This is a genomic window from Paenibacillus sp. PCH8 (assembly GCF_002968835.1).
Lineage (GTDB): Bacteria > Bacillota > Bacilli > Paenibacillales > Paenibacillaceae > Paenibacillus.
Map to the genome: position 1 here is coordinate 57,672 of NZ_PKQK01000005.1, position 57,671 is coordinate 115,342.

Here is a 57,671-nt window from a genome sequence, read left to right on the forward strand (position 1 = left end):
CAGACCGGAGACGACATTGCTACCGCAATCCACCGTTTCCGGGCGTTCTGTTGTACGACGCATGGTCACGGTTGGCACACCCATAATGCAACATTCTTCCTGTACTGTACCGCTGTCTGTAAGTGCACAGCGCGCATGACGTTCCAACATCACAAAATCGAAGAATCCAAACGGTTCATGAAACTCCACTAATGGATTCATCTCCAGTTGCAGATGTTCCGCAATCCGAATCGCTGTTCGCGGATGAATGCTGCAAATCACACGCAACCCGTATTCCTCCGCAACCTGATTCAGTCCTTTCATAATCTCCAGCAAATGAGGGGCATGATCCACATTCTCGGCCCGATGGGCGGTAACCAGGAAGTATTGCCCGGACTTCAGCTTGAGCTTCTTCAATATTTTGCTGGAACTTATCTGCGCTTCATAGTGTTGCATCACTTCATAGATGGGATTGCCTGTGAGCACGATTCGCCTGCTGGGTACCCCTTCGCTGACCAGATGTTTCTTGCTTTGTTCCGTGTAAGGCATATTAATGGTGGAGATGGCATCAATAACCCTGCGATTCTTCTCCTCAGGCACAGACAGGTCGAAGCAGCGATTACCTGCTTCCATATGAATAACAGGAATACCCATGCGCTCAGCCAGCACCGCACATAATGCGCTATTGGTATCCCCAAGCAGCAGCACTTTGTCGGGCTTCTCCTGTAATATCAGATCTTCCATCTGCGTAAACATCGAAGACAACTGCCGTCCCAGGGAGGCCGCTTCATCCTGGAGAACGTAATCCGGTGTCCGCAGGCCCATTTCCTTGAAAAAGAGACCGCTGAGACTTTCCGTGAAGTTCTGTCCCGTGTGTACCAATATATGCTCTGACGCGTACTGGTCCAGCTTGGCAATGATCAGGCTGAGCCGGATGATCTCAGGTCTCGTACCAAGCACCGTCATGATCTTCATCGTCATCCCTGCCTTCATCTTGTATTGGAAGCTTTGCGACGAATTCGGCTACGTCCCGCCTTGGCAGATTTGCGTCTGCGAATAGCCGATTTTCCAATAAGCGGACGCTGTTCCTTCGTTGTACGGCCCTTTCTCTTACGTCTGCCAACTCTTGGAGTTCGTTTCAACCCCTCACGAACCTGACGAGACTTAGGAGCACGTGACTTGCGACGTTTCCCCGTTCTGTCTCCCTGTTGAATCCGCTTTGCAGCTGAGCGAGTATCCGAGGCACCATGAACAACATTGTGACCCAGGGCAAGCGGAGGTAATGAGGAACGTGGCAAAGCCTGGATGACCGTCAGTGGGAATAACAGCGCCCGAACCGAAGCCGGTTCCAGAACCAGTACGTTGCGTAAACCGCCCTCCCCCATGCGTACACAGGTCCATTCGGAGGCTGGATATAAGCAAACCATCCGGGAAAACGCAATAACCACTGTGTCACCATCGTATGCAGTTTGGTTCGGTAGGTTTCAATCCCGTACAGCCTTTCCGCTTCTGTCCGATTGCGCCACCCTGTATCGGAGGCGAGCTCTGAATCATTAAGCAAGGTTGTCGCCAGTGTGACGAGCGCTTCGGTGTCCCCGGCGGGGCCAGAAATGCTTCACTGCCTACGGACTCCATCAATTCCTTCAGCCCACCTTGGGCAAAGGCAATGACCGGTTTGGCAAAGTAAAGCCCCTCCAGTGCAGTCATCCCAAATCCTTCTTTGACCATGCTCGGAATAACCACAATATCCATGGCGGTATACGCCAGTGATACGTTCTCTTCGAATGTGGTGAAGGTAAATCTGCGAGAATACCCTGATTTCTTGACCCGTGATACACACTCGTCGTAGTACTTTTTATCTGACGGTGCCCCGATGACCCAGAAGCGACAGCGCGGATGTGTTTCACAGATCTTCAGAGCCATATCCACAAAAGGTTTCAACCCTTTGGCATCATATATAAATGAAGAGATATAACCGATACAGGTCTGCGATGACTTGAAACCGAGTTCCTTGCGCTTGCGTTCACGCAGATGGACCCAGCGGTCCGGGGCTGGCAGGGCAGGTTCCCAGGTAGGGGAAATGATGGTCAGTTTGTCACCCATGCCAGCTTGTTGAAAGGGAGCCCCCGCTGTCTCGGATATACCGATAATCCAGTCTGCATAACGGCCGATCATCTGAATGGCCTCGGTTGTATGTTCATTGGAATGAATGATCTCGGTGATCTTCCAGATGACCGGGATCTGAAGCGACTTCGCCGCTACAGCCGGCATCACATTGACACAGGTATTCGTCAGCACCAGATCAGGCGCGGTCTCCCGAATCAGGGAAACCGCCTCCTGAAAGGCTGGTGTCTGGCGAAGATTCTCTGCATCATCTGCAATGCCCCGGTAAGGTGTGTACACACCGTGAAGCATCGGCAGAGCGCATATTTTGACCTGAATGCCGAATCTTCGCGCAAGTCCCGCAAGCTTTCCTTCCTGCGGAGCCACGAGCACACAATCAAAGATCGAACCGATCTCCCTCATAAAATGAAGTAGCAGCTTCTCTGCGCCTGTAATGCTGCGGGTGTTGCACACATGTGAAAACAACATCAGCTTTGGTTTCGTTGCCATGGCCGCACGGACCCTGTATACGGACAATCCGATACAGGGTACTGTGCACACCTCCTCCCGGCCAAAATTAAGGGAATATAATGGTTAACAATTCATTAACTCTTCTGCCATACGTGTGGTCTTTCCGTGTGCGTTCAAGTCCTCGAAGTGCAATCTCCCGACGTTCCTTCTCATGAGTAAGATAATATTCCACCTTGTCGAGCAACTCCTGCGGGGAGGAATACGTCTCAATCTCCACACCCGGTTTGTAGAAACGCGCAATGTCATCCCGTGCATCGGTCAGTTGCAGCGTCGTGGAAGCGGCAATTTCAAACGTTCTCGGGTTCGGTGAGGCTGGCGCGATTTTGAGGTGATTGTTATTGACGGAATCATCTTCATGGGATCGATGCAGGTTGATGACAATTTTGGTGCCATTGTACACATCATTGGTCTCCTGCGGACTCATCCAGCGGCCGAGTTCAATCTTCTCGCCATAGGCGGTGTAGTCAGGCAGACGGTCCCACCAGATGCCGTTAAATACCGTATTGTGTGACATCAGCTGTGCCATGATCGGGTTGAAGAAGTATACCCGGTTCCAGTAGGCGGAGCCGATAAAGCTGACATCCCGTTTCAGCGGGGAAGGGGTTGTAATCGGGAAGTAATGATTGGTGAAGGCAGCAAATGGGAGGTAGTGAACCGACGCGCAGCCAATCTGTCGATACAGATCAATACAGTTCAGTTCCAGTGTGAAGACATGGTCGAAATGCTTCACGATATCCAGTGTCATGTCTGTATAGTAGGGATCATCCGTGAGCCAGATCGCTGTCTGAATGCCTGCTTGACGAATCGCATCGATGTGCTCGATGGGAATATCCATTCCATCCAGCACAAGCACCAGATCAGGGCGTGTCTGCAGCGCGATCTCTGAAACCGGTTGACGCGGATCAGACAGGGTTACCTGAGCTACCATGCCCTGAAGTGTGGCCATAATAGCCTCATCCAGCGGGGAGTACGGGAATCCTTTACCCGAAGATACATACAGCACGTGCAGCTGCCGGAAAGGCAACGGCTCCTGTGCACAATTCACAATATAATTGGCGCGACCGCGCAGATATCCTTCTTCCTTACCCGCATCATATCCGGCATGCTGCCCATTTTTGCGTGCTTGATCTACCAGGCTGAGCACAGGTGCATGAACCTTTTTGGTTTTACGGTGTTTGAGAGACATACCGCCACTCCTTTGTTTTTTGGGATAGGGTTCTTCATGGTGCTGTACTTCAGATGGGAATTACAGATGTTCCAGCAACTGAGCGATACGACGAGTGAACGTGTGCTGGCTCATCGTGGTGAGAAGTCCTCGCCACGCCATCGCTTGTCGTTCCTCTTCATGCTTCAGATAATAGTGGATCTTGTGCTGAAGATCTGCTGCGGTTGTGAACGTCTCGATGTCATAACCTGGCTGATAATAACGGGGCAGATCTTCACGTGCATCCGTGATCTGCATCGTGCCGCAGGCACTGATCTCATACGTGCGTGGATTAATGGATCGACCTTCCAGATGGTGTGTATTGCGATTGTCTTCTCCATTCTCGCAAGTCCGGTGAATATTAATGACGATCTTGGCACCATTGTAATAATCAACAGTCGCTCCGGGGTCAATCCATCCTTCGTGGATGAAACGGCCAAGTTCATCGAACCGTGCCAGCCGGTTCCACTGGCTACCCGCGATGAACACCTTTTTGTCCGCGAGAAAAGGGGCCAGTTCATCGAACAGCGCAATTCGGTTCCAGAATCCTGTACCGATAAAACAAATGTCGTGCTGATGCTGCGGTGCCGTGCGCCGGGGTTGAAACATGCCTGGATTCACCGCGAGCGGCATATAGATGACCCGGCTTGCTCCATGTCCCAGATAGAATGGCACTGCGGCTTCTTCATGCGTGAACACGACATCATAGTGCTGACAGATAGTCGCTGTATCTTCAGTGAAATAGGGATCATCCACAAACCACACGGCTGTTCGAATACCGAGTGCACGTATTCCATTCACCTGCTCCAGATGATCTGCGGGAAATACATGCAGACCATTCATGACGAGTACGACATCGGGCCGATGCTGACTGGCTTCCTGCAACATCGCTGCTGGCGATCCAACAACGCATTCGCGTACAGACTGCTGCAATGCCAAGGTGACACCTTCATCAATGGCATCGAATCCTTGCGGGATATACAGGACTTTCATGTCCCGCAGGGTCGGTTCAAACATCTGCACCCGTTCCATCATGGCCTGACAGCCGCCAAATCTGCGGCCTTCTGCGTATCCGCCGCGGTAAGCCGTCTCCGCTTCGGTCAGCGGACGGTGTCTTCGTTTTGCCACATTCTTCACCCTGTCTTCCTTCGGGAGTTCTCACTTCCAGACTCTCCCCGAGATTGGTCTTCCCTCTAAAGGATATGCCTCGGGGTCAGATGCATCATGGACGGGTGTCCTGCAAGGCGCAAAATTGGCGCTTGCCCTCCACATCCGCCTGTACGGGCATGTCCGCTTCTGCGGCGATGCAAATAGCCCGGAGGGATCTGTCCCCCGGGCTATCGTCAACTGTTAGAGGTGTATCATTCCATGCAGGAATAATCGTCTTTACTCGGTTACTGTGCCTTGTACGCCAGCTGATGTCCGTCCTCGAATCCCTTGGCGAAACCCGCGTTGAATCCCTCGTTGTACGACTCGTTGTACCCCTGGCTGTACGCACCGTCCGGGTTCGGATCGGTAGGGGTAGCCGGGACGAATGGTTGTACGGGCTTCGAACTCCGGTGCCGCCGTACCGTACGTTTCTTTTTTTTGAGCCACGCACTGCGTCCTTTCAGTGTGCGTTTGTGAAGTACACGTTTGCCTTTGAGCGCACGCAGCTTGCGGATTCTACGTAGACGGGCGCCACGAACTAACAACGCTCTTTTGGTTCTCAGTCGTATACTCTTCTTCTTTAACATGTCAACATTCCTCCTGTATGTCCCCAGCGATACGAATCGCACACCCGGGGTCTTTGAGCCAGGGCAAGCCAGGCTCCCCATGCTGGATTCGGGCCAGCCTGATTCCCGTAACCATACGAGACATCTCTTCCTGATAGCGACTCAGCACACGAATGTTCTCGGCAAGACTGCGGGCGGATACTTCCGAATGAGCGGATACGCTGGCTACACTGTCCAGAATGCGTGCCAGCGCCTGCTGACTGTGTGCAATGGATTCAATGAGGGCCAGTTTCGCTTCCTGCTCACGCCGCATCAGACTCATTTTCCCATGTCTCCCAGATCCATGCCGCCAAACATGCCACCGTCCATCCCGCCGCTATCTTCGCTGTCGTTCTGTACCATCACCGCTTTGAGATTGTTGCACAGTCCGGTTTCCATCCGGGTCAATCCTTCCAGCAATTCCACCAGCTGATCATGCATTTTGAGTGGCTCGCCTACCTGATCCCCATGCGTCAGAAAGGTATCCCCATTCAGATGATTCAGTGTCCAGTTTCGTACCTTCTCGGCCTCAATCGCTTTTGCCTCCAGAATCAGGGCAATATTCCACTGCATCTTGGCTGCTGCATCGAGCATCAGAATGAGGCTCTGTTCTCTGCTCATGTTCCTTCACCCGCCTTCGGGGCTTATTCTTCCTCTTGAACTGCGATCTCCCGCATGACCTGGGTTAGCGTTTCGGCTACAGCTTCTTCCAGATCTGCAAGGCCTCCCAAGTAAGAGATAATGCTTTTGTTGATTTGTCCCGAGCTATCCAGCAGACCGTCAACGCCATCCAGCTCCGGTTCGATATCTGGCAAATGATTAATGATTTCAGACATGCGTACAGCGACTTGGCGTTTGGCATCCAGCACACGCGCGATCTGCTGGTGAGAATGTGCAATATGTGTGATGATTTCATCAATTTTGCTCTGCATGGTCCTCCTCCTTACCGTCACGGCCTGCTTCACCCATAGAAAAACCCGGCCTATCAGCATTTGCCTGTTACAGCATATGCCGGGCCGGGATCGTCAGTTACTACAGCTTGCGCCTATATCGTCAGATGACGTAACTCCAGTCGGAAGAATATCGACTGAGGAATTGGCGAGTTCGTTCCTGCTGAGGACGCACAAACACCTCTTCCGGCGTTCCTTCCTCCACAACGGACCCTCCGTCCATGAAAACAACACGATTCGCCACCTCACGGGCAAATCCCATCTCATGGGTGACTACAATCATGGTAATCCCCTCTTGAGCAATGGAGCGAATGACAGACAGTACCTCGCCCACAAGCTCAGGGTCCAGCGCCGAAGTTGGTTCATCGAACAGAATCACTTCGGGATTCAGTGCCAATGCTCTGGCAATCCCCACCCGTTGCTGTTGTCCACCTGACAACATACTGGGATACTCATTGATTTTGGCAGACAGTCCAACCTGTTCAAGTACATGCAGAGCACGAGTACGAGCGTCCGCCTTGGACATTTTCTGGGCAATAATTAATCCCTCTGTGACGTTCTCCAGCACGGTCTTGTGTTTGAACAGATTATAATGTTGGAACACCATCGCCGTTTTTCGTCTCAACTGCACAATGTCATGTTTGCGTGCATGCTTGCAATTGACGGTCAATCCACTGATCTGAACCTCGCCCTCATCGGCGCGTTCAAGAAAATTCACACAGCGGAGCAACGTCGTTTTGCCTGAACCGCTCGGTCCAAGAATGGCTACGACATCACCCTGTTCCACGGTCAGATCGATCCCTTTCAGTACTTCCTGTTGGCCGAATGACTTGTGTATATTTGTTAATGTAATCATGACACACCTCCTTTGCTGTATACGGCTACTCTGCGTTCCAGCAAAGCTGTAATACGCTCGGCAATGATGGTCAGCCCCCAGTAGATGAACGCTGCGGCGATAAAAGCCTCCAGAAATTTCAGACTGACGGATGCCACCACATCCGCTTTCCCGAGTATGTCCATCTGGGATACGGTGAAGGCCAGCGTTGATCCGTGCAGGAACCCGACAAACATGCTGCACAGATTAGGCAATACCGCCCCAATCGCTTGAGGGATGATGATGCGCCTTAAAGCCTGGAATGTGCTCATACCCACTGCGTGAGCGGCTTCCATCTGACCGATGTCCACGGCAAGAATGCCTGAACGGATAATCTCGGACATATAGGCGCCCGCAGTGAGAGAGAAGGCAATCAGTACAAATACGAGAATGGGAATCGATGAGGATTGGAAAGCCCAACCGTAACGTTCCGCCAGCTTGTCGATGATCATCGGAATACCGTAATAGATGAGGAAGAGATGCATTAGCATCGGTGTTCCACGCAGGAATGAAACGTAGAAGTCAGCAATGCGATGAATCCACCGCACACGATAAATACGAATCAGAGCCGTAGCCAGACCGATTCCGAAGCCTGCAATCAACGGAACAATCGTAATGACGAGTGTCAGTGGCAATGCCTTCAGAATTTGAAAAAAAGAGGTATAGATAAACTGGAGATCAATAGACATATGCTCACCCCGCTATTCGTTTCAGGCGTTCGGCTCGAATTGCCGGTTTGTGTACAACTTTCTTGCGTTCATGACGCTGGAGTCTGCGCTCAACAACAACGAATCCTTTTTCAAGCACAATGACGATGACATAATAGACCACGGACAGACTGATATACACTTCAAGCGCATGTGATGTAGCCGAGATTAGCGTCTGCCCCCTGCCCACCATATCCATGACACCGATGGAGAACGCCAGAGACGTATCCTTCAGTGAACCGATTAACGTATTGGCCATGTTCGGAAAAGCAACAATCAGTGCCTGCGGAACGACAATCCGCCGAAACGACTGAAATGTGGTCATACCCGCAGCATAGGCCGCTTCGGTCTGGCCTTTGTCCACACTGCGTACGGCTCCGCGAAAGATCTCGGCAAAGGACGCCGCATCACTAAGCGCATAGGTCACAATGACAAACAGCAACGGGTCGGTTCTTGACAGGTCGATGCCAATCGGTTTCAGCAGTTCGGGAAGTCCGTAGTACACCAGAAACAATTTGATCAGGATCGGTGTGCCCCGCATGAACGAGACGTACAGGGTAGCAATCTGGCTTAGTACCGGAATGCGGTACAGCCGGGGAACAGCCAGAAGCACGCCGCCCACCAGTCCGAACACAATGGAACCACCCAGTACAATCAGTGTTATATGCAAATACTGTAGCAGTTCCGGGATGAAATCCAGAACCAATGACAGATCAAATGATTTTCCCATTACCGCTTGCACACCTTTCTCAGACTACTCTTCAACCGTATAATCAGCTCCAAGCCACTCTGTGCTCAGTTTGCTTAATGTCCCATCTTCTTTGATTGATTGGAGCGCTCCGTCTATTTTGGTTTTGAGTTCTTCTTCATCCTTGTTCAGAATGAAGTACACTTTGGAGTTCGAGAGGGCGTCTCCAACCGTTTTCAACTGGGCATCCACTACCTTGTTCTGATAATCGATGGCAAACGGTGTACTGATGGTGGCATCCACACGGCCGGTTTTGATCTGTGTATTCGTATCTTCCCCTGCCCCGGAGTAGACAATATCGATCTCGCCTCCATTTGCTGCATTCCATTTCTCAGCGAGAACTGCCGCATTACTCGTAGCGCCGACAATCAGTTTTTTACCTTTGAGATCCTCAATGGAATGCACTTCCTCATTCTTCTGGCTCACAACAATTTTATTGGGGAAAATATTATAGGCTTCATCATTAAACAGGAACTTGGCCTGTCTCTCTTCATTCACTTCCATCTGGTGAGCGATGAGGTCAATTTTTTTCGTTTCCAGACTCAGCAGCAGATTTTTGAAATCCATCGTGCTGAATTCGAATTCATACTCAGGCAATCGTTTGTCGATCTCACGGATTAGTTCAACATCATACCCTGTTAACTTGCCATTCTCATCAATGAAGCAGACATTGGGGAACTGTGTACCTGTTCCTACAATGATCTTTTTCACTTTCGTGTCGCCTGCTGCCGAAGCAGATTCGGACTCCTTACCTGCAGTTCCTGTGCTGCATCCAGCCAGTACCGCCAGCATGGTGATGAACAGTAGTGCTGTTCGGAATTTTTGAATCCCCCGTTGTTTAACCATTCCCAATCTCCTCCACAGGCTGTTATCACAGCAAATATGATGTGTGCTCCCCATCCTATAATCTCTTACCAAACCATTCTTACTTGTATAGTCGGAATTAGGTTGAACACAGAATATCATTCCAAGCCATACTTGGGCAATAACTAAACCAATAGGACATCCTGATAAGGTTATAGAACTTCTCTATATGTCACTTTCATCCACTGATCCATGTGCTCAACGCACACAACAAAAGCCATCCCCCATACCCAAACGGAGGATGACTTCATCAGGTGTGAATCTCTTGTGAATTTAGATAACAATTTCATTTTTGCGTTACACCACTTGATCAGATATTACTCATCTATCTTCGACTCGCCCATTTAATTTTACGTGCGACTTCCACTCGCTGTAATTGCAAGAGCCCGATCCGTTCCTCAAATTTCTGGCGTTCATCCTTGGAATGAGCGGCATGAATCTGGTGGCAGAGACTTGTCAGTTTGCTGTTGATGTAATCAAACCGTGTCCATAATTCTTCTTCAGGAGTACGCTGCTGCTCCGTCGCCGTCTGAAATATTTTGAGTTGGTGGATAAGGGATTGTTGCCATTCCTGATCTTGAATTTGAATAGCAAAATGCAAAAGATCCAGATAGTCATCGATTTGCAACGAAACGCCGCAATCAGGTTTAGTGTTCATCGTCGTCTCTCCTTATTTCAGTGCTTGGCTAGAACCAGTCATTTCTATTTTACAGGAACAAGCACACTGAAAGCGAGTGTTAAACGATTAAATTTCGGAAAAAGGTTTGTTTTTTTATGTTAATGAAGCTTTATATTTATTTGCATGAAGATTTAATAGGTATATAGTATTTGTGCATATTAAATCCATGATTAAAACCCGCTTCAAGGCGTTATTTCCTCACAGCGGGTTTCGTCTTTTATATAACATGGATACTTATAAATTCAATCATTTTTTCCGTCTCTTGGCTGTCTTGTCATCAGTAACATAATGAATGAGATGATGATAATGGACACCGTCCAGGCCCAGGCCATAGTCTGGTTACCCGAATCGACAGCGACATAGATTGCTGTGGGTACCGTCTGTGTTTTGCCCGGAATATTGCCTGCAATCATAAGTGTGGCTCCAAATTCCCCGAGTGCCCGGGCAAAGCCCAAGATGAAAGCTGTCATTAACGCCCTGCCTGCAAGCGGCAGGGAAATATACCGGAACACCTGCCACTCATTCGCCCCGATGGATCGGCCTGCATCTTCCAGATCACGATCTACACCGCCGAACCCGGATTTCATCGTCTGATATACGAGCGGGAAAGCAACCACCACTGAAGCAATCACGGCAGCCCACCACGAGAAAATAACCGGTGCAGAGAAGATGGCTTCAATCCAGCGCCCTAGCAAACTTTTGCGTCCCAATATCACCAGTAACAGAAATCCGACCACCGTCGGCGGAAGTACGAGCGGAAGCATAAACACCGTTTCCAGAATAATTTTACCCCGAAATTGGGTACGTGACATTTTCCAGGCTACGGCAATCCCGAACACTGCGGCAACCACGCTAGATAATAGTGCGACTTGTAGAGACAAGCGAATCGGTGACCAGAATACGGACCAATCTATTGCGTTCACGTTCATTCCGGAATCGAGAACCCGTATTTGGTGAAGATGTCCAACACTTCAGGGGTCTGCAAATAGGTGTAGAATTGTTCGGCTTCCGTGCGGTGTTTCGTACCTTCAATAATACCAATGGGATACTTGGCAGGCGTATAACTATTTTGGTCCACCTCAAACGCAATTTTCACCTGATCGGAAGTCAAAGCATCCGTTTTGTATACAAAGCCTGCATCCGCATTGCCTGTCTCTACATATTGAAGAACCTGTCTAACGTCTTTACCTTGTACAAGCTTGTCTTCCAGTTGGTCCCACAGCTTCGCATTCGTCAGAGCTTCCTTGGCATAGGTTCCCGCAGGCACACTTTCCGGGATTCCAATTGCTACGGTCTTGATCGAATCACTGGTAAGATCCTTCTCACTGGTCACTGCATTTGTTCCGTCAGCAGGCACAATGGCCACCAGTGAATTTTGCAGCAAATTCTTCTGATCAGCTGAAGCAATCAGGTTCTCGTCCACGAGCGCATTCATATTTTTGGTCGCCGCCGATACGAAGATATCAGCAGGTGCACCCTGCTCAATCTGCTGTTGCAAAGCACCTGATGCGCCAAAGTTGAAATTCAATTCAATATAAGGATGAGCAAGCTCATAATTGGTCTCAATCTCTTTCATTGCATCTGTCAGACTGGCCGCCGCCGAAATCGTCAGATCTACCGTTTCTTGTGGATCGGCATTGTCCGTGGATGTATTCTCACCTGATGCCGCTGGCGTAGAAGTCGTTGATTCAACAGCCGTGGGGGAATCTGCCGTGCCCGTGCCCGCATTTGCCCCACAACCAGCCAATACAATGGCCAGTCCCAGTGACATACTTCCTAATACATATCCAATACGCTTTCTCATTCGTCATCCCCCAATGTTATGTTTAGTTATAACTAGATATAATTGATTATACACAAGACGAATAAAATGGGAAGGTAAGTTTCGATCACATTCTGTTTTTGATATCTATCTTACGTCTTCATTCCGTGTTCCCAGGTTTATGGCATCCTTCGATTAATGGTATAGTACAAGAAAGATCCATCACGATGCATGACTCGACCCCATGAAAGACACTGATGTAGTACAACTATATATGCTCTATTCCTTTGAAGGAGGATCTTCACATATGACAGAGGAGCAATCCTATACGACTGAAGAAATATCCAAGCTGCTCAAAATATCCAAACTAACGGTCTATGACCTGATCAAAAAGGGTGACCTCGTCGCATATCGTGTCGGCAAACAGATGCGGATTGATGCAACCGATCTGGAAGCCTATAAACGTCGATCCAAGCAACTTCAGTCCCCAGGTCAACACACTTCGGCTTCGGATCAGCCTTTGGCTTCCGGGACACATGCCGGGCAACGGGATACCCGGAATGTCGCACCTCTTATGGTAAACTCAGCCGGATCTGTGCCCCCGATTGCTCCAGCTGTATCTGGATATGCGATGACAGCCCATACAGCAAGGCATCTGGTCATTACAGGTCAGGATGTCAGTCTCGATATTCTGATGCGTCATATGGAAAAGCAGACACGTGACATCCGTCCGCTGCGCTCGTTTATGGGCAGTCTGGATGGACTCATCTCCATGTATCGCGGGGAGTCTGATCTGGTCAGTACCCACCTGCTCGATGGAGATACCGGTGAATATAATCTGCCGTATATCCGCAAAATTCTGACGGGATGGTCATATGTAGTGGTTAATCTGTTGTCACGTCCTGCCGGACTATATGTACAACGTGGCAACCCGCACCACTTGCAGGATTGGACCGATCTGAGCCAGACTGCGCTTAGGCTGGCTAATCGGGAGAAAGGCTCTGGCGCACGGGTATTGCTGGACGAACAGCTTCGATTACATGGAATCTCATCCACAGGTCTGCTCGGGTATGATGTGGAAGAAACAAGTCACATGGGGGTAGCTGCCAAAGTCAGTTCCGGGGAAGCCGATGTGGGCGTTGGGATCGAGAAGGCTGCACGTCTTGTTGGACAGGTTGATTTCATCCCGCTCGTGCAGGAACGTTATGATCTGGTCATGTTAAAAAAGCCAGGCAATGAAGCCTGGACAGATTCGGTCCTGCGTATTCTCCAGTCCCCGGCGTTCATACAGGAACTGCAATCATTTGAGGGGTATGATGTGTCACGGACAGGCGAAATTTTGTACGAAACGTAGTTGAAGGACAGTTATACGAACATAGTTATACAAAATACACATACGAACCTAGCAAAGCTTATTAGGGGAAATATCACTTCATTCAATTTCTAACGAATCTCAGTCACGCTATTCCTGCTAAAATTAGCTTCTGCGTTTAAAAATCGACCCCATATGGCCGAATAACGTCTCTGAGATTCGTTACATATCGGACCTGCCCAATTTGGATCAAATAGCGTGTGTCGGATTCGTTAGAAACATAAACTCATAGCGGCAGATCTATTTCAAAAATGAACACACCATACGCAGGCATATTGATTTCATTCTGAACGGTTGTACCCGATAGTAACTCTTTGGCTTCCTTTTTAAGCCTGATGCTCACTTGTTGATCCGAGTAGTTGAGTAAGAATAAACAACCTTTGTCCTTACCAGAACGGATACCAAGTTCAACTTCGGACGGCACCTCGATCAGATCATCCACAGGCGAAGATAGCCCTATTTCATCCAGGAGTGCATCTACAACTGGTTCATTGTAAGCCGCCCCATAATACCATACCTCCCCCTGACCTACCGCACGTTTAGTCAAAGCAGGACTACCTGCATAGTACTCGGATGCATACTCGGCCATGACCTGCACTTCGGGATGCTCCACATGAAGAACTTCGTTGAATAACGCCGTAGGTGTTCCCTCCTGAAGTCTCTCATTCTCCCCATTCCATTGTAGGTTGGCTGCGGGAACGGTTCCTTTGACTAATGTAAAATCTTCAACGGTTACACCACACAGCTCAGCGACAGCCCCTGGGAATGGTCTCATATAACAATGCCCCTTGAGGTCTTTATAACCAGTACGGGCACCAAAAAACAGGGTACCCCCTTGACTGACATAGGATTGCAGAAGTTCTGCTGTTTCGTCTGTCATGATGGCCGGGTGAGCGTAGATGATCACTTTATATTTGGATAACTCCTCCAATGTTGTCGTTGGTTGCAGTGTAACCATATCCGTAGGAATATGACGATACTGTAGTTGCTTATACCAGGAGCGTACACTCTGTTGATGAAGCGGACCGTGCCACTGGTCTAACTCTCCATCCCAGATGTTATCGTAATCTTGCAGGATGGCAACATCGGCTTGATATGTCGTGCCCGCAATAATGCGCCCGATCTTGGCAAACTCTTCACCTACTTGTGCAACCTCGCGGACCCTTCTGTTGGGCCCATTATGGTAATCATTGATGCCATGCCAGTACATCTCGGTTCCGAACGTTGCCGTCCGCCAGCGGAAGTAGACAAGCAAATCAGTACCATGAAGAACAGATTGATATGACCATAATCGGATCTGACCGGGTCTTGGCGTACCCATGCCGATACTATCGACCCAGCCTCCTGGCCCAGACTGTTGTTCCATCACGCAGAAGTTCGGTGACATATGGCGTACGTTGGACAGTTTCATGCTCCACGCCCGGTCTTGTAACGAGTTGTCGTCTGTCCCTGGGAAGATCGTGGCAAACTGCGGATACGAATCATAGGAGAAGAAATCCAATAGGTCCTCTGTCATTTCATGATTATCCAAGTGTCCAAATGTACCGTTTGTCGTGATCCAATGTTTCGGGTCCAGTTCCCGTATGATGTCCACCTGAAGTTTGGCAAATGAAATCGTATTGGCTGATATGAATCTCTTTTCATCCAATGCCAGGTGAGGATTGGGCGATGGACTGACCATATTTCGGGTAAGGTGAACTTGCTCCCAGTCGGTATAGGTCTGACTCCAAAAAACGGTGCCCCAAGCCTGGTTCAGGTTCTCCAACGATTCATAACGATTCTTGAGCCATTTACGAAAGGCGACATGATCTGCGTCAGCGTAGAACACATCCATATGGCAATTGAATTCGTTATCGATCTGCCAGCCAATGAGAGCCGGATGGTCTTTATAGGCAATCACCATATTGTGTACGATTTTTTCACATTGCTGTCTGTAGATTGGGCTGCTGTAGTTGGTATGGCGTCGCATGCCATGTTGATACAATACCCCGTCCTTATTCGCATTCAATACTTCGGGATATTTGGATGTCAACCACGCTGGTGGAGTTGCAGTAGGCGTCCCCAAAATAACGCTCAAGCCATATTGATGTGCCAGATCCAGTGCCTTCTGGAAAAAACTAAAATCGAACTGGTCTTCTTCCGGTTCAAATATGGACCATGCGAATTCAGCCATCCGAATAACCGTAATATTCATCTCTTGCATTCTACGGAAATCGTCCTCCCACAACTGTTCCGACCAATGCTCCGGGTAATAACAGACCCCTAGTTTCAATTCATCCATTTGTATTGATTTTGCCAACTTTAGTTGCCCCCTCTAACCTGCCATAATGCCTCCATTCTATTGGATTCTTCACTTATAATAAATGACAAGATTATGCGACTTATAATAAAATATTGTCATTGTCATAGATTCAAACAACAGTTAACTGAATCTATTTAGGTTCATTACATAAAAATATTGCGTTCAAATGGAGGATTCACGTGAAGGAACACATCTTTCTCCCAAAGCCCGTTTTCCCCAGACATGTATGCTTTCCCGATTTTATGGGAGGGTACAGTGACTTTCCGAAGCATCGTGTGCATCGAGAATATGGCACTACCGAAATCAACTTGGATCAATGCTACAATCTGCACCTTGTACTTAACGGTAAAGGATTCCTGGACACCGGAACCGCACGTTATGAGTTAACGCGTGGACAGGGATTCCTCTATGGTCCTGGTCTCAGACAAACCTACTACTCCGACTCCGATGATCCCTGGAGTATTCGTTGGATTCACTTCTACGGAATTCGTCTTGAAGAACTGTTAAATGGAAAAGGAGTTGACGAGCCATGGCTGTTTCAATGTTCCAACTTTCCAATGGTTACGATGCTGATGAATAAATTGCTGGAGCTGGGAAGGGGCTATCAAGTTGATGACGAGTACAGCATGGCAGCAACACTGTATGAGCTTTTGACCAGATTACAATCCGCAGCGAGCCAGATTAATGTTTCCTTGAATCACACATCAGAGAGAATTCGTGAAGCAGGGAATTATATTCGTTCCCATAGTAACGAGCACATCTCACTGGACCACGCTGCCGGAATTGCCGGATACAGCACACCCTACTTCAGCCGCAAGTTCAGTCATACGTTTGGAGTCTCCTTCCCGGAATTCCTCATGGAATCCAGGCTATTACATGCGAAGCAGCTGTTGGCTACGACCAACCTTTCCATTAAACAAATCACGTTGGAAACAGGGTTCTCACAGTCAAGCTACTTCATCCGATGTTTTAAGACTCAGGAAAACGTAACGCCAATGCAATTTCGAATGATGCACAATCATTCGTTATAGACAGATCATAAGACCTCATTATGGTTAAACAAAAAAAACACTGGAAAAGCGCCTCTTTGTTTCAGTTATGTTTGGAAACAAAAAAACTCCCACTCTCGCCAATTTGGCGAAGGGGAGTTTTTAGAAGAAATGTTCTCTCTTGTATGATGTTGAATAAATTCCTTCATTATTCTTCTACCAACTGGATTTTGTTACGCCAGGAATCTGACCTTGATGAGCCAGTTCATGGAACTTGATTCGGGACACCTTGAAGTTGCAGAATATCCACGCGGGCGTTTTCAGCTCCTTTATGAATTCTTAATTCTCTTGTCCAAAGGGAAAATCCGTAATAACCGCGAACGCTTCGCTTCTTAGGAGTGAGCAGCGGGTACTGCACTCTCCGTTTCAGTGTCATCATCCGTTGATCATGTCTTCTTTTGTAATTCTGTCACACAGCTTCCACAGGCCATGGCAGCGGATTGTCAAAATGACCCCAATCTGCCAGCATCTCTTCATCGCTGAGCAGGCACTGATCCAGCTCATCTTCGATGATCGAACGTTCCATGTCGATCCCGATCATGACCAGCTCCGTCTGGCGATCTCCCCACTGGGCATCCCACTTCTCCAGAACATCCGGTTCGGTCCGCAAAATCTCTTCCTTGTCCGCTTCCGGCAACGCGGCAACCCAATGCCCGGCAGGGCCGAATTGAATGGATGGGCCAGCCTGACTCAAGCTTGCAGCGACATCTCCTTCAGCCGCAAGCCATACCAATCCTTTGGCACGCACGACTTCTTCTGGCCAGTAACTCATGAATTCAGCCAGACGGGAAGGATGGAATGGCTTCCTGCGGCGATACACGAAGGAACCAATGCCGTATTCCTCGGTCTCTGGCGTATGCGACTCTTTCTCCAGTTCCTGAATCCATCCGGCAGACATGCTCACTTGTTCAAAATCAAAGCGGCCGGTGTTCAGAATCTCGGACGGGTTCACCTGTCCGTTCACGGTGCGAATGATTTGGGCATTCGGCTGGAGCTTGCGGATGATGCCCTCCAGTTTGTTCAGTTCCACTTCATCCACCAGATCACACTTGTTCAACAGCAGTACATCACAAGTCTCGATCTGATCAATCAGCAGGTCTACCACATCCCGGGTATCCTCATCTCCGGTCGCCTGGTTCCGGTCCAGCAAGCTCTGTCCCGAAGCGTAATCATGCCAGAATCGATTGGCATCCACCACGGTTACCAGACAATCCAATTTCGCCAGACGGGTCAGATCGATACCCGACTCCTCATCGGCGTATGTAAACGTCTGCGCCACTGGAACAGGTTCGCTGATGCCTGTCGATTCAATCAGGATATAGTCATACTTGCCCTCGTTCACCAGCTTCTCAATCTCCTGCATTAGATCATCCCGCAAAGTGCAGCAGATACAGCCGTTGGATAGCTCCACCAGTTTCTCTTCGGTACGGGACAACGTCGCCTCGCCCTTCACCATGGCTGCATCAATATTGACCTCGCTCATGTCATTCACGATGACAGCTACTTTTAGCCCTTGCCGATTGTGCAGCACATGATTCAGAACCGTCGTTTTACCTGAACCCAGATAACCGCTCAGTACGGTTACCGGTATTTTCTTTTGTGTCATGAATATCTACTCCTTATAGGTACAGTTCAGTTGATTCGAACTTTAATAGTAATTATTACGATTAACAATAATGACTATAATCCTCTTGGCTGCCATTGTCAAACTATTCTTACTACGATATACGATAAAACACTGAAAAAAAAAGCCTATGGTCTCTTCTCCTGCAGCAGCTTCGTACCATGACGATAGCCCCGGGAAAAGTCAGTCCATAAGCCTTTCATTTTTAACATCCATAGAGACACCTACTTGCCCAGCGCACAGGTCCCCAATTTCAGCATCCTACCGACTTACTCTGCAAGAGTATTCCACTCCACTGACCTGAGTTCAACTCGCGACTGTAGATCTGGAACTGTTCCCCGCTTCCATCTGTTGTCTGAAAATAATCACCAGAACCATCGCTGCGACAGAGAGTAGCGTGCAGATCATAAACATGGTCGAATACGAGCTGCTCTGCACAATAAGCCCCATCGCGAGTCCTCCCAGAGAGAATCCCAGATCATACGAGGACATAAAGATACCCATGAGTACATATCTGGAATCCGCTGGCAGCACGAAAGACAGATAGGTGGTTAGTGTCGGATACAGTAACGCCAACGCAAAACCACTGAACACCGCAGAGAGGTACACCAGCGGCCCAAGCGTATCCAACAGACTGAGCAACTGGGTCCCCAGTGCTGCACTCAGCAGTAGACCTGCCATGAGCCAGGTATTCCAGCTCCCGTCAGACGGGATTTTTTTGCGCAAAATGAACCTGCACAGAATCACAACCAGACCCTGAATTGTCAGAAACACCCCTGCACTCGCCACGCCTGTTGATACCATATAGAGTGGAAGAAAGGTCGCTGTTGCTCCAAACACACAGGATGCAAACAGCATCACCACACTGCTGATGAGCAGCGGCGTACTGCGCCAAATGCCACTGAACGAACGTAGCATATCGCCTAGCGTATACGATTTATTCTGAACTGTACTTGAAGGCAAGTCCACATTGTATCCGATCAGAAGCGGCAAGGCTGCAAGTCCCAGCATCATTATCGTAAAAGCCAGATTGCTGGCATTCTCCCAGATTTGTATGGCAAGTATGGGAATGACCAGCGAAGGCACCATCGTAAACAAAGTGTACATGGACAACCCTTGTGCCCGATCCTTGTCCTCCAGCTTCTCCACAATGCCCGCCTGCATCGTCATGGAGAAAAACGCCGTCGCCACCCCTTGCAATGCCCTGAGCCACAGATACGTCTCCACACCGAAAACAACAAATAGCAGCAGTGTTCCGGCATGCAGGATCAGCAACCACTTCATCACCTGGAGCGGTCCATGTTTGCCCAGCATCTGTGCAGCAAAGGGTCTCAAGAGCATACAGGTGAACATATAGGCTCCCATCATCAGACCAATTTCCGCCTGATTTAATCCAGCCGCCTCACTTCGCAGGGGCAAAATAATCGTCAATGCAGAATTCGCTGCAAAAAATAAAAAGGCCAGCATATAAAACCGGAAAAAGGAAAAGGATGTTGGATTTAATTTTCCATTGGATGCTGCCGTTACAGAAGACTTCAACATATCGTACCTACTTTCTCTGGCTGTCAGTTCACCGATGGTCCTGTAACCGATTTTCGCCGTTCATAGGCAAAAACGATCATTACCGCTCCTAGGATAGCACACATCATGTACATAAATGAATAGGAGAAGAAGTCAGCCAGCGGTCCCATGATCACACCACCCAGAGAAATACCCAAATCAGCTGTCGCAATAAATAAACCAATCCATACATTCCGGTTCAACTTGGCGGTATATTCGACCATTAGAGAGCGTCAACAAATATTTCCAACTATAAAGGGTAGTCACCGTACAGTTTCGAGCCTCTTTTGGCAAAAGAAAACAAAAACAGAGCTGACGCTTATGCGCAGCCCAGATCAAAAATTCAGGGAGATTACGATCCATTGTATGATCTAATCTTGCTCTTGTTAACCGCTATATTGCGGCTGTTATCGCAGGATCGAACTGTATATTCTGAATATAATTGAGGTTACCACTACATTTCTTTAAGTCACGACTACCTTTTCAGATTGCAAACGTTGCAGTGCCTGCTCAGCCAGCCCGGCCAGAAGATATGCCCCAAGCGGCAGTGCCCGTTCATCCACATCAAAGCCCGGATGATGCCATTCATGTGGACCTGATGTACCAAGGAACAGGAATAGGCCCGGAACTTCTTTTTGATAAAAAGAAAAGTCCTCTCCCGCTGGAGAAGGCAACGGTCTGACACGGTTCAGCCCAAGCTCACTCGCGACGTGTTCTGCGGCAATTGCCAGCGATTCATCGTTGACCACAGCCGGCGGTCCCTGAATCCAGCGAACCGTTGCGCGTGTGCCATAGGCTGCCGCCACACCTGTAACTACCTGATTGAAACGTTCGCGAATACGAGCACGAACCTTCTCGTCAAAGGTACGCACCGTGCCATCCAGTATGGCCTCATCGGGGATGACGTTCCAGGCGGTGCCGCTGTGGATCTTGGTCACGCTGATGACGGCGCTCTCCTGGGCACCCACATTACGACTCACAATCGCCTGTAGCGCAGTAACGATATGTGCGGCGACGACAATCGGATCAATGCCCGCCTCCGGCACAGCAGCGTGGGTGCCTACACCTTCTACTTTGACAACAAAACCATCTGCCGCTGCCATTAACGCACCTTCCCGAATGCCCACCGTACCCACTTGCAGGTCAGGCTTGTTATGCAACCCGAATACAGCCTGAACATCAGATAATGCCCCACTCTGGATTACTTGCCGTGCGCCTGTTGCTTTTTCCTCCGAGGGCTGGAAAATGAAACGTACCTTGCCCGGAAGGCTGGACTCGCGCTGTTTCAGTAATCGCGCAGCACCAATCAGAATCGCCGTATGTGCGTCATGACCACAAGCATGCATTCGGCCATGCACCTGGGATGCAAAATCCAACTTCGTTTCCTCCTGAATGGGCAGCGCATCAATGTCCGCTCTAAGGGCAACAACAGGGCCATCTCCTGGACCCACCTCGGCTATAAGCCCTGTTCGCAGTGTATATTCGTCTGCAATCCGAACGCCTTCTTCTTCCAGCCAACCACGAATGGCTGCTGTCGTCTCCCTTTCGTCGCCGGATAGTTCCGGGTTGCGATGCAAATGCCGCCGAATGGTGATCAGACGCGCAGTGAACTCTTCTGCTCGTTCCCCGTCAAGCTTATGCTTGGGGTCCTGCACTTGCTGCTCAACTTGTGGTTCGGCTTCCTGCTTAGTCAGCTCCTGCTCTCCAGCCTGCTGATCTGCTTGCTGTCCAAGCTGTTCCAGATCACTTTTCATGACACGGCCTCCCATGTGTAACCATTCACACGATAACGGAGAGGACAGAAAAAACCTGAGGATAACAGCGATTGGAAGGTTATTCTGTCATCGTAGTGTCCGTGTGAATAATCTTTAGTTCAACTTATATAGTCCAAGAATAATCATATGTCTGTACTCAACAGTCGCACATCGCTACCCCATTGCAGCTTCTTCTTCCTTCGTTTCAAATGTAAATTCACGGAGTCCTTGCTCTGCCAATATCTCACGCAACAATTCAAAAGAACGAATCCGCTTGGAAAAGTCCCGTGTAGCCGTAGTCACAATCAACTCTTCCACTGCAAAATCCTGCTGGAACTTCAACAGCTCCCGACCTACCGTTGTTTTCGTGCCCCGGGTCGCGCTCGGTTCGAGAATTTCGAGTCGGTACTTTTCGTTGGACTGACGTCCAAATTCCTCCGCCTGCTCAACAGAACCTACCGTCAGCACTTTGCCACTTTCCATGTGAATCCTCACTAGCTTATGTTCACTTGCAAGTCCTTCCGCTTCTTCTTCACTCTCCGCCACAATTAACGATATTGCAAGAGCGGCATAGGGCTCACGTCCCTGGGAACGATCGAATTGTTCACGATATATACGAATGGCTTCATGTGCCACCTCTGTATTGCTGTTAATGAACAGTGAAAAGACATACGGGAGTCCAAGTTCCGCAGCCATACCTGCACTATCGACACTGGCCCCCAGCACATACAGCTCCGCTGGAATATCGGATACAGGCGAAGCCGTAAGCCCCGCAAGTGCATGAGATGAATCTTCATGCGGCTCATTGTGGATGTACCTGTTCACCTGAGTAATTTTCTCTTTGAGGGATGCTGCTTCCTGAATACCTTCCTGCAACGCCTGTGTTGAACGGGGTAATCCGCCTGGTGCCCGGCCAATGCCCAGGTCGATTCTTCCAGGTCCGAGTGCGGCGAGTACATTGAAGTTCTCGGCCACTTTGTACGGGCTGTAATGCTGTAACATCACTCCGCCAGATCCGAGTCGAATCCGCTTCGTATGGGCTAGCAAGTGGGAGATGAGTACTTCCGGGGAAGAGCCTGCGACATGCTGTCCATCATGGTGCTCTGATACCCAGAACCGATGGAATCCAAGCTGCTCTGCCCGTTGTGCCAGCTCAATCGTATGCCGAAAAGCATCCACCGGCGTTTCCCCTTCATAGATCGGGGTCTGATCCAAAATGCCAACACGAATACTCATATTTGTCTCCTCCTTGATTGTACTGAACCACGATTAACTTGAACTAGAGATGTTACACTTTATCACTCCGATTGCAGTACCATCTTCAGATTGGTTCTGCACTCTCCGTTTTGGTGTAAAAGTCAGATTCAACGTTAGACGTTTTATAGTTGCCTCAACAGTTCCCCGAAGGGCTCTGCCAATGGCGAATGTTCTTCTTTTAACGTAACGACGCTGATCTGCAAGGATACACCTGCCACCTCATGTACCTGAATCGGGAACAGTTCCTGATTCTGCACTTCCTTCTTCACCGTCAGTCCCGGGAGAAAAGCTATACCTGCTCCTTGCATAACCAGTTTCTTCGCCGTCTCCGAATTATCGACATGATATGTAATATTCGGCGGGTGTTCCAGCGAGTCGAAAGCCCGGTGAATGCGAAGCCAGTCCAGTGAACCACATTCAAAAAAGACCAGCTGCTCATGCCGGATCGCCTCCATGCTGACATGCCCGCTCTCAATGAATGGATGACCTTTGTACACATATAGCTGGATCGGATCTTCATAAAAAGCGACCGTACGGATCGCAGGATGCATGACCTTGCGTACAAAAGCCAAATCGATCTCCTGACTAAGCAACTTGGCAATCAGTTGATCCGTTGTCGCTGTCGTCAGTTTGATGTTAATTTCGGGATAAGCTTGCTTGATCTTGGGTAGAAAATCGGGAATGACGTAATTGGATACAGACACCGTACTCCCCAGACGCAGTGCTTCCGGTGTTGTACGGCGCTGCTGGATTTTCTGCTTGCCCTTCTGAATCACTTGCAGCACTTGCTGCGCATACGGCAAGAATTTCCGACCTTCTTCTGTCAGCACAATTTGTTTGCCAAGTCGATCAAACAACTTGCAGCCCAGCTCCCTTTCCAGTGACTGAATGCGAGCTGTGACCGAAGGTTGGGACAAGAAGAGTACTTCGGCAGCCTTATTGAAGCTTCCGTAGTGATTGATATATACAAATGCTTCAATGTTCTCAATATTCATGAGCGCCTCCGTATCCACGTCCGCAGACGTTTGATCTCATATTGATTTATCCAATAAACTTACTTGGTTTTAGGATATCGTAATCCCATCCTTTTCCAGTGTCAATATCAATTCATCCAGTGAACGATCCAGACGTGTTGTAATATCCGCCGTCAGTGTGAACTTCCCATCATCCAATCGTTCAATCCCCTGATCAACTGCGTACACCCCACCCAGAATATGTCTTCCACCAAGGGCTGCCAGAACAGGCTTCAAGGCATAATCAATGGCGAGCAGATGAGCAATGGAGCCACCGATGACGAGTGGGAGTGTCAACTTACCGCGTAACCCTTCTTGCGGAATCAGATCCAGGAACAGCTTGAGTACTCCCGAGTACGATGCCTTATATACCGGCGTAGCCACAATAACTGCATCCGCGGCTTCAACGACAGCCAATGCATCACGAATGAATGAGCTGTCAAACCGGGCTTGCACCAGATCCTCAGCGGGCAGATCCGCGACATGAATGACTTCAACCGTAATGCCTGCCTCGCTTAACTTGTTGCTGCTGTAATCCGTAAGCCCTGTCAAACGCGAACGCTTGGAAGGTGCTCCTGCAATGATAACGACATGTGACATGATGATCTCCTCCTATAATTAGTAGTCAGACCGCGCCTTTGACTCTGGGGTCCAGCCGATCGCGAATATCGTCTCCAATCAGATTCACCGCCAGTACGAACAAAGTGATCGCCAACCCCGGGAACGTACAGATCCACCAGGCAACCGTCAGATAACCTCTCCCTTGCGAAAGTAATGCGCCCCAATCGGGAATTTCCTTCAACACACCAAGTCCGAGAAAACTGAGACCGGAGCCTGTCAGGATCGATGTACCAACGCCCAGCGTCGCCATAACCAGGAGCGGTGACAACGAATGTGGCAGTACATGTTTCCAGAAAATACGTGTATTCGAACCGCCCAGTGAACGTGTCGCTGTAATGAAAGGCAGACCCTTGACCGATATGACCTGCCCCCGCATCACTCGTGCGTAACCCGGAATGGAGGAAACGGCAACAGCCAGTGCAATATTCATCAGTCCTGGCCCGAGAGCAGCCGCAACAGACAACGCCAGGAGCACGCCGGGTACAGCCATCAGAATATCGACAGCCCGCATGGTTATGGTATCGACAACTCCTCCAGCATAACCGGAGATAATACCAAGAGCACTACCGACAATACCGCCCACAAGAACCGAAGCAAATCCAATCAGCAGCGAATCCCTGCTTCCATGCACAACCACACTGAAGATATCTCTGCCAAAATAGTCCGTCCCGAACAGGTGCGCAGCAGAAGGAGCCTGCAGGATGGCATCCATCATCATCTGAGTTGGATCATAAGGAGCAATCCAGCCCGGCACAATCGCACACGCCACGGTAAACACGACCACCAGTAATGCTGCATAAACGAATAACCGGGATACCGCGAATGAGACACGATGCCGCCAAGCTCTGCGATTCCATAGACGTATACGTCCCACACTGCCTGCCCATGCTTTCTTGTCACCTGCCACATTCTTCATGCTCATGAGAAACAACTCCTCCTTCCATACTACGCTTCAGAACACTTCTACTGTTCTATCCGTAATCATGTCCGAACTGCACGCCGGACACGAGGATCAATGTACGAATACGAGATATCCACCAGTAAGTTCAGTACAACGTAGATGATCGATGTGAAGAACACAACTCCCTGTACAACTGGCAGATCCTTGGCCATGAGAGCATCTGCAATAATTCGGCCGATCCCCTGTCTGGAGAAGACGGTCTCCACCACAACCGTTCCTGCAAGCAGGTCACCAATCAGCATACCGATTACGGTTACCGCAGGGATCAGTGCATTACGCAGCGCATGGCCATACATGATGGCGCGCTCCGAAAGTCCTTTGGCCCGTAACGCCACGATAAACGGTTCACTAATCACTTCCAGCATGCTGTTCCGTACCATACGTACAATAAACCCCGCACCGACAAGACCCAGTGTTGCTGCCGGAAGAACCAGTGAACTGAACCCGTCGGAACCCATAGCCGGGAACCAGCCAAGTTGTACCGAGAATAACAGGATGAGCAGAATACCGGTCCAGAAAGTTGGCATGGAGATGCCAAACAGTCCAACGAGCCGGGCGACGAAATCAATCACGCCATTGCGATGAATCGCAGACAATACACCGAGTGTAATTCCGATCGTGATGGCAATAATTGAGCTGAGTGCGGTCAAAGCCAGTGTGGCTGGAAAATGTTCCAGTATTTTCGGCAGAACCGGATCCGAATTGATCATCGATTTGCCGAAATCCCCACGCAGCATATCACCGAAATAGTTCGCAAACTGGATGTAAAACGGCTGATCCAGTCCAAGCTGAACCCGCAGATTCTCGATCATCTCCGGGGTAGCCGAGGATGGGTCCAGCATGAGCAGAACCGGATCACCCGGCAGAAGATACATGATGCAGTACACCAGCACCGAAGCTCCGAATATAACCAGGAGTGATGTTGCAAGTCTTGACAGTATCGTGTGAACCATACCGGGATATCTCCTTCCTGAATCAGGTTGAACTGTTCATGTTAGGGCTGAATTCGTACATCGTTGAACAATGGATAACCCAGTGAATCGAACTTGATGCCTTCCACTTTCTTGGATGCTGCGACCGTATACGGGAAAACATAGATCGGCAGGATCACCGCTTGCTCAATCAGATATTGTTGAATCTGATTGTAGATCTCGGCACGTTTATCCGCGTCACTCTCGACTGCTCCCTGCTCCAGCAGTTCATCGATCTTCGGATCAGACAAACCGGACAATGTAGGACGCTCACCTTCTGCACTTGTATGATAAAAGGCGTACAGTGCATTCGGATCGGAATTGACCTGACTGTTGCCATAAAGATCATAATCCCAGTTCTGATAGATGACTGTTGCAACATCTTTCGTAATTTCAACTTCAACAGCAATACCCACCTGTTTCAGCTGTTGCTGGATGATTGCGGCAATGTCATTGCGCTTCTCCCGATTGGGTGAACCATCGACATAACGGAGGGTCAGCTTCTGGCCGTCTTTGGCACGGATGCCGTCAGCGCCTTTCACCCAGCCTTGTTCATCCAGCAACTGATTGGCTTTGTTAATGTCCGGGTTGATGCTTCCTTCCAGCGCGGCGTCATAGCCGAGAATGCCTGGGGACAACGCAGACCATGCACGCTCGTAGTTGCCCAGATACAGTGTTTTGACAATGGATTCCACATCGACAGCGGATTGTACCGCCTGCCTTACTTTCACATCATCCCAAGGGGCTTTGCGCAGATTAAAAAAGAGAGTATACGGCAAACCGACTGTGTTGGCTTGCAAAAGCTGTTGATTCGGATCGTTCTTGAGCACAGCGATATTCTGTGGTGGAACCGTCTCCGCAGCAAGTACCTGACCACTCTGTACACTTCCGATGCGCGTCGCTTCTTCCGGTACAATCTTGAATGTGATCGTATCCACATGTGGTGCGGCTTTATTTTCAACCGTCTCAGGTCCCCAGTTGTAATCCTTGTTTTTGGCAACGACGATATCCGCATTTTCATCCCATTTCACAAAGGTATACGGACCTGTGCCCACCGGATTTTTACCCAGCTGGTCGCCATATTTCTTCGCAGCGGTAGGGGATACGATTCCCAGCAGCGCTTGACTCAAGTTGCCTAGAAAAGCTTGCGATGGTGATTCCAGATTTACCTTGATGGTATATTCATCAATGACCTCGGAGGAGCTGTAGGGTCTAATCAGGGCAATGGAATTGGCAGCTTTGGTAGCCGGATCAATGACCCGGTCCAGATTGTATTTCACGGCTTCAGCATTAAAAGGTGTGCCATCATGGAACTTCACGCCTTCACGCAGCTTGAATGTGTAACTCTTGCCGTCCTCTGACACACTCCATTCCGTAGCGAGCCAAGGTTTGATGGAACCGTCAGGCAGTTGCACCACCAGATTGTCGTAAATCGTCCGGATGGCGCGTACCGTTACGGCAAGCCCACTGCGATGAGGGTCAAGCGTATCCGGTGAAGTAGCAAGTGCAAAGGTCAGGTTGCCCCTCCCGCTTGCCCGGCCTGATCTCCGCCAGAAGCCAGAGCCGCACCTTTCGTGCTACCTCCCGCCGCCGCTCCGCAACCGGATAATACCATCACCAATCCTGCTGCCAATGCCATATATTTCAGCCATGAGATAGACCTGTTCATATCGTTTCCCCCTCTGTATATACCAGGTGTGACCTGAGTTGATGCCAATAACATTACCAATACTTTATATATCCTATAAGATAAGTCGGTTTTAAAACAATACGAGTGCCTTATAAATTTAGAATTACTGACTCTGAATAATGGAATGCTCTTAGATATTAAATACGCTTAGGGATTGCCGAGTCCACTTCTGATTGCAGTGATACCTAATCAGATACTCACTTGCTCTCTGGCAGCCGTGTATCGGTTGACTGGAATCTGAACTCCGAGATTACCTCGCAATGTATCATGTTCATAATCGGTACGATAGAGACCGCGCTCTTGCAGAATCGGTACAACCAGCTCTACGAAATCGGACAATCCACTTGGTAGCTCAGAGGCAATAATGAATCCATCCGCCGCTTCCGTCTCAAACCATTCCTGAATCTTATCAGCCACCTGTTCCGGTGTACCCAGGAATTTGCTACGCGGTGTTGCTGCACGGAGTGCTACTTCCCGCAAGGTCAATCCCTGCTCTTTGGCATCCTTCTTGATTTTGTCCGTTCCACTGCGGAAACTGTTGCTTCCAATGCCATTCAGCTCCGGGAACGGTTCATCCAGTGGATATTGGGAGAAATCATGGTGCTCAAAGAAACGTCCCAGATAATCCAGCGCTTTATCAATGGTCACCAGGCTCGCGATCTCCTGATATTTCTGTTCCGCTTCCTCTTCTGTCCGTCCAACAATAGGATTGATTCCTGGCAGAATTACAATATCCTGTGAAGAACGTCCATAGGAAGCCGCCCGTGTTTTGACATCCTTGTAGAACGCCTGTGCATCCTCAATACTGTCGTGTCCGGTAAATACCGCATCTGCTTCCTGTGCAGCCAACGTTTTGCCATCTTCCGACGAACCTGCCTGGAAGATCACCGGCTGTCCTTGCCGTGAACGGGCAATATTGAGCGGACCTTGTACGGAGAAAAACTCTCCTTCATGGTTAAGGGTGTGCAGCTTGGATGGGTCGAAGAATACACCGCTCTCTTTGTCTCTTACAAACGCATCATCTTCCCAGGAGTCCCACAATCCTTTGGTTACCTGTAAATATTCCTTGGCAATGCGATAACGTTCCGGATGCGAAGGATGATTGCTCTTGCTGTAGTTCTTCGCTGTACCTTCCAATGGAGACGTGACCACATTCCAGCCTGCACGACCATCACTGATCTGATCGAGGGAGCCAAATTGTCTGGCTACGGTAAATGGGTCACTGTATGAAGTGGAGAGGGTACCGACCAGTCCGATGCGGGACGTAATTGCAGCCAGGGCGGACAAGAGACTGATCGGTTCGAAGCGATTCAGGAAATGGGGAATGGATTTCTCGGTAATATACAGACCGTCTGCGATAAAAACAAGATCGAATTTGCCTTCCTCGGCTTTCAGCGTCTGGCGCTTGTAGAACTCAAAGTTAACGCTGGCATCCGGTTGAACTTCCGGGTGTCTCCATGTGGTATTGCTGCCTCCAACGCCGTGTACAATCGCTCCAAATTTCAAACTGCGTTTCGCTGTCATGTGCATTCCGCCTTCCTTTTTTATATGCGAATGAACTAAAAGTTAACTATTCCTATGAGTTTGGTTTGTTTTAATTCCACAAATCTTATCATTGCCCCGCAAAAGGGTCAACAGTGCGGCTAATAGATTTTTTCTATATGAACATTGAACATGTAAATGAACGGTTAAATGAAGATACATCTAAGATCATTTACATCTCATAAAAGTCTCCAGCACATAAAGATTCAACTGCTGCACAATGCCATCTTGCGTCATGCAGCAGCCGGAAATGCTTGATCCAAAGGTGTAGTTCTAGCTCCGTCAGACCGCTTCCGCTTCGTCCGGTTGTGCCAGAAGTTCAGCCAGTTTCTCCAGATCAGGTTCCAGCAAAGCTTCAAACTTGCCATCCCCTCCGACTTCAATAACGGGTACATGCCGAATGCCATATTTGGCTTCAAGCACATCTCGCAACACTTCGTTTCCCTGCACCTCAATGTTCTCGAAAGGCTGGTTTCGCTCGGTCAGAAATGCTTTCACTTCCCCGCAGAAATGACAGCCTGTTTTGCTCCACAGCACGACTTTTTTGGATGATGAAGACATCGACATACCTCCTGATTGGATTTAAATTTAAGAGTATCAATAAGAATTATGGCTCTAAATGTACTCCTGCGTCCTTCAAGCGTCAATGGATCTGCTAATAGAATAAACCTATAACCCGATAGAAAGTTTAAATTTATAATTTCAAAAATGAAGTCTCCGTGTATTAAAAACGTTATGCTCTCTTATTATGTAATGTTCGGATGCGGAATGAATCAGAGCGATTGCACAGGATACCGCTACCTCTTTCATTCCGCATCATAATGCTGATCCGGATAAGCATATCGCCTGACATTACAGATCTTGGTTCAAGAGCTGTGGTGGAGCGATAATCGGCCATCCTTCTTCAATCGAACGCAGTTGATCCGCGGACACATGGACAATATGCCCTGAATGTACACCCCAGCGTTCTGCCGCATAGACCGAGACAAATCTTCTTCGCTTGCCCCCGCTAATCTGATATCGAATCTCGGGTGTATCCACTGCGACGACAACACTTCCTTCTGCCCAAGCATGTGGTGAACCCTGAACGGATGCTGTATGCACCTGATGTGCTTCCACCGGCCATCCTTGCACTTCCCCCGCGGATAACAGTGCTTCTCCGGCAGGAATGCTGAGCAGATCAGGTTTGGCAACCTGAACAGGAGAGATTCCGCGCGGTACAGGGATGTTCAGCTTGCGCCGCCGCCCGCCGGATAAGGCATGGATATCACCTTTGGCATCGGTCAGGAACGAGCCTTCCGGGTAAAAGTCACTACTGCGTCTGAACTGTAATGTTGGATCATGGCTACCCTGCGTGGATATTCGCTGGCGTGGATCGACTGGGCCGGCTTCCACATTCAACTGTTGACCCGAACGGATATCAGCGGACTCTTGCAGTGCCAACCGAGAGACTGTGGCAATCAGCTCATGGGGATCTCCCCACTTTTGACTATAAAACTGCTCATTATCCTTGTTCACTACAGCAAAGTCCTGCTCACCCAGTGCTTTCATGCTGACACTTCCGAAGTGATGAATAAAGGCATCCCCTGCTACCGCAAGCTTGTATCCTGCCAGCTTCACCCGGATAATCCAGTCATCATCTTCAAAATTGCCCACCGCGTACCCTTCGTCCAGGTACCCAACCCGTTCCAGCAGTTCCCGTGAGAACAGCCAGCAGAATCCGACCAGACGATCGGTCATCCGATGTTTCTCTGCATCTGGACGATTCTGTGTAGCGGCAAAAGACCACATTTCCTCTACCTCGCGATACGGAACCTGAATCTGCTGATCCCCGCCAATATAGTTGGTCACCGGACCCACCACGCCAATCTTCGGATCATTGGCAAGACAGGTCATCATGTTATCCAGCCAACCCGGGGTAACCAGCGTATCATTGTTCAGCACGATGATATGTCGTCCTCTCGCCATCATCAAACCATGATTGACACCCCCGGCAAACCCCAGATTCTGATCCAGGGCTGCAACCCTTACCATACCGCCTTTGCGGAGTAACGCTTCAGCAGTACCGTCCTTGGATGCGTTGTCCACAACAATGATTTCGAAGGGAGCGGGCGTATGCTTTTCGATACTGGATACACATTGAAGCACATACTCCCGCTGATTGTACGTGGGAATAACAATGCTGACTCCCTCGAATATAAGACCAAATGAGCTCTGTCCCTGGCGGATACCTTCGTCGTAGCCTCGATGATAGCCCTGTTTGTAGAGCTTCGCGCCTTTCGCTGTGCGGTTGCTCTTTCCTCTGCGTCTGGATTTTCTCGTTGAGCGGCTGCCTGCCGCATGCAGGACTGCTATGGCAGATTGTGAGACATCCGGCTGTCTGGACCGGCGGACAGGTTTATTTTCACTACGCATGCTGTGCTTCCCCCTGTTGTCGTTTGGGCCGGCTTCACTTGGTCTGCTGTTCATGCCTTTGATGAGATTTCGAGTGTTGCTATGAAGACGGTTTCCAGATCTACGATTATCGTTTCGAGGATTAGCCTTGTTGCTCTGCCTTTTCTGTTCTTCCCCGCGTTGTTGAGCGGATATGCTCATGTTGCTTCCTCCATTTCTACTCGTCCGTGAGGCTAAGGCGATACATGAACAGCCTCCGGACGGTCCACTAGAGTTGAAGCTCTCCTGTTACCAATTTATCAGCCAAATGTCCAAAATCCATGGCGACCTTACCAAGCTCACCTGCGATTCGCCGACACAGAATGACCGCCGGAATCCCCGCCGCCACCAGAGCGATATCAAAGGCATGTTCTGCCGTTAGCTGCATCACCCTTGGAATATCCATCACTCCCCCCACGGAGCCTATAATCCCGGTGATATGCATACCCCGATTGTGCAGCAACGCTCCGAGCTCCGCAGCCTGGCTACCAATGAGGAGGACCCGGCGTCCTTGCAGCACAGGCAGGATCAGACCGGACTGATGCAGACTGTAATTGATCGTGGAACTGGTTAACTTCAGCCGGGACCAGTCTATGCCAAAGTGGCGAAATACCGGGAATAGCAACCCTTGGAACGTGGGTGCTCGTGAGATTGGAACGCCGATCCAGTCGGCAGTCTGAATGGATTCCGCGAGCATTGCGCGGATGTCGGGGGTTGAGCATGGCACACCTGCATAAGGCAGAAACGGTGCCAGCTCCCGCACCTCTTCGCCTGGCAGCACCGTATCGGCTGCCAGGGTAAGCAGTTCGCCATCTCCGAGGCGAACGACAGACAAGGGGCGCTGCGCATCCAGCGCCGCCGTGATGTGGCCAGCCATCTCATGAGGGCTGGCCAGCCGGGTCAGGCTGGGCGCGTATTGGCGGAATCCCGCCGCGATCAGATCTGCCGCCGCCACGGCAGGCAGAATGTGATCCGGCGGGATGTGCTGCGCCACCAGCGCCTCCCCGCCGGCGAATACGCCGTCGCGGTAGCCTGCGGCATAGCCGCCAGGCACGGCCTCCGCCTGCACTGCGTGCTCCGCAGGCGGCAGGCCCTGTGCGCTGCCTGCATGCGCAGCGGCAGCGCCTTTCCGCCCCGCGGGGGCGGCGACACCCTGCGGGTGTGCCGCGTGGCGCGGGGCGGGGCCAGCACCGCTGGCAGGCAGCGCCTGTGGCGTGCTGGCTTGCGGTGCTGGCATGGGCGCACGGCGCATCGCCGTGCGCTGCTTGGCGCGGGCAGCGGCCCGCCCGCGCGGTGCAGGTGCGCGCCCGCGCCTGGCAGGGCCCTGGCGCAGCCGGGCGCGAGCCTTGCCGGCGGTGCCCGCCCGGCTGGCACGGCTGGCTCTGCTCGCTCTACCCGCACTATCTGCATTGCCCGCTCTACCCGCACCCGAGTTGCCCGCATGACTCGCTCTGCCCACACTACCGGCTATACCCACACCAACACTTTCAGCTCTTCTTCTACTGTCCAAACCTGCTTTGCCCGCACGGACCTTGTGCGCCGCGCCTCCAGCCGCACCCGCTTTTGTCCGGGTACTCCGTCTCCCTGACTTGATACCTTTGACTCCAGCGGGGGCGGACCCTGTTCCCGCCACTGCCAGAGTGCCACTACCCGTGAATACGGCCGGATGCGTGCCCCGGGGTTTACCTGTCACCAAGGCCTGAGCGGACCCGGTGCGTGTCGCTACTCTCACGCCGTTCCCTCCTTTGGCATGCACGAGGATTGTCGCTGCGCAAAGCGCCGGAGCATTCTTCCAGCTCCGGCGCATATGGTTCTGCTCCCATGGGGCACCGCACAGCGGCAGCATCAGGCGCATCTATTTTAGGGCAATTGTCCTTTCATGCGGACAGCTGCTTCCTGGAGCGAATCAAATGTACCTGCATCACTCCAGTATTTCTGTAAAATATCGTATTCCAGTCCGCCCGCAGAGGCATAGTGATTGTTCACGTCCGTAATTTCAAGCTCTCCGCGCGCAGACGGCGCAATGTTTTGAATGAGGTTGAATACATGATCGTCATACATATATATTCCCGTCACACAATAAGAGGTTTTCGGCTGGCTAGGCTTCTCCTCAATGTATGCAATTCGCTGCGGATGTTGTGGGTCGAAGACCGGCACCCCATAACGACGTGCATCATCCACCTCTTTCAGCAGAACCCGCGCAGTCCCTGGAGGTTGTTGCATGTAACGGTCCACATAAGGCTTCAGATCGTCACTGAAGAGATTATCCCCCAGAAGCACGACGAATTTCTCTCCAGGAAGGATAAAGGAAGTTGCCAGATCCAGTGCTTCAGCAATGCCGCCTGCCTTTTCCTGAATGCGGTAGGTCAGCTTGACCCCATGATCTGCTCCGCCACCAAGATACTCCGTGTATAACCCGGCGGAATGTTTGTTGATCACGATCAAAATATCTTCAATGCCTGCCTGACGCAGCCTGTCGATGCCATACATAATCATCGGATGTTTACCGACCGGAAGCAGATGTTTGTTAATAAGCCGGGTCAGAGGATACAGTCTAGTTCCTGTTCCGCCGGCAAGAATTACACCTTTCATTCCACATTCCCTCCTTCATCGGATGTGTCCATATATTCAAGCGGATCGACATGCCATTTGTTCATATATATCAAACGATTACGCTCAAGCAGCTGTTTCCACGCTACCGGATCGGTCTTCTGGAAGCTTGCACTTCCTTGATGATGCACGAGAACATCCCCGCATACCAACAATTTATATCCTTGTAATCTGGCTCTATAACAATAATCGTCATCCTCATAGTGTCCCGGAGAGTACGCCTCGTCAAGCAGTCCAACCGATTCCATCACACTTCGTTTCATCAGCATACACAGACCAACAATTCGGCGCACTTCCCTCCACCTTGAAGAATCCGCAACATTGTTGGAAGCAGCTAACTCCTGAAAATGTTCCATATCACGAAACGCCAGTTCAATCTGCTGGATGCCGCTTGCATAATTCGTGACAGGACCCGTAATCCCAATATGTTTATCACTGTACAGAGCGGTTCGCAAGTTCTCAAGCCACCGGGGCGTGACCGTAACATCATTATTCAGAAGCAACAACTCATCCCCGCAGGCTGCACGAAGTCCAGCATTACACGCTGCCGGAAATCCCCGATTGTCCGAGTATCTGACAAAACGAATCCGCTCCAGTGCACAATATTCAGCCGTTCCATCTGTCGAACCATTATCCACAACGATAATCTCGTATGACGCAGGATCGCCTGAGTATTTTCGTATTGCATCAATGCAGGGCCCGATCAGATCCAGTCCGTTGTACGTTGGAATAATTATACTCGTCCGTGTCATCTGGCGTTCCTCCTGTAGGCCACTTCTGCACGGGAGAGTGTCTGTGCCTGAGCTGTGTTCCAACCCGTTTCCAGCCAGGTCCTCAATGCTTCCAGATGATCTCCGATGATCAATCTGGCAACATCATTCCCACTCCCCGTGTTACCGGGACGCAACCGATTGGAACGAATGACATCCACCTGGCTAGGCGCCGATACACTCAATCCATGCTGAATGGCGAGACTTTGTGCCTTAGGTGGAACGGCCAGTGACGCTGGCTTCACGGTCTGAATCATACGACGAGACAAGGCATGGGGTACGGCTGTCATGGAATTGGAACCCAGATCCGCCCTGCCCAGTGTCCGGTTCAGATATGCCTTGATCCGGCTCACCTCATCCTGCCCTGCAAACGGAGGAAGCAAGGAAGTCAGATTATTCAACGCCACATCCTGTCCCCGATCAATCGCGAACAGGAAGGGCGCCAGTTGTTCTGCCGATACGACCATATCTCCATCCACGAAGAGGACCGTCTCCGCATCCGTCATCTTGGCGCCAAGCGCTCGGCCTACATCATGTCCGACCCGATCCGGTTCATATACCAGCGTAAGTCCCGGCTGCTGAAGCACCTGGTTCAGACTGTCATCCGTCGTTCCATTCAATACCACAATGATATCCGTGAGAGGCAAACGCTTGAGTTGCAACAACACTTGCCCCAGCGTTCGTTCCTCATTGCAGGCACAGACAACGGCCGCAGCGGATTGGCGAAGAGGCAGCGGTACCATCTGGAATGAATGTCCAGAAGCATGAGCATATCCCTGCATAAATGCCCTGCCCGCGCTCAGAGCCGCCTCCATGTTGCCTAGCTCTGCAACGTTCGCTGCGTGTGTATGCCACGCGACACGTGCGTGTTTTTCGGATGCGGCGCTGTCTGTTTGATCCGCTTTGGCCTGACTTCCTGCAAGTTGCCCTGCCTTCCACATGAAGCGCAGATCCACAGCGTCAGGTTTCAATCGGTTTCTTCTCGTTTTTGGGGTAACGGATTGGCGCTTATTCTGAAGCCGCTTGCTGATCCGTGTTCTTCCTGCTGCTGTTCGTCGAATTGCTGTCCGCCTAAACTGGACAATCCCTGAACGTCCTTTCATTTCCTCACCTCCAGTATGTTGCGTCATCGTTGCAACATACTTACCTCGCCAGACTTCGAACTCGCTCCAGATCGGAGTATCCTCCGCGAGAACCGAGCGTCTCCGTAATCCACCTGATTGCTTCCAGATGATCATTCAGCACCAGTTGACTGAGCGGATCTGGCCCGCTTCGCCTCTTGATTCGAACCGCATTCATTCTGCCCACAGGCACATGATGAACAGCCCGTACACGAAGTCCGCCGATCACCGCTTTTGCTTGTGCGAGTGGTGGAACTTCCAGAGAGGATATTCCGATGACCTCCAGTCCATGGCGGCTTAATGCATGCGGAATAGCCGTCATCGAAGCTCCCCGGAGATCGGATCTTGCGAGAATACTGTTCAGCATGTGTTTGGCCTCCACTACTGGATGAATGGGGCTGCGATTGACCGGTCCATGGTAGTCGTTAAGCGCCACATCTGTTCCCTTCAGTACAGCTTGCACATAAGGTGCAAGCTGCTCGGCAGGAATGGCAATATCTGCATCAGTGAACAGCAAAACCTGACCTCGGGCGGCGGCGGCCCCTATTTTTCTTCCTCCATCATGTCCCAGCGCTTCAGCATAACTGAGCACTCGTGCTCCTGCTCGTTTGGCTACACCACCTGTACCGTCCGTCGAACCGTTCACAATGACAAGCACTTCAGCATCACGACATATGCGAAGTGCCTCACGAACGACTGCACCAATCGTTCTCTCCTCATTCATCGCAGGAATAATGACGGAGAGCATCGGCCGCTGAGAATCTTCCCCCTGTTGGGAGACATGCCTCAGACCGTGCTCAGGCCCATTTTTTGCCTGCTCCCTTTCCTGAGACACCTGTTGTCTGGATGGAATAACGAACGAATAGGTCTTTGTACCCTTTTTGTATCTGGATTTCAATCTCTGTTTCTTCAACGCTGCTTTTCTTCGTGTCATAATCGATTGGGTTGCATAACGTGCTCTAGTACGGGTTTTGCGCAATACTTTCACCTCCCGCATTCAATTTCAGCATGCCAAGGGAGTACACGTTATTCTATGTATTCGTGGAGCAGTGGAAACGGCGTATGTCCTTGCACCAGGCAGGTTCTCTCTGTGAACAAGCGGGGACAAGCCTTCTTTTTTAGACAAAATACGTCAGAATATATGAAAAACGCTATCTCTCCCCTACTTCAGACACAATTTTAGAAAAAAACTAAAATTGCATCTTTTCCAAAGTTTTACACTGTGATAATATACGTTCCAAGCCATTTATTTACAAAAACAACTTCGTCAGGAACAAAAGTTCTCAATCATGTTTTTATCGTCGTTTATTGACCTTAGGTTAATTGTTGGTAACGGCATTCGTAGAACATGACGAGATGGTTACATGCCGTATCTTGAGAGGAGTGATGCTGTTCAGGACACATCGTCATCGTCATTTACGTAAACTCGGCATGAACAACCCCGTTTCCCGTAAAAAAACCTTATACCCGCGCAATTGGACACCCCCCGGCTTCTGAAAGAGGAACACAATGGACGATTAAGCCTACGAGCTGAACCGAATAAACGGTAAACCCTTGGGTCTGTTCAACACATACCCTGGCCAAACCGATTTTGTTCCAATCGTTTCTTGTCTCATTTCACTCTTCAGTCCAGCCCCACGCTCCGCGCTGCCCAAGTTGCAGACGGAATTCCAACCGAGATAGGCATGCTATTTTTTTCCAAAAAATAAGTTTGAGAATAGGAGAGTTTACTATGAAATTTACCAAAGTTATGCCAACAATTCTTGGAGGAGCTCTTTTGCTCGCTTCCGTATCCTCTGCTGCTGCAGCTCCATTGTCTGATCAATCCATTCCCCTTCAGGCCCCTTATGCTTCTGAGGAGGGTATCCCATTGAACAGTGGAACCGATGAAACCATCTTCAATTACCTCGGGCAACAGGAACAATTCCTGAATACTGATGTGAAGTCCCAACTCAAAATTGTCAAAAGAAACACAGATACGTCCGGCGTAAGACACTTCCGCCTGAAACAGTATATTAAAGACATCCCGGTCTATGGTGCAGAACAGACCATTCACCTGGACAAAACCGGCGCCGTGACCTCAGCACTCGGCGATCTTCCACCGGTTGAAGAGCAGTCCATCCCAAATGATAGTGTAGCCGAGATCAGTGCAGAAGATGCCATTCGTATAGCAACCGAAGAAGCGACCTCTCGCATTGGAGAGCTTGGTGCAGCAGAACTCACGCCTCAGGCTGAACTAAACATTTATCATCATGAAGAAGATGACCAGACTTATCTGGTTTACATTACGGAAGTTAACGTGCTTGAACCTGCTCCTCTACGGACCAAATATTTCGTAAACGCAGTGGATGGCAGTATCGTATCCCAGTTTGACCTCATTAACTTTGCCACCGGAACAGGTACGGGTGTACTTGGCGATACCAAAACTCTGACAACCACCCAATCCGGCAGCACCTTCCAACTGAAAGATACCACTCGCGGTAATGGCATCCAAACATACACAGCGAACAATGGCTCCTCGCTGCCGGGTACCCTGCTCACGGATTCGGATAATGTATGGACCGATCGTGCAGGTGTAGATGCCCATGCTCATGCTGCGGCCACGTATGATTTCTACAAAAACAAATTCAATCGTAACGGGATTAATGGTAACGGATTACTGATCCGATCCACCGTGCATTACGGCTCCAATTACAATAACGCCTTCTGGAACGGGGCACAGATTGTCTTTGGTGACGGAGACGGAACGACTTTCCGATCCCTGTCCGGTGATTTGGACGTTGTAGGTCACGAATTGACTCATGGTGTAATTGAATACACTGCCAATCTGGAATACCGCAATGAACCAGGTGCTCTGAACGAAGCCTTTGCCGATATTATGGGCAATACCATCCAAAGCAAAAACTGGTTGCTCGGTGATGATGTTTACACACCTAACATTCCAGGTGATGCGCTGCGCTCCCTGTCCAACCCGACACTGTATAATCAACCAGACAAATACAGCGATCGCTACACGGGTACACAGGACAACGGTGGTGTTCATATCAACAGTGGTATCATCAACAAAGCTTACTATCTTGCAGCTCAAGGCGGGACTCACAACGGTGTGACCGTAACCGGAATTGGACGGGATAAAGCTGTACAGATTTTCTACAGTACACTAGTGAACTATCTGACGCCAACGTCCAAATTTGCTGCTGCCAAGACGGCTACCATCCAAGCAGCCAAAGATCTGTATGGAGTGAACTCTGCTGAAGTTACTACCATTACCAAAGCGTATCAAGCTGTAGGTCTGTAAGACTCCCTTTAATAACGATTGAACGTATAATGAACTCATTCTAATTGTAACGAAACGTTCAGACCCCCTCACCGTCCTAACGGAACAAGCTTATATCAACCAAAAGCGGTGTCCCGGACAACTCTGGGCACCGCTTTTGTCATTACTAATCCCATGTGCATTATGCTTCCGCAGGTCCCGCAGCAATCCATGACAACAATCCGTACGTATGCTTGCAATCTGCTGTACGCGACACTTCCAATACCGCTTCGTCCTCACTCTGTGAGAGTAGGGATATCTGAAATCCGCGATCATTGCTCATGGCCACAATCACATAATGCTCTGAAGTAAATGACTCTTCAAAAATAACAGTAACCTCTGTGCATTCTTCACTCTCAGGCAGTACAAAAGCTTCCATCCCAAATTGCTGTACAACAGGCTGCTTACTCACACTGCGAACAGGTTGGAAAGCCAGATGTTTGGCCTGAACGGCACCGGATTGCAGCTGACTGCTGCCAACGGCATCATCACACAGATGCTCCTGTGTAATCGATTGGGGGTCCGGTGTGTACTCCAATTGAACAACAGGTTCTGGTGCCTCTTCGACTGAACCACCAAGCGTCAGAGATGTAACATCTGGTGCAAGTTCTGTAGGTTGTTCAATCGATTGTTCTACATATAATTCAACTCCAGCTTGTGACTCTTGCTGATCATGTGGGTTTTGCAGTTCAAGTTGCTCCTGCAGCTCCAGCGCATCCGTTTGAGCATTTATTGTTTCCGTACCCCAATCCATTCCGAAGATGGATTCATTCTCCAGTCCAACCGACTGCATTAATTGCTGGACCTCTAGCAAGGCTTCCTGCCTTTTGATCTCAGCCAGTTGCTCCAGCGTTTCTCCACTAACTTGACGAATGGCATTCCAGATCTCTTCACTTAAATGCTCTGTACCCACAATTCCCGCATTCAGATGACTTGAAGTTATACTTTGTTCACTCAGTTTGCTGCCATCAATCGCTCGGTCAGCAAGATGAACACTCGATATTGCGCCTGTAGACAATTTACTTCCGTCTACACTGCCATCAGCTAACTTGGAGCCCGTCACTGAACCATCTTGCAGATGATCCGTACTTACCGCTCCATCCTGCACATGAACCGAGCTTACCGCTCCTTCTTCCAGATGAGTGGGGCCTACCGCGCGCTCTTCCAGATGAAGCCCAGTAATACTTCCCTCCTGGATGTGAGCCGCATGGATGGCTCCTTCTTCAATATGAGCGGATTGCACACTTTCGTATGCAATATGGCTACTCAATATCGCGCCATCAACCAATTTACTTCCGTCTACACTCCCATCAGCCAACTTGGAGCCCGTCACTGAACCATCTTGCAGATGATCCGTACTTACCGCTCCATTCTGCACATGAACCGAGCTTACCGCTCCTTCTTCCAGATGAGTCGGGCCTACCGCACGCTCTTCCAGATGAAGCCCAGTAATGCTTCCCTCTTGGATATGAGCCGCACGGATGGCTCCTTCTTCGATATGAGCAGATTGCACACTTTCGTATGCGAGGTGGCTACTCAATATCGTGCCATCAACCAATTTACTTCCGTTTACACTGCCATCCGACAATTTGGAGCCCGTCACTGAACCATCTTGCAGATGATCCGTACTTACCGCTCCATCCTGCACATGAACCGAGCTTACCGCTCCTTCTTCCAGATGAGTGGGGCCTACCGCACGTTCTTCCAGATGAAGCCCAGTAATACTTCCCTCCTGGATATGAGCCGCATGGATGGCTCCTTCTTCGATATGAGTGGATTGCACACTTTCGTATGCAATATGGCTACTTAATATCGTGCCATCAACCAATTTACTTCCGTCTACACTCCCATCTGCCAGTTTGGAACCCGTCACTGAACCATCTTGCAGATGATCCGTACTTACCGCTCCATCCTGCACATGAACCGAGCTTACCGCTCCTTCTTCCAGATGAGTCGGGCCTACCGCACGCTCTTCCAGATGAAGCCCAGTAATGCTTCCCTCTTGGATATGATCCGCACGGATGGCTCCTTCTTCGATATGAGCCGATTGCACACTTTCGTATGCGATATGGCTACTCGATATCGCACCCTCGACCAATTTACTTCCGTCTACACTCCCATCAGCCAACTTGGAGCCCGTCACTGAACCATCTTGCAGATGATCCGTACTTACCGCTCCATCCTGCACATGAACTGAGCTTACCGCTCCTTCTTCCAGATGAGTCGGGCCTACCGCACGCTCTTCCAGATGAAGCCCAGTAATGCTTCCCTCTTGGATATGATCCGCACGGATGGCTCCTTCTTCGATATGAGCGGATTGCACACTTTCGTATGCAATATGGCTACTCAATATCGCGCCCGCAGATAGTTTGGTACCATCTACACTGCCATTAGCCAGTTTGGATCGAGTCACGGATTCTTCCTGCAAAATAATCGTACTCACCGATTCCTCTTCCAGATGTGAGGTCCCGATGCTCCGATGCTGGATATGGTGAGGAAGAATCGCCCCATCCTGAACATGACGGGATTTCACAGCCCCTTGCTGAAGGTGTGCAGCACCAAGTGCCTCCGCTTGAAGGTGCAAACCACGAATCAGACCTGGTTGCAAATGTGCTTCGGTCACGGATAAAGGAGCCAGATGATCCGTTTGCACAGAGGATGGCGTTAGATGTTGGGAGGTGATCGCCTGCCCCACAATATGACTTCCATGAATAATATCCTCTTTCAGATGCTGGGAGTTCACGACCTGTGCAGCGAGATGATCCGACTTCACACTTCCTCCAGCCAGATGAATTGAATCGACAGAAGCAGGCTGAAGATGCTCACTGTTTACCGCGCCATGCTGCAATTTCGTTCCGGATACCGACTCTGCTGCCAGATGTTCTGTTGACAGGGTACCTTGTCGCAGTTTGTTACCTGTGATACTACCATCCGCAAATAACTCCGGTGACCGGATCTCATCGGCCAGATGTTCCATGGAAACGGCATGTTGCTTCAGATGATAGCCGCGAATCGTTCCTGCCGGAATATGCTTGGCGGTGATACTTTCAGCCAGGATTTTGGCAGAGGTTACACTGCCGTCAGCCAGTTTCGCTGAGGTAACCGCCAAATCAGCCAGTTTGTCAGTCGAGACGCTCTCCGGTGACAGTTTGGGGGAGGTCACGGCATGATCAGTCAGATGCGGTGGGAAAACGGACCCTCCAGCCAGTTGGGCTGAGGTTACACTGCTTGGTGCCAATTTATCCGTAGTGATTGCCCCGCGTGATATGGCCTCCGCATGCACACTGCCCGGTTGAAGGTGAGGCGTGCTCACCGCATGTTCCGTAAGGTGCTCAGACTTCACGGAATAAGGTCTCAGCGCCTCGGAGCCTACACTGCCTTGAGCCAGATGAGCACCTGTAACGCCTCCATTCGCCAGATGGGTCGATGTTACACTGCCCGGCGCCAGTGCTTTGCTGATGACAGAGGCAGGCCCAAGCTTCTCGGATGTAACACTGGTATCCGCGAGTTTCGTACTCGTTACCGCTCCGTCCTGCAATTCAAATGTGCCCACGGCTGACTCGGCCAAGTGTTTCTCCAGCACAACACCTTCGCCCAAAGCTTCAGCAGACACACTTCCGGCTGACAGATGGGTTGCTTCTATACTTTCACTGGCAATGTGAATGGAGTGAATGGCCGAATTGTCCACATGTACAGGCGTTATTCCCCGGTTCGCGATGTGCTCTGCACGAATGGACCCTTTTGCCAGATGTTTACCTTGCACGGCTTCATCGGCAATTTTGGAAGCAATGATGCTCTGGTCGGCAATCTTGGAAGCCGTAATCGCCTGTTCCAGCAATTTCGCAGTTCCGACAGACTGGTCTGCCAGCTTGCTGCTGTTGACCGCATTATCCACCAGATGCTCGCTGTTTATTTCTCCATGCCCGATCTGCTCGCTACCTATAGCAAGCGCTCGAATCTGGGCGGAGCCGATCGAACCATCCACCAGATGTCTTCCACTTAATGAATTCTCGGCAATGTGTCTGGTCTGGATCGCTCCGTCCTCGATCTGCTCACTCCCAATACTGTTGGAAGACAGTTGGGAACGACCCACAGCCCCCTCAGCCAGATGTGCCTGTTTAACTGCACCGGACTGAATATGGTATGACTCGATGGATTGTTCTTCAATTTTGCTGCCCGTGACCGCACCTTCACGAATTTTGGCCGATGTTACCGCATCATCAGCCAGCTTCGATGTATGAATGACTCCACCCGATAAGTGACGGGTCTCGATACCACTGATGGCAATCTTGTCACCGGTGACCGCATGATTCTTGATCAACTCTTCGGTAACCAGCAAGCGGCTAAGATGCCTTGTGTTGATGGAGCCGTCGGCAATTTTGGTCGAATCAATGACTTGATTGCCGAGCTTCTGCGAAGTGATGCTGCCATCCCTTATTTTATCCCCGCCAATGGACGCATTCCGGATTTTGTGACCCGACACGGAGCCATCAATCAGATGTTCTTCCGATATAGATGCTTCTGCCAGTTTTGCAGATACGATCGCACCATCCGCGATGTGGATGCTGGTCACTGCATAATCCTGTAACGCTTCACTTCCGACGGCATCCGGTTTCAGCTTGGATGCATCCACCGAGAAGGGAGCCAACCGGCTTTCTGTAACAGCAAACTCACTAAGATCATCGGTATAGATGTAGTGTCCGGTATGTCCCGGCATCTGATTCTGATTCAGAATTTCCAGCCGGTCCTTGCTCTTTGTCTCCTTCTTGCCACTACCTTGCTCTTCCAGCGAAGATGTAGCAATACTGCTTACCTGAATTTCTTTCTCCGCGACCACTGGAGCACTCACTTCCTGCTTCACTGACTCTACAACAGGTTCAGGCTTAGGGATGTCAGCCAAATTCTCTTGTACAGGCTCATTCGTCGCTGAACGAACTTCTGTGCTTTCGGGAGAAGCTTCAGCCGACTCTTGAATGCTCTTGGGAGCGGGTACATCTGTATTCAGGCGTTCTTCCCTAATCGGTATCAGCCCTGATTTTGTTGGTTCCAGTCGGCGATCAGTCAGTTCCAATTCCTTGAATCTTGGGCTCACATGCCGCAGTTTCGGCGTCAGAACCTTCTTTTTGCCATTTTTACTCATGCAGCTTGCTCCTTCCTCTAACGTTCGTCTCCGGCATCATATGCTTCCATATGGGCATCTGCCACTTCATTTCATGACTTTTGCAAGTTCCAAAGCACGGATGTACAAGCGCCAAGGCAGGAGTATTGAACGATTTTAGTGGAAATAGGCGTGTCAGGGTGGCCGAGGAAAGGCGGCTGTCCACGCCCCCGTCCCAGCCCTATCATAGGATATTGTGTCTAGGTCGTGTCTGAAAACGCGCTGGTGCATAGCGATGCCTCTTCACACCGGTCTGCGTTATCGCGATGTCAGAGCCATGCGGTGACAGGCCGGCATTCCATGAATGGACGATCCATGGTCGCGATAACATTGAAGGAGGAACGGTCATGCTCCAAGAAACGATCGGCATTATGTTCGATTCACGCATGTACCGGGGGATACCGGCCGGAAGGACCGGTCAGGAATCACTCGCGAATTATGAACAGGCTGCGGCCAGTTATGGATTAACCCCCTGCTTCTTGCGGCTGGAAGATATTGATTCAGATCGAAAAACATGTCTTGCTTATGTAAAAAAGGAAGGCAGATACGTTCGCGAGCGCATGCCATTGCCCTCCGTCATTCATAACCGATCACTCCAGCTTCGCCGGGCGGAACAGCATCAGATCACCAAGCTGATGTTACAGGGTATTCAGGTATACAATGTTCGCAACCGATACCGCAAAGATCACATTCACGATATGCTTCATCAGGACTACGCCCTGAGAGAACATCTGCCCTATGCAGTCAAAGCTACGCCAGAGTCTCTGGCCTATATGATGGACCATTATGATGACCTCGTTATTAAACCATGCAGCGGCAGTATCGGTCATGGCATTATGCGGGTCTTTCAGCGAGATGGACAGTGGAAACTGACCTGTGAGACGAAGGCTGCACGCAGAGGATGGGCTACGTTCCGATTAAGTAAAGGACAGCTTCCATCCTCAACTCTGCGGCGGATCTTCCGCCATGCCTACCTCATCGAAGAGCGTATCCCGCTGGTACGTTACGAAGGCAGGCCGGTAGACCTGCGGGTGTCCGTGCAGCGTGGCAGCGATGGTCTGTGGGGAATTACAGGCATGTTTGCCAAAGCGGCACCTTCGCATACGTTTGTCACCAACATCGCTCAAGGCGGTAAAGTCATGACGCTCGCGGAGGCCCTTGAGACATCCGAATCCAACTTCGAGCTGACCCGACTGGAATCCAGGATCGGAATCGTTGCACACCGAATTGCCCATACGCTCGCAACAAGTCTGCCGCATCTTGCAGATCTGGGCCTTGATCTCGGGATAACCGGTAGGGGTCAGATTTATTTTATTGAATGCAATGGACGGGATCAGCGTTATGGTTTTCGTAAGGCGGGAATGTCGGAACACTGGAAGGCTACGTACAGCAAACCAATGGCCTATGGACGTCTGCTGCTGGAGCAGAATTCGAGAATTCCGAGACAACCACAGACATACGATAGGGGATTATATTGATTTCGTGTGCATTCTGTGTCAATATTATGCAGAACGGCCGGTCCTGCCGGCCTTGAAGTTCGCATTAACCCTAAGGGGGATATTCATGGCAAAAACGCTGTTGCGATTAATGACCGAGCTTTCTTCACGCAAATGGATCTCCCGGACTGTGGGAGCTTTCTCCAAAAGCCGGGGAAGTAAGGCATTTATCCCTTATTTTGTCCGGACCTACGACATCCCTGTTCAGGAGGCCGAGAAAGACTGGAAGGAATACCGTTCACTGAACGATTTCTTTACCCGCAAATTAAAACCGGGCATGCGCCCGTTGGAACTTTCAGAGCATGCACTAATCAGCCCGGTAGATGCCAAGATTACGGCAGCCGGTCCGATATCCGCAGGAACACTCCTGAATGTTAAGGGACAAAATTATACACTTGCTGAATTATTAAATCATTCTCCCCATCTGGAGAAGTACAAGCACGGTTACGGGTTCGTTCTCTACCTCAGCCCGCGTGACTATCATCGCATTCACGCACCTGTCAGCGGTCGCAAAATAGAGAGCGAGCACATCAAGGGCAAAGTTTATCCCGTGAATGATTTTGGCCTGACCCATATGAAATCCGTGCTTAGTCGTAACGAACGACTCATTACGTATATCGCACACGATTACGGTGAAGTTGCGGTTGTCAAAGTCGGTGCGATGAACGTGAGTAGCATACAGTATGCGAATACGGACACAAGTACCTGGGCACAGGGTGATGACCTGGCCTATTTTGAATTCGGCTCCACTGTCGTTCTGTTGACGCAGAGTGGCACATTTGAACCACAACCGGGCTTACAGCCAGGAGATTCCGTCAAAATGGGTACATTGCTCGGTCGTTTAAAACCATTGAACTAATGGGTCCATACGCAAATAAAGAGGATGGCGCAGTACCTGATCTCAGGTCATGCGCCATCCTCTTTATGAATGAATAACATCCATTCCTGTACGTTGACCGTACTCAACTACGTAAGATACCATCCATGTATACATGCAATACGAAGCTTCGCTCCGTCGTTATTGGCCTGCTGAGTTCTCCTCAAAACCACACATCTTGCAAGTCCTCTGCCGGTTTGAATCGGCGCAGACGGTTCCGGAAAATATTGCATCCCTTCGTTGAGCATCCCCGGTTGCGGACCCGACGTTTTCCGTTCATCACAAGTTCCCCCTTTTGGTCATCTGGAATGCTAGGTAATTACCCTTGCGCTCCAGACTTGAAACGTTGTCATGTTCTTCCCATCAGAATTCTAACGAATCTCGGACGGGCTTTTGCCTGTATACTGCTTGAATTGACGACTGAAGAAAAAGATATCGCGATATCCCAGAGCATCCGCCACTTCGGTCACATTCATGCCGGTATGTACCAGCAGATGTTCTGCCCGTTCAATACGCATACGGATAATATAGGATTGCACCGATGATCCCACCAGTTCCTTGAACTTGATGGAGAAGTATCGGGGTGATAAACCTGCCCGGGCGGCCAGATCTTCCACCCGATGCGTAATTCCCGGATGCTGACGCACATAATTGGCGACCTCCTGGATCACATCGGACAACTGGTTGCTTACCTTTTTCTCCACAGGTTCTTCCGTATCCGCACGCAGCAAATGAATCATTAGCTGTTTCAGAATCAATCGACTCTCTTCATCACGTCCGTACACATCTGATAGGAACAGTCTTACATAACGTGCCAGCAAATGCTCAAATTCCACGTTCTCCTGTACTTCACGATAGGACTGAGGAACATCAGCAACAGGTACGTCCACATCAAAATGAATATAGGTAAGTACCAACGGTTTTTGCTTATTATGTGTTGCAGTAGGATGATCGCCTGGCCTGAACAGAAAACAACTACCCTTGCCAACTTCATACGACTGGTCATTCAATACAAGCGTCCCTTCACCACTCCACACATAAAATAAATCATAGTTTTGCATCGGTTTTTCCCGTTTCTGCCACTTCCAGCCCGGTTCACAGACAATTTTGGCGACAGCGGGCAAAATAACAAATGATGACGGCGATGCCTGCAGCATGTCGCCACTCCCCCTTGATAGTTAATCTCTCTGCATATGGTATTATTCTGATCTGAATCTCACTTCTTCAATCCAGGCCATATGTATTTCAGCATCTTGCATCATTCAATCCAACTTGCTCACATATGATCTCTGCTCCTACAGGAGCGAAATGTCTTATCCCATTATACAGCGGAATTCACGGAAACGAAAATGTGCACTTCTCCCAGGCTAGCCGCATTCGCCGGATTCCCTCTGTCATCTCTTCTTTCTCCAGATGTGCAAAGCCAAAACAGACCGCCGGATGGCCTGGAGTCAGTCGGTATCGCTCTGCATCACGGAACCATATGCCACCCTCCTGAGCTAACAGCTTGAACCGCTGATAACTGTCCATATCGCCGTTCCAGGTGGCATAGATGTGCAGTCCTGCATCACCAAGCTGCATCGTGAATGCCTCCGGCATTAACAGTTCCATCTCCCTGACAAAATAAGCGTGCCGTTCCCCATATAATCGGGTTAACCTCCGCAAGTGCCGCAAGTAACCTCCTCGGGTCATGAATTTCGCCAGTGCACGCTGCTCTAGCAGCCCCGGAGGTACAGGCTCATACAGTGCCTTGGCCGCAAGAACCGGCTGGACCAAGCTGGGTGGAAGCACGGCGTAGCCAAGTCGGATCGAAGCAGTCATCGTTTGCGAGAACGATCCGACGTAGATGACACGTTGTTCATGATCCAATACTTTAAGTGGTTCAATCGGTCTTCCACCCCACCGGAACTCACTATCATAATCATCTTCAATAATGACCGCATTCTGCGTCGAGGCCCATGTGAGCAAGCTACGTCTTCTGTCCAATCCCAGCACGGCCCCTGTTGGAAACTGGCGGGTCGGTGTGACAAATAACGTCTGCGCTTCCCAGGTCTGTGGAATAATCCCCTCGTGATCAATATCGGCTGGAATAATATGTCCACCACAGGACTGAACGGCATGAGCAATTCCTGGATAGCCAGGATTCTCCATGACCACCGACGCTCCCTCTGTGATCAGCAGTTGTGACAGCAGGGTAATGCCTTGCATCGAACCACTGAACAGCACAATCTGTGATGCATCAGCCTGAATGCCGCGTGTCCACCTGAGATGGGAAGCGATGGCTTCACGTAGCTCCGGATCGCCTGCAACACCGCTAGTTTCTCTCCAACCACTGCGATGAACAGCGGCAAGAGCACTCTTCCATTCCGCCAGCGGAAAATGTTCTGCTGGCATGCGCTGCACCCGGAAATTAATGACGGACGCGTTCGGCGAGTGGTTCTGAATCCCGTGTAATTCGTGATGAGTATTCAACATTTGTACCCGTTCGCCCCAGGGAGACAACCGAAGAGTGGCCTCCTGTTTCACATGTTCCTGTATGGATAATGTCTCCGTTACAAACGTACCTCTTCCCCGATATGCACGGACATACCCATCTGCAAGCAACATATCATACACTTGCGCCACCGAACCACGCGATATGTCATATTGCTGTGCCAGTTCACGCGTCGAAGGAAGCTTCGTCCCACCCGTAAGTGTACCTGCATGGATGGCATCCCGCAGCGCATGATACAGTGCCTCATATTTATATCGATGCTGGAGTTCATAGGTATCTATCGGGAGCCACAATTCCATCATGCACCTCTCTTCATCCTTCATCATTCATGATTCTTTACTCATTGGCCTACTAAAGTGAATGTAAATTGGATCTATTTCATTGTCAATATACGTTCTATTGTTATCTATAAGTTAAGGATTCTATTATACATTTCAATGATGGGGGAATACGAATGAGACGTAAAGAATTCAACGTAGATGAAGAACAGGAGATTACCGCTTTCCTGGATCAGTGCTCCTTCGGGTTTCTGGGCACGGTCAGTTCAGATGGACAACCACGGGTTACACCACTGAATTTCGTATATATGGACGGTTACTTCTATTTCCACGGCAGTCTGGCTGGCGAGAAGATGAAACAGATCAAGCTGCATTCAGCAGTCAGTTTCACCGTGGCTGAAGAGTTCTCCCTGATTCCATCCTATTTCAGTGATCCTGAGCTGGCTTGTCCGGCGACTTCCTTCTTCAAAAGTGTCATGGCCACCGGTCAGGCAGAACCGGTTCACGATCTGGACATCAAGGGCAAGGTGCTGCAACGGTTTATGGAGAAACTCCAACCACAAGGTGGATATGTGCCCATTGATGCGGAAGACTCCCGTTACACCGGTCAGCTCAAAGCTGTAGCTGTTGTACGAATCGTACCGGAACAGATCAGTGGCAAGTTCAAATTCGGACAAAACCTCTCCAGTGAACGATTCGATCATATCAGCGGTCAGCTGGAACAGCGCAATGAGGGACGGGATGCTGAAACCGCTGAAATGATGCGGAAATATTGTCCATTTCATTGAATCAATTTCATAATACCTTTAGCTGCTTCAATCAAGGCTAGATATAGATCAAAACGGTTCAACTTGTCTATATCTAGTTACAAAATCGACTTTTAATGAGTTATGAAATTGATTTCATCAGCAATAAATTTCATCTTTGAAGGATTCATCCAAGGTACAATCCAGCTGTATTCCACCTCAAATCCCCCTCACAACAACGCGGTAAAGCAGTATAACTGTCATATTGCGTAATTTCCGTGACGGGGAGATGTCAAGGTGTTATAATGTTAGGCAGTTGAATCCCAAAGACTTGGAAGGATGAAAAGAATGAATCCACTGGCTGAACAGTTGAACGAAAGTATTCAGGCAGGCAGCAGTCACGTCTACTCCATGCTGTCACAGCTCGGCAAAGAAATCTATTTTCCAAAAGAAGGAATCTTGAGTCAGTCTGCTGAAGCAGCAAGCTTGGCCAAGACCTATAATGCAACGATTGGTATCGCTCTGGAGGGCGGTGTGCCGATGCATCTTCCTGTTATTCAGGAGAAGCTCTCTGCATTCCAACCGAAGGATCTGTACCCTTACGCTCCGCCTGCAGGCAAGCCTGAACTGCGGACTGTATGGAGAGGCAAGATGCTGAAGGAAACACCTTCGCTTGAAGGCAAAACGTTCGGCAACCCGATTGTAACCAATGCATTAACCCATGGACTAAGTATCGTAGCCGACCTGTTCGTCGATGAAGGGGACGCTGTCATATATCCGGATAAAAACTGGGAAAATTATGAGCTGACCTTCGGAATTCGTCGTCATGGCCAGTTGGTTCATTATCCTCTGTTCGATGATCAATTGAAGTTCAACAGTGAAGGTCTACTTCAGGCACTGCTTGCTCAGAAGGACCAAGGCAAAGCCATTGTGCTGCTCAACTTCCCGAATAATCCGACAGGTTATACACCTGGAGCCGAAGAAGCAAATGCCATCGTGGATACCATTCGGCAGGCAGCTGAAGCTGGTGTCGACGTAGTTGCCGTAACAGACGATGCCTACTTCGGTCTGTTCTTCGAAGATTCCATCCATGAGTCCCTGTTTGGCAAACTCGCCAACATTCATCCACGTGTGTTAACGGTAAAAGTGGATGGGGCAACCAAGGAAGAATTCGTATGGGGCTTCCGTGTTGGATTTATCACGTATGCCCACGAAGATGCTGACGTGCTGCATGCCTTGGAACAGAAGACTCTCGGGATTATCCGTGCGACAATCTCCAGTGGACCACATCCTTCCCAGACCTTTGTACTGGATGCACTGAAAGCACCAGAGTTCGAAGCACAGAAACAGGAAAAGTTCGAGATTATGAAAGGCCGTGCCAACAAGGTGAAGGCCATTCTCGATAGCGGCAAGTATGGAGATGCATGGGACTATTATCCATTCAACTCCGGTTACTTCATGTGCCTGAAGCTCAAAGAAGTTGGCGCAGAAGAACTTCGAAGCCATTTGCTGCACCAATACGGCGTGGGTACCATCGCACTGGGTGAATCGGATCTGAGAATTGCCTTCTCCTGTATCGAAGAATCTGGACTGGAAGATCTGTATGAGATCATCTATCGTGGAGTTCAGGATCTACGAGCAACCTAGATTGTAAGTGGAAACTAAGCTGCATTCGCGTAAATAGATTAGGGGTTCAGGCTCACACCTGAACCCCTGCAAGATAGAAGGACCCTTTGTATATGGCGACATTGAATGTCTCCGGGGATACAAAGGGTCTTTGTTGTTTTCCAACCTCTCCCTATGTCCCTCACCCGGACAGCTGCCCAAAACTGTCATATTTCAAGCTTTACCGGGCATCGGCCCAATCAGCCTCCCCCCTGGCACATAATATACGATGTACGCAAGGGCGTGCCAAACAACCACTTGAAAGGGGAATGACCATGTCTGGAGTTGTTGAAGATACAAGAGGCGGTTATGGATGCGGCGGTTACGGCGGAGGATTTACAAACACAGGTGCCATTCTCGTTCTGTTCATCTTGCTCGTGATTATCACTAAATCGTTCCTCTGTTAGTCCACACATTCACGCTATACATGTGAACCGCTTGATGGAATTACATCATCCAAAAAGACGGGTATTCCGGGACACAGCCCGGAATACCCGTCTTTGGGTTAACACTCATGTCAGACTTCTGAACAAGTCCTCACCTGCCGCCTTATCCCTCTGGTCATGCTGGTCAGATGATGCCATTCCGATTTACTCGTCCTGTTCTTCTTTCAGCCACTTATTCCCCTGCGAACGCCGCATGAGCACAATCACCAGTATGCCCAGTACAAGCCCCAATCCGGTCAGACTCAGTCCATTCACCCCAGCTGCCAGCATGGGCAACCACATAAACAAAGCAACCAGTGCATGCAGATGGAATATGAATCCCAGCACCTGCGAACGGCGGCTTTCTCCCGAGATTGGATAGATCATAATCCAGAACGATTCGCTATGACTACGACGCAGTGCTCCTAGTTGCACGCCTGCAAGCAACAGGAAGAACAGATATACGCCGATACCGAAGTAGCTACCTGCTGTCCACCAGGACAGTAACATGCCAAGTATCACTAGACGTAACACAATGGAGAACACTTCGGTTCGAATATATGTTTTGGTAATCAGATAACGATAAGCTTTCCCCGCATTCCATGGAAGGCCGCTGCCCAGTTTGGCAAGCCAGCGACGCGAACTTACTTTCTGTCCGGATGAAGGTACATCCACGAACCAGCCTAACGTCCGCATGACCCTGCCAGCCTGCCCCTGCTCCACCTGAATCAGTCGTTCCCATGCTACCCGATGCTTCACGGGTACACGCAGGGCGACGATGTAGACCGCAGCCAGTAACAACAAGAACCAGACGCTACGAAGTGGCGGTTGCCACAGCCAGGCCCCAATCGCCAGCACAGTCAGTGTCCAGCGGAGAAGGCGATATGCTCTTGTTGCTCCGACTTGAACCATTCTTAGCTCTTGCCATGCTCCATAACTGGACAACCCTTTCCATAGCAGAAGGAACAACACGAACCAGCCGAAGGGCCGTGCATCCAGATCTGCCCTGACATATAGCGGCCAGAGTGTAACAAACACAAGCAACAAGCCAAGAGCTTTATAGATGATGCCCCGGGCAAAGCTGTTCTTTAAATATTCCTGCATCCGGTATTCCTGCGGCCGCAAGAACACGATATCTGCCGGAAGCAGATATGTACGATAGCTGCTGAACAGCACCAGAGGTGACAGCAGCAGCAATGCAATCCATCGGATCGGGAAGTCCGCCGGAATGTTCTGTACAAATGATGTATACCAGGCGGAAAAAGCAATGACAAGAAATAAAAAGACCATCGCTACACCACTCTGGATCACATAACCCAGATAAGGAAGAATTCCATTCCAGAATCCCGTGCGTCTTTGCTTCCATAGCAACTTGAGATCCATGCTCAATCCCTGCCTTGTACGAGGGAATAGAACATGTGCTCCAGCGTGGCGTCCGATTCCCCGAATTGAAGGCGCAACTCATTCAACGTCCCCTGAGCGATGATCTGTCCACGGTGCAGAACGATAAACCGATCACAGTAATTTTCAATCGTGGACAGAATGTGTGAACTCAGCAAGATGGATGATCCCGACGCTTTCATCTCAAGCATAAAATCAAGCAAGGAGCGAATACCCAGCGGGTCCAGCCCCAAGAAAGGCTCATCAATGATGTAGAGTGGCGGTCCTGCGACAAAAGCACACATGATCATAACCTTTTGCCGCATGCCCTTGGACAGGTGAGTCGACAGACTTGTACTTTTCTCATTCATACGGAATAATTGTAGCAATTTCTCCGTACGTTGTTTGAAATCGGCCTCCGACACATTATACGCTCTTGCTGTAAACTCCAAGTGCTCCATGACAGTCATCTCGTCATACAGTTCAGGCGATTCCGGTACGAATGCCATGGCAGATTGATATATCTGCGCATCCTCGTCCCGTTTCTTGCCCATCACTCGGACTTCTCCCTGCTGAGGGGTCATCAAGCCGAGAATATGCTTCATGGTTGTACTTTTGCCAGCACCATTTAATCCGATCAACCCGACCATCTCACCGCGTCCGACTTCCAGATCGATACCGTGAAGGACTGGCCGTTTGGCGCTGTAGCCTCCGCTAAGCCCATTAATTTGCAACACGGGCGTATGAACGTTTTCCATCTATCCCTGCACCCCTTTCGTCAGATTCTATTCTTCGGAGCGTGGCGCTTTGTCTTTACTCCACTTGGGTGCTCCCTTGTTTTTACGATCCTGATCGCGCTCCGTGCGGCCTGTATTGCCAGTTGGTTTGCCACCTGCTGGACGCTGGTTGGAGATTGTAGCTCTCGCACCACCATTGCGGCTGGCCTGACCTGGTTTGCGGTCTCTGTTTTGCCCTGGTTTTCTGGAGAAAGAATGCCCCTCCGGGCGTGTATCCGGACGCGGATCAGCTTCCAATACTTTCCCACCAAAGAGTGTACGTTCCGGCAGCTCGATGCCGAGTTCACGGGCGAATTTGCGCATGATGAAGATCTGCGTCTCATCCACAATGGATAGAACGGTACCCGGGCGTCCCATCCGACCTGTACGGCCTGCACGGTGAACATAGTGCTCCGAGTCAAAAGCAGGGTCATAGTTAATGACCATTGGCAATCCTTCGATATCCAGTCCTCTGGCAGCGACTTCGCTGGCGATCAGCAATTGGAGTTTGCTATTACGGAACGCAGACAATACGTTACTGCGGGTTACCTTGTCAGCATCTCCATACAACGCAGCAGCGGAGAAGCCCAGATGATTCATTTTCGCTTCAACTTCTCCGATATCTTCAGTTGCATTCACAAATACGATGGCTCGATCCGGGTTGTACTGTCGAACCAGACGACGCAGCATATCAATTTTGTTCCGGTTCTCTTCTACAAAATAAAAATGCTCAAGGCCTGCAGCCGTAGCTCGATCCGGTTCAATCCCGATGTGAACAGGCTCCTTCATCTCACGCTTCGCGAGTCCAGCCGTATGCTCATCAATGGTTGCTGACAGGAAAATCAGCTGACGGTCCCGCAATGCACTCTTGAGTACAAAGTTCACGTCACTTACGCCGCCAAGCTGGAATACCTGGTCCGCTTCATCAATGACAAGGGTGGAAACGTTGTGCATTTTCAGTTTTTTGAGTGTAATCAATTCTTTCAGTCGTCCCGGTGTACCCACAACCAATTGCGGATGCTCACGCAGCTTCTCGATCTGACGTTTAGCCGCTGCGCCCCCAATCAGACCCAATACGCCGATCTTGCGTTCTTCCCCATAGCGCTGTGCCTCACGTACAATCTGCATCGCCAGCTCTTGCGTAGGTGCAATAATAAGCTTCTGGGTACCTTTGATATCCATTTTGATGGATTGCAGCAATGGCAACAGATAAGCGAGTGTTTTGCCTGTCCCCGTCTGGGATTTGGATACCACATCACGGCCCTCCAGAATTACCGGTATCGTCTGAGCCTGCACAGGTGAAGGTTCGTTGATGCCATGTTTGGCCAAGACGGCCTCCAGATCCTGTTCTACGCCAATTGAAGCAAATGTTTGATTCGTCATGTATGTCCATCCTTTTAATTTATTCGTTTTGATACTAGCCTACTTGTACGGATATTACCTAAGCCTATCATCACATTACCTTTCATTATATGCGAAAAAAGCCTGGGTACCAAATCTTATTCAGGAATTGTCCATATAAACGCAAAAAAAAGAAAAGCCCCTCGGCGGAGCCTTTCTTTCATCCTGTATATGATGCCCGTTATTGCATTTACTTCTGATTCATTACACCGTGCGACAGTCGATCTGCAAGACGTGGAAATAGCTGATACAACCACACCCCGGCAGATGCAAGCTTGGGCAGATTCACTTCTTCCTTACGCTTCTTCATCGCTCGAATCATATGCCCCGCAACATCTTCAGGTTTCAGCATCATCCAGCGTACATTGTTCACATAATTGCCAGATGGGTCAGCCCGATGGAAAAATGGGGTATCAATGGGGCCCGGGTTAATCGTTGTAATTGTGACTCCTGTCTTACGTAGCTCCTGACGCAGAGCATTACTGAATCCGAGTACAGCATGTTTCGTAGCCGTATATGAAGCGGATTTCGCAGTGCCTATTTTGCCAGCCATGGAAGCCACGTTCACGATCTGCCCTCTGCCACGTTCCAGCATCTGAGGCAACACTCCTTTGGTACAGCGGACAATGCCCATGTAATTGACGTCCATCATCTCATCGAATTCCTGCACAGACATATCCGTCATCGCAGCGAATTTCCCATACCCTGCATTATTGAGCAAAATGTCGATTCGTCCGTATTTATGCAATATCGCATCCACAGCTACCTGAACCTGCTCACTATCCGTAACATCAAGCGTGAGCAATTCATGCTGCCCTTTCAGCGAGGCACCGATCTCTTCGAGCTTGTCCCGC

General features: G+C 49.9%; 50 protein-coding genes and 2 pseudogenes (2 of these 52 cut by a window edge). 8 read left to right on the plus strand and 44 right to left on the minus strand.

Translation table 11 applies throughout. From position 1 onward, the window contains the following. The 16 genes from wecB to modA all read right to left on the minus strand — a co-directional run. Positions 1 to 954: the 5' portion of a non-hydrolyzing UDP-N-acetylglucosamine 2-epimerase gene (wecB, locus tag C0Q44_RS24310; protein ID WP_105409963.1), read on the minus strand. 138 nt of this gene lie to the left of the window's left edge; only the first 954 of its 1,092 coding nucleotides appear in the window; its start codon is at positions 952 to 954; the stop codon falls past the left edge of the window. A 14-nt stretch (positions 955 to 968) separates the two neighbouring features. Next, positions 969 to 1,406: a hypothetical protein gene (locus tag C0Q44_RS24315; protein WP_181151161.1), complete on the minus strand. Its 438-nt coding sequence runs from the start codon at positions 1,404 to 1,406 to the stop codon at positions 969 to 971. Between the two features lie 25 nt (positions 1,407 to 1,431). Further along, complete coding sequence (locus C0Q44_RS24320; protein ID WP_105409799.1) at positions 1,432 to 2,619, minus strand: glycosyltransferase family 4 protein; 1,188 nt, start codon at positions 2,617 to 2,619, stop codon at positions 1,432 to 1,434. Between the two features lie 40 nt (positions 2,620 to 2,659). Next, on the minus strand, positions 2,660 to 3,799 hold the full coding sequence (locus tag C0Q44_RS24325) for a CgeB family protein (protein ID WP_105409800.1): 1,140 nt from the start codon (positions 3,797 to 3,799) through the stop codon (positions 2,660 to 2,662). Positions 3,800 to 3,859: 60 nt separating this feature from the next. Then, positions 3,860 to 4,954 carry a CgeB family protein gene (locus tag C0Q44_RS24330; protein ID WP_105409801.1) on the minus strand — a complete coding sequence of 365 codons (1,095 nt, stop codon included), beginning with the start codon at positions 4,952 to 4,954 and terminating at the stop codon, positions 3,860 to 3,862. Positions 4,955 to 5,211: 257 nt separating this feature from the next. Further along, positions 5,212 to 5,553, minus strand: a complete 342-nt coding sequence (locus tag C0Q44_RS24335; protein WP_105409802.1) for a hypothetical protein — start codon at positions 5,551 to 5,553, stop codon at positions 5,212 to 5,214. Position 5,554: 1 nt separating this feature from the next. After that, positions 5,555 to 5,854: a hypothetical protein gene (locus tag C0Q44_RS24340; RefSeq protein WP_105409803.1), complete on the minus strand. Its 300-nt coding sequence runs from the start codon at positions 5,852 to 5,854 to the stop codon at positions 5,555 to 5,557. Beyond that, entirely contained in the window at positions 5,851 to 6,192 is a 342-nt protein-coding gene (locus tag C0Q44_RS24345) for an alpha-helical endospore appendage domain-containing protein (protein WP_105409804.1), read from the minus strand. Before C0Q44_RS24345 ends, C0Q44_RS24340 begins: the two co-directional genes overlap by 4 nt. A 23-nt stretch (positions 6,193 to 6,215) precedes the next feature. Further along, the gene (locus C0Q44_RS24350; protein WP_017692509.1) at positions 6,216 to 6,503 is read right to left on the minus strand and encodes a hypothetical protein; all 288 of its coding nucleotides are present in this window, start codon (positions 6,501 to 6,503) and stop codon (positions 6,216 to 6,218) included. A 121-nt stretch (positions 6,504 to 6,624) separates the two neighbouring features. Further along, the gene (locus C0Q44_RS24355; protein ID WP_105409805.1) at positions 6,625 to 7,377 is read right to left on the minus strand and encodes an amino acid ABC transporter ATP-binding protein; all 753 of its coding nucleotides are present in this window, start codon (positions 7,375 to 7,377) and stop codon (positions 6,625 to 6,627) included. Further along, positions 7,374 to 8,084, minus strand: coding sequence for an amino acid ABC transporter permease (locus C0Q44_RS24360; protein ID WP_036673453.1), 711 nt, complete (start codon positions 8,082 to 8,084; stop codon positions 7,374 to 7,376). The genes C0Q44_RS24355 and C0Q44_RS24360 overlap by 4 nt, the downstream gene beginning before the upstream one ends. 4 nt (positions 8,085 to 8,088) lie before the next feature. Continuing rightward, positions 8,089 to 8,832, minus strand: a complete 744-nt coding sequence (locus tag C0Q44_RS24365) for an amino acid ABC transporter permease (protein ID WP_105409806.1) — start codon at positions 8,830 to 8,832, stop codon at positions 8,089 to 8,091. A 24-nt stretch (positions 8,833 to 8,856) separates the two neighbouring features. Next, the gene (locus C0Q44_RS24370) at positions 8,857 to 9,696 is read right to left on the minus strand and encodes a transporter substrate-binding domain-containing protein (RefSeq protein ID WP_105409807.1); all 840 of its coding nucleotides are present in this window, start codon (positions 9,694 to 9,696) and stop codon (positions 8,857 to 8,859) included. Positions 9,697 to 10,039: 343 nt separating this feature from the next. After that, on the minus strand, positions 10,040 to 10,372 hold the full coding sequence (locus C0Q44_RS24375) for a hypothetical protein (RefSeq protein ID WP_105409808.1): 333 nt from the start codon (positions 10,370 to 10,372) through the stop codon (positions 10,040 to 10,042). A 263-nt stretch (positions 10,373 to 10,635) separates the two neighbouring features. Further along, the gene (modB, locus tag C0Q44_RS24380; protein ID WP_181151162.1) at positions 10,636 to 11,322 is read right to left on the minus strand and encodes a molybdate ABC transporter permease subunit; all 687 of its coding nucleotides are present in this window, start codon (positions 11,320 to 11,322) and stop codon (positions 10,636 to 10,638) included. Continuing rightward, on the minus strand, positions 11,319 to 12,197 hold the full coding sequence (gene modA / locus C0Q44_RS24385; RefSeq protein ID WP_105409809.1) for a molybdate ABC transporter substrate-binding protein: 879 nt from the start codon (positions 12,195 to 12,197) through the stop codon (positions 11,319 to 11,321). Before modA ends, modB begins: the two co-directional genes overlap by 4 nt. A 265-nt stretch (positions 12,198 to 12,462) precedes the next feature. Here modA and C0Q44_RS24390 point away from each other — a divergent pair, with 265 nt between their 5' ends. After that, a complete protein-coding gene (locus tag C0Q44_RS24390; RefSeq protein WP_105409810.1) occupies positions 12,463 to 13,509 on the plus strand; it encodes a substrate-binding domain-containing protein in 1,047 nt (348 codons plus the stop codon). A 244-nt stretch (positions 13,510 to 13,753) separates the two neighbouring features. On the opposite strand, the gene C0Q44_RS24395 is transcribed toward C0Q44_RS24390, so the two are convergent. After that, the gene (locus C0Q44_RS24395) at positions 13,754 to 15,826 is read right to left on the minus strand and encodes a beta-galactosidase (RefSeq protein ID WP_105409811.1); all 2,073 of its coding nucleotides are present in this window, start codon (positions 15,824 to 15,826) and stop codon (positions 13,754 to 13,756) included. 278 nt (positions 15,827 to 16,104) lie between these two features. On the opposite strand from C0Q44_RS24395, the gene C0Q44_RS24400 reads away from it, so the two are divergent. Then, on the plus strand, positions 16,105 to 16,860 hold the full coding sequence (locus C0Q44_RS24400) for a helix-turn-helix domain-containing protein (RefSeq protein ID WP_258166535.1): 756 nt from the start codon (positions 16,105 to 16,107) through the stop codon (positions 16,858 to 16,860). A gap of 174 nt (positions 16,861 to 17,034) precedes the next feature. Here the strand turns inward: C0Q44_RS24400 and C0Q44_RS24405 are convergent. The 20 genes and pseudogenes from C0Q44_RS24405 to C0Q44_RS24495 form a co-directional block, all read right to left on the minus strand. Continuing rightward, positions 17,035 to 17,135, minus strand: a pseudogene (locus C0Q44_RS24405) (30S ribosomal protein S14); the annotation flags it as partial. Positions 17,136 to 17,287: 152 nt separating this feature from the next. Then, positions 17,288 to 18,484, minus strand: a complete 1,197-nt coding sequence (locus tag C0Q44_RS24410; RefSeq protein ID WP_105409813.1) for a GTP-binding protein — start codon at positions 18,482 to 18,484, stop codon at positions 17,288 to 17,290. Positions 18,485 to 18,808: 324 nt separating this feature from the next. Continuing rightward, positions 18,809 to 20,044, minus strand: a complete 1,236-nt coding sequence (gene cntE, locus C0Q44_RS24415; protein WP_181151163.1) for a staphylopine family metallophore export MFS transporter CntE — start codon at positions 20,042 to 20,044, stop codon at positions 18,809 to 18,811. Between the two features lie 23 nt (positions 20,045 to 20,067). Beyond that, positions 20,068 to 20,262, minus strand: a pseudogene (locus tag C0Q44_RS24420) (staphylopine family metallophore export MFS transporter CntE); the annotation flags it as partial. A gap of 264 nt (positions 20,263 to 20,526) precedes the next feature. Then, the gene (locus tag C0Q44_RS24425; RefSeq protein ID WP_258166536.1) at positions 20,527 to 21,816 is read right to left on the minus strand and encodes an amidohydrolase; all 1,290 of its coding nucleotides are present in this window, start codon (positions 21,814 to 21,816) and stop codon (positions 20,527 to 20,529) included. 174 nt (positions 21,817 to 21,990) lie between these two features. Further along, entirely contained in the window at positions 21,991 to 23,052 is a 1,062-nt protein-coding gene (locus C0Q44_RS24430; RefSeq protein WP_105409814.1) for an LLM class flavin-dependent oxidoreductase, read from the minus strand. A 143-nt stretch (positions 23,053 to 23,195) separates the two neighbouring features. Beyond that, positions 23,196 to 24,068 carry a LysR family transcriptional regulator gene (locus C0Q44_RS24435; protein ID WP_105409815.1) on the minus strand — a complete coding sequence of 291 codons (873 nt, stop codon included), beginning with the start codon at positions 24,066 to 24,068 and terminating at the stop codon, positions 23,196 to 23,198. Positions 24,069 to 24,137: 69 nt separating this feature from the next. Continuing rightward, entirely contained in the window at positions 24,138 to 24,686 is a 549-nt protein-coding gene (ssuE, locus tag C0Q44_RS24440; protein ID WP_105409816.1) for an NADPH-dependent FMN reductase, read from the minus strand. A 25-nt stretch (positions 24,687 to 24,711) separates the two neighbouring features. Then, positions 24,712 to 25,629 (minus strand): ABC transporter permease, encoded by a 918-nt coding sequence (locus C0Q44_RS24445; RefSeq protein WP_105409817.1) that lies wholly within the window; start codon positions 25,627 to 25,629, stop codon positions 24,712 to 24,714. A 59-nt stretch (positions 25,630 to 25,688) separates the two neighbouring features. Beyond that, a complete protein-coding gene (locus tag C0Q44_RS24450) occupies positions 25,689 to 26,621 on the minus strand; it encodes an ABC transporter permease (protein ID WP_105409818.1) in 933 nt (310 codons plus the stop codon). Positions 26,622 to 26,662: 41 nt separating this feature from the next. After that, positions 26,663 to 28,054, minus strand: a complete 1,392-nt coding sequence (locus C0Q44_RS24455) for an ABC transporter substrate-binding protein (RefSeq protein WP_374955147.1) — start codon at positions 28,052 to 28,054, stop codon at positions 26,663 to 26,665. Between the two features lie 98 nt (positions 28,055 to 28,152). After that, positions 28,153 to 28,308: a hypothetical protein gene (locus C0Q44_RS31910; protein WP_374955148.1), complete on the minus strand. Its 156-nt coding sequence runs from the start codon at positions 28,306 to 28,308 to the stop codon at positions 28,153 to 28,155. Positions 28,309 to 28,518: 210 nt separating this feature from the next. Next, the gene (locus tag C0Q44_RS24460) at positions 28,519 to 29,853 is read right to left on the minus strand and encodes an LLM class flavin-dependent oxidoreductase (RefSeq protein WP_105409819.1); all 1,335 of its coding nucleotides are present in this window, start codon (positions 29,851 to 29,853) and stop codon (positions 28,519 to 28,521) included. Between the two features lie 300 nt (positions 29,854 to 30,153). Then, entirely contained in the window at positions 30,154 to 30,432 is a 279-nt protein-coding gene (locus C0Q44_RS24465; protein WP_105409820.1) for a glutaredoxin family protein, read from the minus strand. 291 nt (positions 30,433 to 30,723) lie between these two features. Continuing rightward, complete coding sequence (locus C0Q44_RS24470; RefSeq protein ID WP_258166537.1) at positions 30,724 to 32,466, minus strand: glycosyltransferase family 2 protein; 1,743 nt, start codon at positions 32,464 to 32,466, stop codon at positions 30,724 to 30,726. 67 nt (positions 32,467 to 32,533) lie between these two features. After that, positions 32,534 to 33,181, minus strand: a complete 648-nt coding sequence (locus tag C0Q44_RS24475; RefSeq protein WP_258166538.1) for a GT-D fold domain-containing protein — start codon at positions 33,179 to 33,181, stop codon at positions 32,534 to 32,536. Between the two features lie 983 nt (positions 33,182 to 34,164). Next, entirely contained in the window at positions 34,165 to 34,896 is a 732-nt protein-coding gene (locus C0Q44_RS24480) for a sugar phosphate nucleotidyltransferase (RefSeq protein ID WP_105409821.1), read from the minus strand. Beyond that, positions 34,893 to 35,666 carry a glycosyltransferase family 2 protein gene (locus C0Q44_RS24485; RefSeq protein WP_105409822.1) on the minus strand — a complete coding sequence of 258 codons (774 nt, stop codon included), beginning with the start codon at positions 35,664 to 35,666 and terminating at the stop codon, positions 34,893 to 34,895. Before C0Q44_RS24485 ends, C0Q44_RS24480 begins: the two co-directional genes overlap by 4 nt. Then, on the minus strand, positions 35,663 to 36,787 hold the full coding sequence (locus C0Q44_RS24490) for a glycosyltransferase (protein WP_105409823.1): 1,125 nt from the start codon (positions 36,785 to 36,787) through the stop codon (positions 35,663 to 35,665). The genes C0Q44_RS24485 and C0Q44_RS24490 overlap by 4 nt, the downstream gene beginning before the upstream one ends. A gap of 40 nt (positions 36,788 to 36,827) precedes the next feature. Next, positions 36,828 to 37,784, minus strand: a complete 957-nt coding sequence (locus C0Q44_RS24495) for a glycosyltransferase family 2 protein (RefSeq protein WP_105409824.1) — start codon at positions 37,782 to 37,784, stop codon at positions 36,828 to 36,830. Between the two features lie 753 nt (positions 37,785 to 38,537). Here C0Q44_RS24495 and C0Q44_RS24500 point away from each other — a divergent pair. After that, a complete protein-coding gene (locus C0Q44_RS24500) occupies positions 38,538 to 40,103 on the plus strand; it encodes a M4 family metallopeptidase (RefSeq protein ID WP_105409825.1) in 1,566 nt (521 codons plus the stop codon). Positions 40,104 to 40,263: 160 nt separating this feature from the next. Here the strand turns inward: C0Q44_RS24500 and C0Q44_RS24505 are convergent, their stop codons facing one another. Further along, on the minus strand, positions 40,264 to 45,261 hold the full coding sequence (locus tag C0Q44_RS24505) for a WIAG-tail domain (RefSeq protein ID WP_105409826.1): 4,998 nt from the start codon (positions 45,259 to 45,261) through the stop codon (positions 40,264 to 40,266). Between the two features lie 365 nt (positions 45,262 to 45,626). Here C0Q44_RS24505 and C0Q44_RS24510 point away from each other — a divergent pair, with 365 nt between their 5' ends. Further along, positions 45,627 to 46,757: a YheC/YheD family endospore coat-associated protein gene (locus C0Q44_RS24510; RefSeq protein WP_105409827.1), complete on the plus strand. Its 1,131-nt coding sequence runs from the start codon at positions 45,627 to 45,629 to the stop codon at positions 46,755 to 46,757. Positions 46,758 to 46,842: 85 nt separating this feature from the next. Further along, complete coding sequence (gene asd / locus C0Q44_RS24515) at positions 46,843 to 47,634, plus strand: archaetidylserine decarboxylase (protein ID WP_105409828.1); 792 nt, start codon at positions 46,843 to 46,845, stop codon at positions 47,632 to 47,634. A 389-nt stretch (positions 47,635 to 48,023) separates the two neighbouring features. Here the strand turns inward: asd and C0Q44_RS24520 are convergent, their stop codons facing one another. Together C0Q44_RS24520 and pdxR are read right to left on the minus strand one after the other, a co-directional pair. Beyond that, positions 48,024 to 48,809, minus strand: coding sequence for an AraC family transcriptional regulator (locus C0Q44_RS24520; protein ID WP_105409829.1), 786 nt, complete (start codon positions 48,807 to 48,809; stop codon positions 48,024 to 48,026). A 178-nt stretch (positions 48,810 to 48,987) separates the two neighbouring features. Continuing rightward, on the minus strand, positions 48,988 to 50,448 hold the full coding sequence (pdxR, locus tag C0Q44_RS24525) for a MocR-like pyridoxine biosynthesis transcription factor PdxR (RefSeq protein ID WP_308737470.1): 1,461 nt from the start codon (positions 50,446 to 50,448) through the stop codon (positions 48,988 to 48,990). Positions 50,449 to 50,600: 152 nt separating this feature from the next. On the opposite strand from pdxR, the gene C0Q44_RS24530 reads away from it, so the two are divergent. The 3 genes from C0Q44_RS24530 (at position 50,601) to C0Q44_RS30520 (ending at position 53,242) form a co-directional block, all read left to right on the plus strand. After that, positions 50,601 to 51,212 (plus strand): pyridoxamine 5'-phosphate oxidase family protein, encoded by a 612-nt coding sequence (locus C0Q44_RS24530; protein WP_105409831.1) that lies wholly within the window; start codon positions 50,601 to 50,603, stop codon positions 51,210 to 51,212. Positions 51,213 to 51,518: 306 nt separating this feature from the next. Continuing rightward, complete coding sequence (locus C0Q44_RS24535) at positions 51,519 to 52,817, plus strand: aminotransferase class I/II-fold pyridoxal phosphate-dependent enzyme (RefSeq protein WP_105409832.1); 1,299 nt, start codon at positions 51,519 to 51,521, stop codon at positions 52,815 to 52,817. Between the two features lie 293 nt (positions 52,818 to 53,110). Then, positions 53,111 to 53,242 carry a YjcZ family sporulation protein gene (locus tag C0Q44_RS30520; protein WP_258166539.1) on the plus strand — a complete coding sequence of 44 codons (132 nt, stop codon included), beginning with the start codon at positions 53,111 to 53,113 and terminating at the stop codon, positions 53,240 to 53,242. A gap of 183 nt (positions 53,243 to 53,425) precedes the next feature. On the opposite strand, the gene C0Q44_RS24540 is transcribed toward C0Q44_RS30520, so the two are convergent. The 4 genes from C0Q44_RS24540 to C0Q44_RS24555 form a co-directional block, all read right to left on the minus strand. Next, the gene (locus C0Q44_RS24540; protein ID WP_105409833.1) at positions 53,426 to 54,643 is read right to left on the minus strand and encodes an ABC transporter permease; all 1,218 of its coding nucleotides are present in this window, start codon (positions 54,641 to 54,643) and stop codon (positions 53,426 to 53,428) included. Positions 54,644 to 54,645: 2 nt separating this feature from the next. Further along, the gene (locus C0Q44_RS24545; RefSeq protein ID WP_105409834.1) at positions 54,646 to 55,398 is read right to left on the minus strand and encodes an ABC transporter ATP-binding protein; all 753 of its coding nucleotides are present in this window, start codon (positions 55,396 to 55,398) and stop codon (positions 54,646 to 54,648) included. 27 nt (positions 55,399 to 55,425) lie between these two features. Next, complete coding sequence (locus C0Q44_RS24550; RefSeq protein WP_105409835.1) at positions 55,426 to 56,799, minus strand: DEAD/DEAH box helicase; 1,374 nt, start codon at positions 56,797 to 56,799, stop codon at positions 55,426 to 55,428. A 208-nt stretch (positions 56,800 to 57,007) separates the two neighbouring features. After that, positions 57,008 to 57,671: the 3' portion of an SDR family NAD(P)-dependent oxidoreductase gene (locus C0Q44_RS24555; protein WP_105409836.1), read on the minus strand. 110 nt of this gene lie beyond the right edge of the window; the window shows 664 of its 774 coding nt (coding positions 111-774); its start codon lies off the right edge, out of view; its stop codon occupies positions 57,008 to 57,010.

What these genes read in the sequence shown, in the direction of transcription:
- C0Q44_RS24485 (WP_105409822.1), bottom strand. Translation starts at nt 35,666, where the DNA reads ATGACACGGACGAGTATAATTATTCCAACGTACAACGGACTGGATCTG.
- cntE (WP_181151163.1), bottom strand. Translation starts at nt 20,044, where the DNA reads ATGTTGAAGTCTTCTGTAACGGCAGCATCCAATGGAAAATTAAATCCA.
- C0Q44_RS24480 (WP_105409821.1), bottom strand. Translation starts at nt 34,896, where the DNA reads ATGAAAGGTGTAATTCTTGCCGGCGGAACAGGAACTAGACTGTATCCT.
- C0Q44_RS24545 (WP_105409834.1), bottom strand. Translation starts at nt 55,398, where the DNA reads ATGGAAAACGTTCATACGCCCGTGTTGCAAATTAATGGGCTTAGCGGA.
- C0Q44_RS24520 (WP_105409829.1), bottom strand. Translation starts at nt 48,809, where the DNA reads ATGCTGCAGGCATCGCCGTCATCATTTGTTATTTTGCCCGCTGTCGCC.
- C0Q44_RS24350 (WP_017692509.1), bottom strand. Translation starts at nt 6,503, where the DNA reads ATGCAGAGCAAAATTGATGAAATCATCACACATATTGCACATTCTCAC.
- C0Q44_RS24360 (WP_036673453.1), bottom strand. Translation starts at nt 8,084, where the DNA reads ATGTCTATTGATCTCCAGTTTATCTATACCTCTTTTTTTCAAATTCTG.
- C0Q44_RS24540 (WP_105409833.1), bottom strand. Translation starts at nt 54,643, where the DNA reads ATGGATCTCAAGTTGCTATGGAAGCAAAGACGCACGGGATTCTGGAAT.
- modA (WP_105409809.1), bottom strand. Translation starts at nt 12,197, where the DNA reads ATGAGAAAGCGTATTGGATATGTATTAGGAAGTATGTCACTGGGACTG.
- C0Q44_RS24550 (WP_105409835.1), bottom strand. Translation starts at nt 56,799, where the DNA reads ATGACGAATCAAACATTTGCTTCAATTGGCGTAGAACAGGATCTGGAG.
- C0Q44_RS24425 (WP_258166536.1), bottom strand. Translation starts at nt 21,816, where the DNA reads ATGAAAAGTGATCTGGAACAGCTTGGACAGCAAGCAGATCAGCAGGCT.
- C0Q44_RS24490 (WP_105409823.1), bottom strand. Translation starts at nt 36,787, where the DNA reads ATGAAAGGACGTTCAGGGATTGTCCAGTTTAGGCGGACAGCAATTCGA.
- C0Q44_RS24340 (WP_105409803.1), bottom strand. Translation starts at nt 5,854, where the DNA reads ATGAGTCTGATGCGGCGTGAGCAGGAAGCGAAACTGGCCCTCATTGAA.
- C0Q44_RS24430 (WP_105409814.1), bottom strand. Translation starts at nt 23,052, where the DNA reads ATGAGTATTCGTGTTGGCATTTTGGATCAGACCCCGATCTATGAAGGG.
- pdxR (WP_308737470.1), bottom strand. Translation starts at nt 50,448, where the DNA reads ATGATGGAATTGTGGCTCCCGATAGATACCTATGAACTCCAGCATCGA.
- C0Q44_RS24375 (WP_105409808.1), bottom strand. Translation starts at nt 10,372, where the DNA reads ATGAACACTAAACCTGATTGCGGCGTTTCGTTGCAAATCGATGACTAT.
- asd (WP_105409828.1), top strand. Translation starts at nt 46,843, where the DNA reads ATGGCAAAAACGCTGTTGCGATTAATGACCGAGCTTTCTTCACGCAAA.
- C0Q44_RS24370 (WP_105409807.1), bottom strand. Translation starts at nt 9,696, where the DNA reads ATGGTTAAACAACGGGGGATTCAAAAATTCCGAACAGCACTACTGTTC.
- C0Q44_RS24365 (WP_105409806.1), bottom strand. Translation starts at nt 8,832, where the DNA reads ATGGGAAAATCATTTGATCTGTCATTGGTTCTGGATTTCATCCCGGAA.
- C0Q44_RS24345 (WP_105409804.1), bottom strand. Translation starts at nt 6,192, where the DNA reads ATGAGCAGAGAACAGAGCCTCATTCTGATGCTCGATGCAGCAGCCAAG.
- C0Q44_RS24505 (WP_105409826.1), bottom strand. Translation starts at nt 45,261, where the DNA reads ATGAGTAAAAATGGCAAAAAGAAGGTTCTGACGCCGAAACTGCGGCAT.
- C0Q44_RS24325 (WP_105409800.1), bottom strand. Translation starts at nt 3,799, where the DNA reads ATGTCTCTCAAACACCGTAAAACCAAAAAGGTTCATGCACCTGTGCTC.
- C0Q44_RS24335 (WP_105409802.1), bottom strand. Translation starts at nt 5,553, where the DNA reads ATGTTAAAGAAGAAGAGTATACGACTGAGAACCAAAAGAGCGTTGTTA.
- C0Q44_RS24530 (WP_105409831.1), top strand. Translation starts at nt 50,601, where the DNA reads ATGAGACGTAAAGAATTCAACGTAGATGAAGAACAGGAGATTACCGCT.
- ssuE (WP_105409816.1), bottom strand. Translation starts at nt 24,686, where the DNA reads ATGTCACATGTCGTTATCATTGCAGGAGCACCTTCCAAGCGTTCGCGT.
- C0Q44_RS24500 (WP_105409825.1), top strand. Translation starts at nt 38,538, where the DNA reads ATGAAATTTACCAAAGTTATGCCAACAATTCTTGGAGGAGCTCTTTTG.
- C0Q44_RS24315 (WP_181151161.1), bottom strand. Translation starts at nt 1,406, where the DNA reads ATGGTTTGCTTATATCCAGCCTCCGAATGGACCTGTGTACGCATGGGG.
- C0Q44_RS24465 (WP_105409820.1), bottom strand. Translation starts at nt 30,432, where the DNA reads ATGTCTTCATCATCCAAAAAAGTCGTGCTGTGGAGCAAAACAGGCTGT.
- C0Q44_RS24435 (WP_105409815.1), bottom strand. Translation starts at nt 24,068, where the DNA reads ATGAATATTGAGAACATTGAAGCATTTGTATATATCAATCACTACGGA.
- C0Q44_RS24445 (WP_105409817.1), bottom strand. Translation starts at nt 25,629, where the DNA reads ATGAGCATGAAGAATGTGGCAGGTGACAAGAAAGCATGGGCAGGCAGT.
- C0Q44_RS24450 (WP_105409818.1), bottom strand. Translation starts at nt 26,621, where the DNA reads ATGGTTCACACGATACTGTCAAGACTTGCAACATCACTCCTGGTTATA.
- C0Q44_RS24535 (WP_105409832.1), top strand. Translation starts at nt 51,519, where the DNA reads ATGAATCCACTGGCTGAACAGTTGAACGAAAGTATTCAGGCAGGCAGC.
- modB (WP_181151162.1), bottom strand. Translation starts at nt 11,322, where the DNA reads ATGAACGTGAACGCAATAGATTGGTCCGTATTCTGGTCACCGATTCGC.
- C0Q44_RS24510 (WP_105409827.1), top strand. Translation starts at nt 45,627, where the DNA reads ATGCTCCAAGAAACGATCGGCATTATGTTCGATTCACGCATGTACCGG.
- C0Q44_RS24470 (WP_258166537.1), bottom strand. Translation starts at nt 32,466, where the DNA reads ATGAGCATATCCGCTCAACAACGCGGGGAAGAACAGAAAAGGCAGAGC.
- C0Q44_RS24475 (WP_258166538.1), bottom strand. Translation starts at nt 33,181, where the DNA reads ATGGCTGGCCACATCACGGCGGCGCTGGATGCGCAGCGCCCCTTGTCT.
- C0Q44_RS31910 (WP_374955148.1), bottom strand. Translation starts at nt 28,308, where the DNA reads ATGAACAGGTCTATCTCATGGCTGAAATATATGGCATTGGCAGCAGGA.
- C0Q44_RS24390 (WP_105409810.1), top strand. Translation starts at nt 12,463, where the DNA reads ATGACAGAGGAGCAATCCTATACGACTGAAGAAATATCCAAGCTGCTC.
- C0Q44_RS24355 (WP_105409805.1), bottom strand. Translation starts at nt 7,377, where the DNA reads ATGATTACATTAACAAATATACACAAGTCATTCGGCCAACAGGAAGTA.
- C0Q44_RS24460 (WP_105409819.1), bottom strand. Translation starts at nt 29,853, where the DNA reads ATGACAGCGAAACGCAGTTTGAAATTTGGAGCGATTGTACACGGCGTT.
- C0Q44_RS24410 (WP_105409813.1), bottom strand. Translation starts at nt 18,484, where the DNA reads ATGACACAAAAGAAAATACCGGTAACCGTACTGAGCGGTTATCTGGGT.
- C0Q44_RS30520 (WP_258166539.1), top strand. Translation starts at nt 53,111, where the DNA reads ATGTCTGGAGTTGTTGAAGATACAAGAGGCGGTTATGGATGCGGCGGT.